The organism is uncultured Gimesia sp. (genome assembly GCF_963976445.1).
Taxonomy (GTDB): Bacteria; Planctomycetota; Planctomycetia; order Planctomycetales; family Planctomycetaceae; genus Gimesia.
The window spans coordinates 173,014-230,684 of record NZ_CAXBKP010000003.1 but is presented as its reverse complement, the minus strand read 5'-3'; the positions used below and the strand labels follow the sequence as shown (position 1 = coordinate 230,684).

The window sequence follows — 57,671 nt, the reverse complement described above, 5'->3', positions numbered from 1 at the left end:
TTTGTGATCGCCCTCATCATTTCTGCTGCTGCCTGCTTTGCCACCCCGATTGGCTACCAGACCAATATGATGGTCTTTGGGCCTGGTGGGTATAAATATGCCGACTACCTCCGCATCGGAGGCCCACTGACTTTGATCGTCTGGATCCTGACCGTGATCATCGTACCTCTTGCCTGGCCCTTCCATCCGTGATAATGTAACTCTAGAGCCTGCTCTGTTGTTTCCCGCTCAGGCGGCTCTGGTAAAATGCAATCATCGCCCAAATTCGGACCGGCGGTCATTTGCTGTTTCGTTTCGTAGAGAAACTCTCCTATTCATTATCAGGATTCCACCATGAAGCGTCTCTTCTGTTTCCCGATTATTGTTGTCCTGATCTTTGGCCTTTCACTCTGTTCGAATAATTCACAGTTACAGGCACAAGAACCTGCGCCCGGAGACCGTGCCAAACTGGAACAGCAGCTCCAGGAACTGCAGGAACAAATCAAAGTTCTTAAGCAGAATCCCAAAATCAAAAAGTCGCTTCTGGCAGATGTCGAAGTTTATGCGAAGGCCGCAGAATGGATCTTGCGACATAACGAATTTTACAAACCACAATATGTCAAAGATACATTTCAAATTCTGGAAACCGGTCAGACACGCGCACAGCAGCTCCAGATCGGCAAACCAGAATGGACACAGCAAACCGGAACCGTCATCTTCGGCTACTACTCAAAAGTCGATGGCTCGGTTCAACCCTACGCACTCACCATCCCGACTGACTTTAAAGAAAAGTCCAGTCATCGCTGGCCACTCCATGTAGAATTGCACGGCCGCGGGGGGAAACGCAACGAAGTATTTTTCATTGCTCACCCGAACCGCAGAGGACCTCGCGAAGGTCATGAATGGCTACACCTGGAACCCTTTGGCCGTACCGATAATGGCTGGCGGTGGAGCGGCGAAGTCGACGTGCATGAGGCGATGGACGATGTTAAAAAACGATACCTGATTGATAAGAAACGCATTACACTCCGCGGCTTCTCCATGGGGGGTGCGGGCGCCTGGCATCTGGGTCTGCATTACCCTTCGCTCTGGTGTGGAGTCGGACCAGGTGCCGGATTTGTCGACTTTTATCAATATCAAAACTACAAAGAAAAACTCCCGCACTACCAACACAAAACGCTACACATTTATGATTCGATCGACTACGCCTTGAACGCCGCCGACGTGCCTGTTGTGACGTATGGTGGTGGCAAAGACAAACAGCTCGTCTCAAGCACCCGAATGGTTGAGAAAGCGAAAGCACACGATATCGATATCTCGCTGTATATCAGCCCGGAAGCAACACATCAGTCGCGGATGCCCGCCTATCAGGATTACCTTACTGATTTGCTGAATCATTCCAAACAAGGTCGCCCTGCCTGGCCTGGAAAAAAACAGATTCGCTTTATCACGTTTACCCCAAAGTTCAATGAGTGCGAATGGCTGACGATTGAAGAACTTGACGAAATGTATGAGCCCACGATTGTCGAAGGGGGTATCGATGACGAATCAGGCAACCTGCAACTGACGACAGAAAATGTCGCTGCCCTCTCTCTCGCCCGCAATGTTGCTGCCAAAGTCGAACTGGATGGCACACTGCTTCCGCTTGAGTCGGCCGCCGATGGCCTCTTGCCCCAGGTCTATTTTGTAAAAAGTAACAGTGGCTGGGATGTCCTCAAATATGAAGACTCGAAAACATTCATCGAAAATCCGAACCAGCGGAAACGACAAAACCTGCAAGGCCCGATCGATGATGCGTTTACACTCCCCTTTGTCTGCGTCACAGGAACCGGCACTCCCTGGAATTCTGAACTTAATGCCTGGTCACAATCGGTCCTGTCGCTGTTTGAAAAAGAATTCGACAAATGGCTGCGTGCAAAGGTACCCGTGATCAAAGATACGCAAGTCAATGATCAAATCATCGCTGCTAAAAACCTGATTCTATTCGGTGATCCCGGTTCGAATTCCTTGATCGCTAAAGTGGTCGAAGACCTTCCTGTCGAATGGACCAAAGACCAGATCACGGTGAACGGAAAAAGCTACGACACAAAAAATCACGGCGTTGTTCTGATCTATCCGAACCCGTTGAATCCTGTTCGCTATGTAGTCATCAACTCTGGACACACGATGCATGAAAAAGATTTCCGGGCTTCCAATTCTTGGCTCTTTCCCAAACTGGGCGACATCGCCGTGATTCAGTTTAAGAAATCAAAAGCCGGAACCTATGAAAACGAGACTGTCTGGGCGGAGCTCTTTGACAGCAACTGGGAACTACCGTAATTCCGTATCGAGCGCGGATCAGCTTCTGTATCAAACCAGGAATGCTTGGATTAAGTAATGGAATATCAGGAACCCGGTTTCGGCTCAGAGGGTGAGCGGGAACTTCAGAAGCGTTACGGAACAGAAAAACGCGCCAACAGTTTCTACGATCGGCAGATGATCGACTACCTGAATCCCCGGATGCAAGAATATATCCGAGGACAGGAACTGCTGTTTATCGCCACCTCCGATACGAAAGGCGAATGCGATAGCTCATTTCGTGCCGGCAATCCCGGTTTTGTGCGGATTCTGAATGAGAAACACCTTGCCTACCCGGAATACCGTGGTAACGGCGTGCTCGCCTCGCTCGGCAACATTTCAGAAAACCCACACATCGGATTGATGTTCCTCGATTTCTTCAAAGCAACCATAGGCCTGCATATCAACGGGAAAGCATCCATTGTCGAAAACGCGGAATTCCTGGTATCAGATGACACGCCTCAAGAAATCAAAGATGACATTGCAACCGATGATGGCAAGAAACCAGAACGCTGGGTGATGGTTGAAGTCGAAGAGGCTTACATCCATTGTTCAAAACATATCCCCCTGCTCGCCAAACAGGATAAAAAGATTGCCTGGGGGACTGATGATATGAAATTAAAAGGGGGCAACTTTTTTGGAGTCGCATCAAAATTGAATTCCAGAAAAGAATCCGCGGACTGACTGACTCACAACCACAACCCGTAAGCCATTTAATTCAAACTACTTACAACACTTAAAACCAACAAGTTTTACAAAAACGTAACGGTCTTCAATCCAACCTGCGGTTCAAATAACAGATTTCTTGAATCGATCTTGATTCATTTCGCGATTTTTCATAAAAAACCCACTCTCCTATCACATCATTTACTAATGCATGACTCAGTCTTGTTCCGATTCATGCATCCCCTGAACCAAATCAATGTCCGCGGCACCTGTAGTGTGTCCTTATTTATTGAGCCCTTTACCCCAATGATCCGGGCAACGTAATGAAACAACTCCGGCTCAGCACGGTACTGCCTGCTGTTCTAATTTTAATCTTGATGAGTGGATGTGCTTCACCATCAGGCCAGAAAACGATGGCCTGGAGAGCCCCCACTGCGCCCTGGAACTGGGGAAAATCCAAGCCCTCAGCAAAGAAGGCTTCCAAAGAAGAGACCGCAGTCGCCGCTGTGGAGAAAACTTCAACCAGTAGCGACGCACCAACAAAGAAAAATAAAGAGACCGCACCCAAAACCAAAACAGGTAAGGTGACGACACACAATGTCGAACTCCTGGCTTATATTAACGAAGAACTCAAAGATGCTTCTCCCAAAGAACGCGCTCAATATTTAAGTAGTTTCAAAGGCGTGGATCCGGATATGATCCGGAATATTCTCCGTACGCGGAGAATCATGAACAGCATGGAGCAACAGCAGCAGGAAACCCAGTTGGCAGATCATAAGCCCGCCAGCGTTTCTTCAATGAGTCTTCCCGGCCTGGGACACACACAACCGGGAGATTCACCATCGCCCGTCGTTCAAACCAGCGTCCAGCAGATGGCCCCCCCCGGTCAGTTGTCGCCCGATAACACTCAAATGAATGCCATGTCAAATCCAGTGAGACTGGGAAACCTGGAAGCAATCGGCACGAATAATACGGAATCGGGATTACCAGTCATTAACCCGACTCAGCAACAAGGCTATTCCAGATCGCAGACCATCAGCCAGGGACTGAATCACATCCCCGTTGTGGGTACGTTAAAAACGAAACTCTCTTCGGCATTCCAGCAAGGAACTTCTGCCTTACAGAACGGAATTTCCCGCACGAGTACGGCGATTATTGGCCAACAGGATGGGGCTGCTCCTCAGCCTCTTGAGACCGCATCTGCACAAATGCAGCCAGCCGTTCAGGAACCAGCGGAATTCAATCCGGTACCGACGATCAATCCTGCCGAATTAACAGGTGTGCCTGCTACAGATCAACTGAATCAACTCATTTCAGTAGCAGAAGCGGAACTGGCACAACTACCAACCGGATCAACGCCCGAAGAAAAACAACACTTTATTGAACGGCACGTTTACCTCCGAATGTTGTACCTGATGGCAGGACAGCACGAACGCGCACTCGAAGCGATTCCCGGAATCGAACCGGCTGACCAGGAATTTTGGCAACAAACTTTCTGGGCGGTGGCCAACTATTTCGACAATGAAGCCATTCCGGATCCGGCAGACCGGGCAACACAAACCGTCGCGCAATTAAGAGAGGCAACCGCCCGTCTGCAGGAAAAAGCCAATCTAAAACTGAAAAACGTTGCCTTCTGTCATAAGATTAACAGCTTTGGAAGTTATGAACGCTTTGAACGTGATGAATACACGCCAGGCCGCCCTGTGCTGGTTTACTCGGAAATTGAAAACTTCACCAGCGAACTGACGGCCGATGGCATGTATCGAACGCTTTTGAAATCCAAAGTCCAAATTTTTAAAGCAGGCACCAACGGAGATCTGGTTGCAGAGATCCCCTTCGATACGACCGAAGACCTCTGCCGAAATGTACGCAAAGATTATTTTCATAGTTATAAATTTGAAATACCGCGAAATATCTCACTGGGCCCCCACATCATGAAATTGACTGTGGAAGACGAAATCAGCCAGAAAGTGGCAACCTATACTCAAAACTTTACGGTTCGGTAAACCACGAATGCTTTCTAGTCCTTCTCCTTTCAACGTCTACCAGACTCGCTCTGGAAACGCTCTCTGCTCTCCCCCCTGCCAGCAGGCCACCGCATTCCGCTGGAATTTTCTCACACGTCAACAGCAGGGAGCTCAGTTGCAATTTGCTTCCGAGCAGGAAGTCAACACCAGACGCAGCCTGAAAATGGCCAAAGTGGAAGCGGTGTTGTTTGTCGCCGAAACGGCACTCTCCACACGAAAAATCGCGCAATTGGCAACGCTGGCGAATGCCGCTGAAGCAAAAGAAATCATTGAACAGCTCAATAATGCCCTGACTGCAACCAATTCGGCGTTTCACATTAAACGCGTCGCCACCGGTTATCAGATGATGACACAACCACAGTTTTCGTTCTGGTTGAATAAGCTCCATCAGAGGCAGGCAGCGCTCAAGCTCTCTGCACCGGCTATGGAAACGCTGGCGATGGTGGTTTACCGTCAACCAATCACCCGGGCAGATATTGAATCGATCCGCGGGGTCCAGAGCGCTGAAATGCTAAAGCAGTTAATGGATCGAGGTCTGGTCAGAATTGGCGGTAAAGATGACTCACTGGGACGCCCATTTCTTTACGAGTCTACTCGAAAATTTCTGGAAATATTTGGTCTGAAAAATCTGGATGACTTGCCTATGGGGGAAACGCTGCGAATTCGCCCCGAAAAGAAACAACAAGTTGTGAAGGCTGCGCCAGAAATCGAAATGGATGAAGCAACTCCAGAAAATGAAGTCGAATTGGTATCAGATTCCATCGATGAAGCTGCCTTGGAAACCTTCGAAGACACAAACGATTCTGAAAACGAAGATCTAAACGCCGCCTGACTTCTGCAGAGACAACGCTGAATTCCATCAACGAATGATTGGCTTTTCGACTTTGATCTCTTGCTGAGGAGTCGGAGCCTGATTCTGCCAGCTTTCACCGACAATCCAGCGATAATTCAAAATCCGTCGCCCATTGACCTGCTCAGCCCGAATCCAGAGTTCTTTCCCTTTTAACGAATCCGCATTCGGAATGTAATACAATTTGCGATCCTGCCCCTGTTTGAGCTCTGTGATAAATCGCTGCATTCGTTTCATACTGGGAATAAACAGGCTGCAACGAAACTGCAGGGTCTCAAGCGGCGATGTATTATTGACAATGATCTGCTCTACTTCCAGCACATTCCCTTCAATTTTCTTATCGATCACGTTTACCACAATATCCCCCAAGCCCACATGATAAGGCCTGTGCACGCGAATCGAATACCTGCGTTCTGCAAAGATTTCGAAATCGATCGAGACATCTTTTTTACCCAGGCTTGCATTGGAAGGCAGTGTCATAAATGTTTCTAACCGGTAGTCCTCCCCCGTGCCCGTGTTGAATTCCCATTCCTTCGGTTCCACTTCCCAACCCTTGGGAACGTTTAACACTGCTTTCCCGCGAATACTTTGTGTGAATGTGTTCTTGCCGACGAGTGCATCAGCGTGACCACCGTATTCACTCTTTGATTTCCCCTTTTCAAATTGGGCCGCCAGTCGCCAGTAAGCAATCTGCTTACTGCACTTCCGAACAATTACGGGAGCAGGCCCTACCGGTAGTTTGTGACGCCGTGTCTCAGGATCACGTTCCAGATTGATTCTTTTTCCCCAGACATCTGTGGCATACACGTCTTCACCCAGATAGATGGTTTCTACTGTTTGTTCATCGTTCCAGAGAAACATAATTGCTTCGTCATCTCGAGAAAACACATAATTTGTGCTTCTGTAAGGCATATTGAAAGCCCCCAGATACTTCGCCCCCTGAAGTGCCAACGCCACTGTTCTCCAGGGAAGAAACAGAAGTGTCGGTGAACCATTCTGATTGAGCAGGCCATGCTGCTCATCAAAAACAGAGTCAGCAAAAATGCCATCTGCTCCCATGTACTTCGCGGTTACCATGCGTTTTGCCAGATCAATTCCCCGCTCTTCGGGCAAGTATCCATCTTGTGGTAGTGGAGTGATGGTGATCCAACGCGGGCTTGCCCCCGGTGAGACATCGGTCTTCCGTAAAACGCCGGCCAGTTCTTCAGCCGAAAGTCGTTCATCATTGTTGATCGACAGAAAACTGTTTGGCATGGTATTTTTAGGTAGAGGCGTCTTCCAGTCCCAATGAATTCCCACATGTGTATCCCGGCCAATGAGATCAAGCTGCGATTTCACATTTTTCAGAGTTTTATTGAGATTCCGCATTCCGATAAAACTCTTGTCATCATCGCCACCCAGTTGCCAGTAATTGACCAGCGATGTATAGCGGGCAAAGACTTCTTCCAGTGAAGGCGACCAGAAACTGGCAGGCATTGTAAAGATCCCGCTAACCCCCTGCCAGTCTTTCGCAAATTGCGATCGCAATTCTTTGGGAGGATGATTTAGCAGCCCAACAGGCGTAATACTTCTGTTTGAAAATGCATCCAGCATCTCTGCGATCCGGCTGGGACGCTGAAGATCTTCAGACGCCATTACATTCCACAAAGGAAATTTGATCCAGTTAATCCCTGCCTGGGCTGCAATATCGGGTAGTTCTTTAATGGGTAGTTGATCATTTTCTTGCGAGATCGTCCAGCCAAACTCGCCTTGAGATCTGGGGGTCGCTAGATCGATGACCGCAAACGACGTTTTCTTTGCCAGGATCGATTGCTTATCACGCACTAATTTTGATCTGACCTCATAAAACCCATATTCCATCGGTTGCAGACGCCAGACTTCCGTATGTTTATTCCCGTCCAGCAAACGACTGTTGGCAACCCCCTTAACGTCTTCCGGATCCTTCATTAACTCCAGCGAAGAGTCGGCCACTTTCCGATCCATGCTGTCAACAAGTTCCAGATCGAGGCGGTACTTGTTCTGGGGATTCAACCCACTGATGCGGCTGCTGACACGAATTTCTGCCGAATGATCGACAAAATGGCGATGATAATTATTCAATATGTCCAGTTGTGGTAAGCTGCCAACCCACAAATCGTCAAACCAGACATCTCCTGAAATATCTTTCTGATTGTTATGCGCGAGATGGCACCCAATCACAATGAAACGAACATTCGGCTTAGGTGTCATTGGTCCCAAAATGACCTCGACCCAACCTCGATGAGTTCCTGAAACCGGACGGCTCACAAACTGCTGGACGCGCTGACGTTTGTGATCTAGAAATGAAATGGAAACCAGAGCGGCATCATGTTTTAATTTCTGAGTTTTGATGTAACCTCGGAAAACATAAGCATGATCAGAATCAATTTTCTCGGGTGGAGAATAGATCGTGGCATGCCCTCCATTCACTCCGAAATGCAGGCTTTGCTGACCGCTCCGCCCCTGGTTTCGATCGATACTCACTTCAACATACTGGGGATATCCGGAACCTTTGCGACGAGACCAGTCATCCGGTAGATCGTCAAAGTCCAAATCCTGATTTGTTTCGAACGAGAAAGACAAGATCGGCAGCGTATCTTCCACCAGGTGACCCTCAAAGGGTAAACCAGCCAGTAAAGCCAGGTAGCAGGTGAGAAACGATGACAGTATCATGGAGCTTTCCTGAATATAAAGATTCCTGTACTTAAAGATCGTCCATTTTTTGATCGAATCTCAATCAGGAACTGGGTGAAAAACCCTGTTTTTCCAATCCTTTTCTATTCTCCCCGAGATATCATTCTCTTTTTGCAAACGGTTAGATAAACTTTGCCAGTTGGCCGAATTACTACGATTATCTCACGCAATTAGAATTTCAGGTAGAAATGCCCCATAAGGAAACGAATGTCACGAATTAAACTTGCTGTCGCTACCCGTTGCTTTGGCTTACCGATCAAACGGGCAATCAAAACAGCCGCTCAAATCGGAGCGCGCGGGGTGCAGTTGGATGTACAAAATGAGATCACACCTACATCTTTCGGCGCATCCGGCGATCGCCAGTTCCGCAAACTTTTGGAAGAGTTCAATCTCTCAGTTGCTTCCTTAAGACTACCCGCCCGCCATGCGCTGACCGAACCTGAATTTATTGACCAGAGAGTCTCACAAATTAAATCGGCTCTCGAGTTTGCCGGTCGATTGAGAGTGCCAATACTCATTATCCATCCGGGACAGATTCAGACCGAAGAAGGAGGAAATTTCCCTCTCGTCTGTGAAGTCCTGAATGATCTGGTCCGATTTGCTTCACACATTGGTATCGACCTGTGTATTGCCTGCGAAACCAATTCGGCATCTGTCATCCGCGAACTCGTTTCGAAGGTCGATGCGGGATTCGTGGGAATCGATTTTGATACTGCGGACATGATTTTCAATCAGCAGGATCAGGAAACAGCGATTCGCGAACTTCATACGTGGATCAAGTCCTATCGTCTGCGGGACGCGATTCGAGAAATGGACAGAGGAGGCTCGGAAGTTCCAATCGGGCAAGGCATGGTCATGTGGGACCAGTTCCTGCCTCTTGTGATGGAAACTGGTTATCAAGGCTGGCTGGCCGTCGATCGTATCCAAGGCGATCAACGGCTCGAAGATTGCCAGCGCGCCATCACGTATCTGAATTCTCTGCTACCCTGATTTCAACCATCCACCAGTAATTAAAGTAAGCTCATGTCTCTTCTGGAACCCGAAATCCTGTCTGTCACGGAAACCACGCGTCAGATTAAAAATTTGGTCGAAGCCAATTTTCCGTACGCCTGGGTCATCGGCGAAATTTCCAACTGCACTATCGCCAGTTCAGGACACGTCTACCTGACTTTAAAAGATGATTCTGCCCAACTCCGCGCCGTGATCTGGAAACGGACTGCCTCGCGACTGAAATTTCAGATCGAAGACGGCATGGAAGTCGTCGCTGCCGGACCAGTTGAAGTCTATCAGGCACGTGGCACGTATCAGCTAAACATCGAACAACTCCTGCCACAGGGAGTCGGTGCACTCGAACTGGCGTTTCGCCAGATGCAGGAAAAACTGGCTGCAGAAGGACTGTTCAGCCCCGAACACAAACGGCCGATTCCTCAGTTCCCCCGTAAAATTGCGCTGGTCACCAGCCCTACCAGTGCCGCCGTCCGCGATATGCTGCAAGTCATTACCCGCCGCTGGAAAGCCGTCGATCTGGTCATCGTTCCTGTCGCCGTTCAGGGAGAAGGCGCTGCAGAACAAATCGCCGCCGGAATTGAACTCGCAGCCCGAATTCCCCACGTTGATACGATAATCACCGGACGCGGTGGCGGTAGCCTGGAAGATCTCTGGGCGTTTAACGAAGAAGTTGTCGCCCGCGCGATCTTTGACTGCCCGATTCCGATCATCAGTGCCGTCGGACACGAAATTGATATCAGCATCTCCGATCTCGTCGCTGACCGACGGGCTCTCACTCCTAGTGAGGCAGCGGAACTGTCAGTTCCGCTCCAGACCGATGTGCTGGCAACATTGACACACTGGAAAGGCCAGTTAGTCAACAACCTGAAACAACGTGCCCGCCAGGTTCGACTGCAACTGGATGCGCTGGCGGGCCGCCCGGCATTGACTCGACCACTGGACCTGATTCACAACCGCGCGGCACAACTGGACGAACTGGACCGCCGACTGAAACGCAGCACGCGCGAACTGCTCTCCCGGTATCAATCGGAAACAAAGCATCTCTCCTCTGCACTGGATGCACTGAGTCCTTTGAAAGTGCTAAGCCGCGGCTATAGTATTACGCGCGTTGAAACCGGAAAACAAAACGCAGAAACAGCAATTGTCAAATCGATCAAACAGATCAGCCCCGGTGACATCCTGCAGACGCATGTGTCTGATGGTACCATCATCAGCCAGATACAAAAGATGATGCCGGAACCGGAATCAAAGGCAAACAAGTAAGCGACCACTATTTTTCAACCAAAAATAAACTCTCATTGAATAAGACCTGATTACATGGCAAAGAAAAAAGCAGCAAATTCGGAAACACCTCTGTTTGAAGATTCTCTGGCAGAATTACAGGAAATCGTCAATACCCTGGAAGAAGGGACGGCCGGTCTTGAAGTATCTATGGAGCAATTCGAACGAGGCGTCAAGCTTTTAAGATCCTGCTACCAGTCTCTCGAATCAGCCGAACAAAAAATCGAAATTCTGACCCGCGTAGACGCAGACGGAAACCCGGTCCTGGAAGATTTTGATGCGACCGCATCCATTGAAACCAAAGGTCCATCAAAAACCGGACGGCGCAAAATCAGTTCGAAAAAGAATGACGAAGCAGAAGACAACAATGATCGGACACTGTTTTAAAATACAGACGACGCCCCATGCTCTGTAACTTTCAAAGAAATACGCATGTCACAACCATTCCTACAACTGGCCATTGATGTCGGCAACAGCCGCCTCAAGTTTGTCTTACTCAAGACCGAAGTCTCTGCGGAAGAGCACAATCCGCTGCCGCAGGTTGTGCAGGCCATTTCCACTTTGATCGATGGGTCACTCCCCTGGGAACAGATCAACGCCTGGTTTGAAAATCAACAGGAGTTAACTTGCCAGACAGTCGTCGCCGGTTCCAATCCACGAGGCATCGAACAGATCGTGAAAGACTGGCCGCAAGGAAATCTGCCCGCTCCCATTGAAGTTCTTAACACAGACCGTTTCCCACTGGAAATTTGCGTTGATGAACCACGCAAAGTCGGCATTGACCGCTTGCTTAATGCCGTCGCCGCCAACGCACTCCGTCAAGCAGATCAGGCCGCAATTATCATCGATACGGGAACCGCAACCACCGTTGACGTCGTTACTCCCGATGGCAGTTTTGCCGGTGGCTCAATTCTGCCCGGCTTTGAACTCTCTGCGAAAGCACTGAACGACTACACCGCTCTACTTCCTTTGATTCCCGTGGATGACCTGCGTCAGGCCGAATCGGTCGTACTGGGAAAAAACACAACCGATGCCATTCGTAGTGGACTCTTCTGGGGACAATTGGGGGCAGTACGGGAACTTGTCAACCAGCTTCAAAAACAATCACTGCCGAATGCCAGTCAGGTTCGTCCCCTCGTTTTATTAACGGGCGGCGGTTCGGCTCTGTTGGCGTCCCACCTCGAAGAACTCGTCCATTTTGAGCCCCTACTCACATTACAGGGACTGGCATTAGTGGCTCAAGAAATCAGTGGAGATCGATAATCAGCATGTCGGGTCGTCTTCAAACAAACTCACAAGCCGCTTGCTCTGCCGCGCTGTTAACGCCCCGCGGCAGAGGCGCTGTCGCCACCATTCGCGTTCACGGCGAAGCAACAAAAATAACACACGCCATCGATGCCTGTTTTCATTCTGCGAATAAGAAATCATTGGCAGAGCAACCCCTCAATCGCATTGTGTATGGACTCTGGGGACAAACCAACAACGAAGATCTGGTACTCTGCCGAATTGAAAATGAGACGGTCGACATCCACTGTCACGGCGGCATGGCAGCTGTCGAACGGATTCTGACAGACCTGCAGACCCAAGGTTGCAAAGTTCTCTCCTGGCAGGAAATCGCCTGCCAGACACAACCGGCACTGGAAGTTGAATTGCAGACAGCACTGACTGCCGCCACGACATTCCGCGCCGCTGAAATCTTGTTGTGTCAATCGCAGGGAATCTTACGCAACGCCTTCGAAGAGCTCATTCCAGATGAAACAGCAGACTTCGATCCGGATATCTTCCAAACACAAATTCAAAACCTGCTCCGCTGGGAACACCTGGGACTGCATTTAACGGCTCCCTGGCGAGTAGTCCTTGCGGGCCGACCGAATGTGGGCAAATCGAGTCTGATCAATGCAATTCTGGGATATGACCGCTCCATCGTGTTCAATGAAGCAGGCACAACCCGCGATGTGCTGACGGCATCCACAGCCATTGAAGGCTGGCCTTTTCAGTTTTCTGATACCGCAGGCATCCGCGAACAAGCTGATGCATTGGAAGCGGCAGGTATTCAACGGGCAGAACAAACCCTCCAGCAGGCTGACTGTCGCGTGATCCTGATCGACACCAGCCAGCCAGCACATCCGGACGACCAGCGACTGCTCTCGCAATGGAACGATTCAATCATCGTCACCCATAAAATCGATCTCCCGCAACGCTGGGATACACCACTGCCCGAACAAGCGATTCCCGTCTCTTCTAAAACGAAAGCCGGCATCGAAACTCTGTTGGATCAACTGGTGAAACGACTGGTCCCGGAAGTCCCACCTTTAGAGACAGCGGTCCCCGTGACGCAACGACAGCTTGATCTTTTGCATCAGGCAGCCAACGCACTCACAAACCAAGATCAACAGACGTATCGCGGTTTGATTAATCAACTGCTACTTCTGGAATCAAACAGGGATTCACTCAACGACGCGCCTTAACGGTCTGCTTCCACTGATGCAACGCGATCATTAAATTGCCCTGAGTCCACAATAACGGCGTAATATCGTTGGGGACATACTTTCCTTTTTCCAGGAAATACGATTCCGGACAGCGGTAAGGACCAAAACGGCACTCCTCAGTCGTCAGCTGATTCAGCGAACGCTCCAGATGGAAACGCTGTTTTTCATAATCAGCCGATTGATCTGACTGCAAGAATCGTTGTCCGTAAATCACGGACATAATGGAATCGAAGATACACCACTGTGCTTCCTGCCCCGGCTTCAACAGCTTATCCCGACTGGCCTGATCTTCGCTGAAGTCGCTGGTCCGATCATCTTCGCTAAGCATGTCTTTATAGTCGGCACACCAATAGGAATCGCCCAGATAACGACGGATTCCGTAATCGCCCATCAGATGCGTTCTGACATCTTCCATGATCGTCTCAGCCATCTCGCCCTGCACCAACCCGAGAGGATAGATCAGGAATAACAGCGCCCCATCGTATTTTCGTGCCAGTAAGGGATCGGCTTGAATACATTCGGCAGGCAGAATCTCCGACAGAGTTGTTTGGCCCTGTTGAATCAAGTCATCGACCATCTCGGCGGAAACCTGCTTTTTACCAAACTTCAATTGGTCCCAGTTCTGGCTTTGATCCAGATACTGTTTCAGAGTCGACAATCCGCTGACAACGGTACCAATACTCGACGCTTCAACCTTGCGGGCCTCTTCCCAGTGACCACTGTCTGCGTCTTCCCAGTAACGAATCTTCTCGAAATAACGTACAAAAGCCGCCAGCAATTCCATCGAATCGTGAGTCGGCGTTAACTTTTCCTGTAACAGCAACAGACTGTAAAACCAGAGATAGCAACCCAACGCATCATTTTGAGCGTGCGCCCATTTTTCATCAATTTCCCCCAGTGTGTTCCCGTCAAACCGGATGTGCGGGCGTTTCATCACTTCCGTCGCGTTATATTTTCCGGAAATGATGTCATCAAAGCGATCTCTGTGCTTGATGAAATAATTGGTCAACGTGACTGCTGCTTTGCAGGCTGGCTCTGTTTTTCCAACGGCGTTGAGAGCATGCGCAACATGAATATTATCGCGGACCCAAATACTCTGATAACCCGTCGATTCATGAGCAATCGCTGCGGGAAACAATCCATTTTCCAGAGCGGGAAACGAAAAGGTATTCTGCGCTTCCAGAAAAGAAACCAGTTGTTCGGTTTCCTCAATTGTTTCTGGAGCCTGATTTAAAGTGGGGAATTTACTGTCATCCATGATAAAAACACCTGATGTATAATAGTTTGTTGAAATGATTCTTCCCTGGAACCATCGATTCGTCTCATTAACAAATGCGTCGAGCTGCGCGCAACGAATTGTGAAACAATTGGCTCCAAAATGCAACGGCAGACAGACGAGAACAGGCTTCTGGCTTTGTTTCCGAAAATCAACGACGTTGTTTTTAGGCATCATTGCCGAAATTCGGAAAGCCGCTGAGCGGAGTGCATTCCGCTGGAAATCACCTCAACAGACCATCAAAGATCTCTACAATCTGCAGCATCATTCTATTCACCGGCTTCCTGAACCGACTTCATACGTATCCGCAGTTATTACTTCAGAAGGAATAAGATTTGCATTTCTCTCCTCTTGCTGAGATCCTCATTCTTCACACAGCCCTTTGAGCGTCGGTTCGGTTTATGAAAGCTGCTTTGTCCTCTGTGATTCGATCACCCAAAACAGGCGTCCTCGCCTTGCTGGTCCTCTTTTCGTGTCTGGCTGTGGCACGCTGGAATCAGCTTTATTTTTTCACGCCCGACAGTGCCCGCTACGTCATAATGGCGAAATCACTTGTCAGCGGATCGGGATATCGGCTCATTGATACACCGGGTGAACCCCTCTACGCACATCGTCCCCCCGGCATGTCGCTGCTACTGTCACCGGCGGCTGTCATTGCTCCCTACAACGTGTTACTCGCTAAAGCGACGGTCCTGATCACGGCGCTGGCACTGATTACGTTGCTCTATCTGTACGTAAAACGTTTGCAGGAACCCGCGTCAGAACAGGATGAACTTCAGTTATCACGCTCGTTCTACTGGCCTGCGTTTTTCATTGCCTTCCTGTTTGCCATCAATCCCTACACGCTCTTTTTCTCTACGATTGTCATGAGCGAAATTCCGTTCATGGCCTGTTCGCTGGGGGTTCTTTTCCTGCTGGCTATTCGACAGGACAGACCCAGTAAAACAGACCTGATACTCTTTACCGGGCTTTTGGTCTTCCTCCCGTTTCTCAGAACGATTGGTATCGCTCTGGTTCTGGCAGTCGGCTGCTGGGCCGTGATTCGGCGCCAACGTTGGCCTTGGTTAGCGGGCGTCATCTGCTCTCTACTGGCGACAGGCATCTGGATGATTCGAAACTCCGCATTGGAACAGAGTGGGTATGCGTCCGTCGCGCTGAAAGAACTGAAATCGCAGGGGATCTTAGGCACGTTACTGAGCATCATTCAACGTTGCACCACACACTTCGAAAGTTTCTGCCAGAAACTCTTCCCGGACATGCCCGGCACAACACCCCGTTATGCCCGAATGATTCTGGACGAAAACGCCTTTCTTGCCGGCCCCGCCTGGATCTATCTCGCATTGGGAGCACTGGTATTAGCCTTATCCTGTTACGGGATGCTCAGACGGAAACAGCAAGGGGGAAGTGTCGCCTTGTTGTATCTCATTTTCAGTCTGGGAATTCTTTCACTCTGGCCGTGGATGCAACAGCGATTTACCCTGCCCCTCGTACCGGTAGTCTTGGCTTTTGTGCCCGCTGGCTGGAACGCCTTTGTGCGACATATCGAAGTAGCCCGACCACTGACTCGGAACCTGTCACTGGCCGTGTTCTCAATGCTCTTTCTGCTGTTCTGCGGCTGGCAAATTAAAACCGATGCGTCTCTGATCAGCGCCAACCTGAAACTGATCTCGCAGGCCGATGAGTTTTATACGGACCAGTTACCGCCGAATCAATTCAGTAACTGGAACGCCGCCGGCGACTGGATCAAGCAGCATACCCGCGCGGACAGCCGTTTGATCACGCGACGCGCTGATGTCGCCACCACCGGACAGCGTTATCAACGTCTGAATTTTTTTGAAACGACCAATGCAGAGAAGCTGCATCAAACCATTCAGGACTTCTCTGCCGATTATCTGGTTACCTTCAGCCGCGAAACCGTCTCAGCCTTTCCCTGGCATCTACTTGATCAGGATCTCGTTTATCGGATGACACCGGTGTATGACGAACAGGGCGTGATGATTCTGAAGCTGGAACCCAACAGAACAGGCACGATTCGCCAGCAATATTGGAACGCTGACGATTCGTTAAAGATCGCCCGCAATGCCATCGAACGATTTCCACATCGCCTTTCGTTTCAAGTGGCGTTTACAAAACAGCTGTTCGAAGCCGGCCATTACGCTGAACTGATTGACTATGTAGAACAGTTACAGCAACAGAAGATTGAAGACGTCAGACTGACCAATCTGCTGGCCTGGTCTTACATTAAAACCAAACGCTATCAGAAAGCCATTCGTGAGTTTGAACGGGCCTTCTCCATGCCCGACCAGAAAATGCTCCGCCGTGATCTGGTACAGGGAATCAACCTTGCCCAGGAAACATTACAAGCCAGTTACCAACCCGCCAGCGAGAAACAGCAATCAGAAGACGCAAGTGAGAATCAAGATCTCAAGCTTGCGAAGGCATATTTTCGTTTGTCGCACATTCTGAAGGCGGAACAGATTCTCAGTGAGGCATTGAAAAAACCGGCTTCCTATCAGAACAATCAGGCAGAATTGCAAACGCTACTGGCAAAAGTCTATCTCGCTGAAGGCCGTAAAATGGAGGCCATGGCACAACTGAACCTGGCCTTCCAATCCGGAAATCCCGAAGCCCATCAGCTGTTAGACATGCTGGAACTGGAGCAACGAGTAGAATTTTTTCTAAAAAACCAGGAAAAGAATCGTGATGAAAAAAACGCACAACAAACGACAGTTATGCTGCAGGAATTATTGACTCTTGCCCAATTTTATGAAGACGCGGGCGTTCCTGGAAAAGCACTGTCTCTCATTGAACGGGCGAATACATGCCTGCCCAACGAGCCACAGTTACTGAAGTTACTACTCAAGTACCAGTTGTTTTATGCCCTGATTCCTGAGGCAGAAGAGACATTATTACAGCTGCGAAAACTTATGCCCCATGATCCAGAACTGGCGGAGAGTGTCCAAAAAATTGAGTGGCGAAAAGAGACGCCCCGTTTCTAAAAAACAACCATCCACGTTGCTGGATGCGTTATTCGCGTGCCAATCCGACAGACCACGGAATAGAGTGTAGAATTTCCATACCGCATTTTGTTGCGAGTCAAAACGGAGGACTTCTCATGGAACTCTGGATTGATGGTTGGATGTACTATTTACTCGATGTTTGGCACAACGCAACAACTTCAGATTATCTCGCACTCCTTCTCTGTGTGATTGTGGTTGGTGGCTTCTTTAACATTCACCGCAGCAATCTCAAATAATCACTCGTCCTGAGTGACTTCAACGCACCACTGTTCGCCGGCGTAAGATATCACATCTCCCGGCGACAGTTGCTTGCGTCTTCTGGTCTCGACGAGTCCGTTAACAGTGACTTCGCCTGCCTGGATAACGACTTTAGCATGACCGCCTGTTCCGACCGCCGCCTGCTGTTTTAAAAACTGATCTAAACGGATCGGTGGACGTGATTCTGATACCATTCGGTTTAATCTCTCTTAGGATGACTTCTTCTTGGTTTTCTTCTTTTTGGACTTCCGAGGCTGTTTCAACTTCTTGAGCTCTTCAGGCGTTGGCGCTTTGAATGTCGCGTCTTGTGGCGAGTCAGATACAAGCGGGCTCGTATCCCCAACTTTTTTCTGCCAGTCTTTCATCGCCGACACTAACCGGTCTGAATGACTCCGACAAGCCGACAGCCCGAACAGATTCTTCGTTTCCGCCGGATCATTCTCCAGGTCAAATAGTTGTGACTTGTTGATCTGCGGGTAGGTAATCAGTTTCCATCTGTCGTCGCGAATCGAACGTTGCACGTCTTTGTAAGCGGTAAATAGTGTCTCGCGGATTTCTGATTTCTTGCCGCTAATCACAGGCCACATGCTTGCTGCATCCAGGCCTTGTGGGACTTCGGTTCCCACCATTTCACAGACAGTGGGGAAGATATCGTACAGATAGACCAGCGCATCGGTCTGGCCGTGTGGAATCCCCGGACCACTGAAAATGAGAGGCGCTTTCATACTGTGCTCATAAAGGCTTTGTTTCCCCATCAAACCATGACTGCCAACAGCCAGACCATGATCGGAAGAAAAAACAATCACTGTATTCTCATATTCGCCGCTCGCTTTAAGGGCTTTCAGCAATCGACCAATATGACCATCCAGCCCTGTAATATCAGCATAGTAATCATGCAGGTGCTTTTTCACTTCCGCTTTGCTGCGCGGGAAACCAGCCAGTAATTCATCACGCACCACCTGCTCTCCGTTGTTAAACGGATGCAAAGGTAGATAATTCTCAGGTAAGGGAATTTGGTCGCGCTGATAAAGGTCCATATACTCCTGATCCGCTACGCGCGGGTCATGAGGGCAGGCAAACGCCAGATACATAAAGAAGGGTTTGTCTGCTTTGGCTTTCAAAAACTGAATCGCATTATCGACGATTTCTTTTCCAGGCTGACCCAGTAAACGTGCCTGTTGATCATTCAAATATTGGGACTGATCGAACCGCTTATGGATCTCCACAGCAGTATTCCCTTTTTTGCCATGATGGTAAGTAAAGTACCCCGCTTGTTTCATGGAGTCTGGAAAGTTCGATTTCTTTGCCGAAGCGTAACGACCCGTCCAGCGGAAATAAGTGCGCCCGCTGAGCAGCATATTGCGACTGCAGACACAAACCGCACCGGAGTTACTTCCCAGGCAGTAGGCATTGTTAAATACAAACCCGCTCCGCACGAGCTGATCCAGGTTTGGCGTCTGGATCAGCGAGTTCCCCAACGCATGAATCGTGTCAGCACGTTGATCATCCGTAAATAAAAACAGAACATTCGGTTTTTGCTTCTGATTCTCGGCTGCCTCGACGATTCCCATACGGAACCCAAAACAACACAGGATAAAAAACAAAGCCAGAAAAACTCTGTGGCGAAAACTCATGAATGCCTCCAAGATTGAGCGCGAATCTGGTATTCTGATGGTCGATAGAACACAATTGAATACAGCTTTAAACTTCGAATATATAGCAAGGACCACCCAAATGCCAGAAGCAGTCTATGACCCAGTCAGTATGATCAAACCCCGCCGTAAATTGACGGGGATTTCTGCCGTTTTGCTCCCCTATCTGGAATCCGGGGAAATTGATCGGGATTCATTAAGTGCCCATATCGCCCGTACCGCTGACGTGGGAATCACCCCCGCCGTCAATATGGACACGGGATATGTGAATCTCATTGACGAGCCGACCTTTATCGAAGTTCTGAAGATCGCACAACAGACACTCAATGGCGGCCCGTTTGTCGCAGGTGCTTTCGTTAGCGATCAATCGGGAGCCGAATTTGATGCCTCTGGTTATCAGAGAAAAACGGACCTGATTCAGGAGCACGGCGGGACCCCGGTCATCTTTCAGTCATTCGGTCTGGTCGAACAGTCACCCGCAGAGATTATTAAATCCTATCAGACGATTGCCGCCAATACCGACCGTTTTATCGGTTTTGAATTAACCAAAGATCTGGCCCCGTTCGGATCGGTCTACGATCTGGACACCTATGCCGCCATGATGGAAATTCCGCAATGTATCGGAGCCAAGCACTCGTCTTTCCGTCGGGAACCGGAATGGGAGCGGCTGCAGCTACGGGATCAGAAGCGACCTGATTTCAAAGTGTTCACGGGCAATGACTTCGGTATCGACATGGTGCAATATGGTAGTGACTATTTACTCGGGCTGAGCACATTTGCCCCCGACTTGTTCGCCAAACGAGACGCCTACTGGGCCGCAGGCGATCCTGCGTTTTATGAATTGAACGATCAATTGCAGTACCTGGGATATTTCACGTTCCGCAGCCCTTCTCCAGCTTACAAACACTCGGCGGCCCAATTTTTACACCTGCGAGGCTGGACCAAAACGAATTTGACGCATCCCCAAAGTCCAACCAGGCCCGATACCGATATTGAAGTCTTACGCGAACTGGGACAGCGACTCAGTGTCATCGATTAATCAAAAATGCCCCAATCCCGGCCAGAGATTGGGGCATTTTCTATATTTCATCAGAGAAACAAGCCGAAAAAAGATTCAGAACGCGCTTAGCAGTCAGCTAAAGGTTCTTTCTTTTCCGTAATCACGGGCAGTTCCTGTGATTTATCGGCGTTGATCTGGGTGTATTCCTGCCATTTTTCCGGAACATTGTCCTCATGAAAAATTGCTTCTACCGGGCATTCAGGCACGCATGCTTCGCAATCGATGCACTCATCGGGATTGATATAAACCATTGATTCCCCTTCGTAGAAGCACTCTACGGGGCAAACCACGACACAATCCGTATATTTGCAATTGAAGCAAGCCTCTGTAACCACGTGTGCCATGAGTTTTCCTTTCTGGACATTGCTCTAAAAAAATCTGTTAAACAGCTCGAAGCCGTCTTTAAGAGTATAGGCTTCGACTATGAAAAAACTACCTGTCAAGCTTGACCAATTTGAGAGGACTCAAGCCCGTCAGGCTATCTTTTACGTATATAGTCCATTTGGGAATCCGCTTACAACCTCGAACTGAAGTTTCATCGTAGATCGCATAAAAACAGGTGTCAAGACTACGAAAGCCACCTGAAACCCCACCAATGCTACTTCTATCGGCAATCTTCGAGACAATCATTTGCTGTTTGCAAAATAAGACCTTACAGCCTCTGACCGTCGACTTCCTGAACCAACATTCAAGAGTCTCCACTTTTTAGTTCGACACATATTGACAGGAAATGGTTCTCGACATAATCTACGCACGAAATTTCGAATCACTTCTGAGAAACCCAGGATGGGGATTAATCAAAGTGACCGGAACAAACACACCTTACCTGAAAACAAGGTGCACAAAATCTCTCAAAACCACCAACCTTACCTGTTTTTGAGCACGGAACTCTCCGGATTCCCATAGCGAATGGAGTCGCTGAATGACAAATGAGACCCCCACCCCAGTCCCCTTCATCAATCTTGTAGCCCAATACCAGAGAATTAAAGAGGAAGTTCAGGAAGCAGTCCTGAAAGTCTTTGATAATCAGTCATTTGTCTTGGGTGACGAAGTAGCAGAATTTGAATGTGATATCGCCGAATACTGCGATTCCCGTAATGCCATTGGAGTCGCTTCCGGTACGGATGCACTTGTGCTGGCATTAATGGCATTGGAAATCGGCCCTGGTGACGAAGTGATTACCAGCCCGTTTACCTTTTTCGCGACGGGAAGTTCCATCGCACGCGTTGGAGCGACGCCGGTGTTTGCTGATATTGATCCTGTCAGCTTCAACCTGTGTCCCGAATCCATTGAAAACAAAATCACGGAACGTACCAAAGCGATCATGCCGGTCCACATCTTCGGGCAATGTGCTGACATGGAACCGATCTGGCGAAATGCAGTCCGTAATGGCATCCCGGTCATTGAAGATGCGGCACAAGCAATCGGTGCAGAATACCGTGGCCGACGCGCTGGCGTTTTAGGAACGATTGGCTGTTTCAGCTTCTTCCCCACGAAGAACCTGGGAGGTGCCGGCGATGGCGGGCTCGTCACAACCGACGACCCTGATCTGGCCACACGCATCAGACGCTTACGCGTTCATGGTGACCTGGGCGGATACCAGCATGCGGAAATCGGCATCAACAGCCGACTTGATGCACTGCAGGCAGCCGTGTTGCGGGTCAAACTTCGACACCTCGATCTGTGGACCGCAGAGCGTCAGGAAAATGCACGACGCTACAATGCCCTGCTCCGGCATTATCAACTTCTGGATTGTATCGAACCACCAACGGTTCTCCCCGATCGACGACACGTTTATAATCAATACAGTATTCGCGTCAAAGGCGGACAACGGGACAAGGTTCTCCAGGACCTGCGAGAAAAGCAAACTGGTTGTGCTATCTATTATCCTCGTCCTTTGCACATGCAACAATGCTTCCAATACCTGGGTTACCAGGAGGGAGATCTACCGGAGACGGAATTGATCACCAGTGAGTGCCTGGCGCTGCCGATCTTTTCGGAATTAACTGAAGTACAACAGGAAACAGTGGTACGAGGAATCGCCCAAAGCCTGGGACGTCTTTCCTCTTCGCAGTTCCCGACTCTCTACTCAGATACTCCCCCGGCTTCGAAAGCAGCTTAATCAGTCAAATTGCACTGATGGAAATAATCATCCCTCTGATTCCTTCGTGAATCAGAGGGATTTTTTATTGTCCTTGATCCTGTCTTTCTGTTCTCCCCAGACACAAAACACACGAAAGTCACCCCATCTTACTCAACCGAACCCCAATAGGCGCTCTCACCCGGAAAATCGTATAAATATTCAGGTAGCTCCCACACGAGTCTGATTCGTCGTGTAGATTTAGAGTAATGAAATTAATTTCCTGCAGCGATGTGCAAAGCATCCACGACCAAATCCAAACTCCTGCCAAAATAATGACACTGATCGGCAGTTAAGGAGATCACATGCCGACTCTTTTTCGAAACCCAACAGTTCGATTACTGGTCATCCTGATCATCAGCGGGCCAACTCTGCACCTGTTGCATGCTGCAGAGAACAAGAAAGAGCCTGACCCTACAGCGGGCAAAACAGCCATTGCGCTCAATTACTGCCGCGCCTCTTTCTACCGCATCAAAAAATCCGGCTCCAAGGAAGTCATGTACGAAGAGCGCGAGAAGATTTTGAATAATCTGAATCTGAACGGCGTGGGAGACGAAAAGGTCATTAAACTATACTCATCGGTTCTCGATGAAATCGGTCAGGTTGAGATTGCTGAACAGGAACGGGAATACTTTAAAAACAAACACAACTACCATTCGCGTCAAAAAGCAGCGACAAATGCCCTCGCATTGACCACCGATGTCTTAACACTGCAATTTGGGAACGCCGTCCGAACCGGTGCTAATAGCTGGTGGGATTATCGAAACGTAGAAGCACAAAAAGACCTGGACCTCTGGAAGGTCGACAAGAAACGCATGGAAACAGTGATTTCCAAATCAACGTTGTTCATGGACACATTCTGGAAACTGGCACAAGAGAAAAATATCCCCGATGACTGGTTGATTCGTGATGACGACCTGGAATCACTTGACACAGCGATGAAGGAACAAAACCCCCGTATTCGTCTGCGGATATTAAAGCGTCTGGAACGCTTTATGAGCCATTACCCGCCTTACTGGTATTACGTTGCCCGCACCCAGCAGGCACAGGGACAGCTCTTTGCCGCCTCGCATACTTATACACAACTGGCAAACGTTGGTGAGGGCTATTTCCGTCGCGATGACATGCTCGCTTCCGGCACTGCAAATCTGGCTGGGATTCGTGACTATCTCGGACAACCTGGGGCCGCAAAAATGGCTCAGAAATCCCAGTCCTATTCCAGTGATGTCTGGGAAGCCAATCTGCTCTGCTCGCGGATTCTACAAAAGTACCAGCAACCCGAAGAAGCCGAAGAAGCCATTCTCCGTAATCTCGACGTGGACCTCGAAACCAACCAGAGTTCGGTCGCATTACTCTCACTGTATTACGCCACCAATAATAAACAGAAAATGATGGCCCAGTTGAATCAACCAAAGATTGTGCAGTCAGTTCCTGTGCCGACTTTGATTCAGTGTGCCATGTTCCTGGGAGTGGGAAAAACGCCTCCGATCGCGACGGCACAGATAGAGTCTTCACTCTATGTCTACAAACAGCTCCATTTTGGCGCGGACGACATCGTCATCGCCTCTACCGGGAACTGGCATTTGCATATGTCGCAAGCGGAACTGGTGATGGCGAATAAAACGTATTCCCGCCCACGACTCGCTTCCGGGAAAAATGAAATTCACGCACGGTTTGAACGCGTCGCTGAATTCGGAAATCCATTTGGCTCTTCAAATCAACTGGCCTCTCAACCTAAACTACGACTGAAATATCCAGATGGTTCCAGCTTGGAACTGAAGCTGGCCACGGCACCACAAGATCGCACTTCACTGGAGGGGAGTAATTTAATCAGTGCCCTCAAAGCCCCTCCCGGGCAACATTACAAAATTGTCGGCGCTGAGATTCAAGGACAAACCATTGCCTTTCACCAAAATGCTATCGAAGACGATGGACGTCGGATAGTACGGCAAAAACCAACGCTCACACCGGATACCCCTCGGATGTCGCAGGGAAAACCGCTTCCGTTGGGCCCCATTATTGAACAACCTCTGCAAGCACAGACCTCCCCGAAACTACCCACTCTGGAAGCCCCCGAACTGACGATCCCGAATTCTCCCCCTCCCATCCCCGCACTTGCGTTTGAATTGGAGGAAGAGAATGGCAAAAAGAAAGGGAGTAACAAGAAAAAAGGGACCGTGGTGAGTTTCCCGGCACCGCCAGAAGATGACTAATGTATCGTAACATCGCTTTATAGCGGCTGTCGGTGCTGGAATTGAAAAACAGCGGCGAGAAATAGTGGTCTTCGGCCTCCCAGACCGGTATGATGCTGATACAAACTTTTCAGCCCCTATCTGAGTTTCCGGGCTGTTTCCCGCTATCGGAATAATTTCCGTAACCTGTTCGCAGCAACCTGATGCGACTGCGAACACTCTTGCTTGAGCCAGAAAACATGCTGTCCTCCGAAAATGATGTTACACAGTCTTCCTCGATAGAAGCCTGTTCACTTCCGTTGATCACTGACCTGACCCGCGATCAACTTGCGGAATGGTGTATTGGGCACGACTCTTCTTCTTATCGCGCTGATCAGATCCGTCGCTGGATTTTCACCAAACGCGTCAACGATTTTGATGCGATGCATGATATTTCCAAAAAGTTTCGTGACCTGCTCAAAGAAAACTTTCGACTGTTTTCTACCACCATCGTCAAACATCAAACTTCGAAGGATCGCACAGAAAAACTGCTGCTGGAACTTCACGACGGGCATCATGTCGAATGCGTGCTGATGCGCGAACCCAAACGAAACACCGTCTGCATCAGTACGCAGGTGGGCTGTGCAATGGGCTGCGTCTTCTGCGCCAGCGGCTTACTGGGACTGACCCGCAATCTGACCATGGGAGAAATCCTGGAACAGATCCTGCGGCTGGACCGAGTGATCGGCGAAGACGAACGCATCTCCAATATCGTCATCATGGGCATCGGAGAACCATTGGCCAACCTGCCCGCCTTGATCCCCGCGCTGGATACGCTGAACCATAAAGGGGGCATGGGAATTGGTGCGCGGAAAATCACCGTTTCCACCGTGGGCCTTCCGGCGAAAATTCGGGAACTGGCAGACGTTAATAAATCGTATATTCTTGCTGTGTCCCTGCATGCACCGAATGACACACTGCGAGATCAGATCGTCCCCATAAACAATAAAGTCGGCATCCAAAAAATCATGGATGCAACAGACTATTACTACGTTACCACCGGCAGACGCGTCACCTTTGAATACATTTTGCTGGCAGGCGTCAATGACAGCCCCGCGCATGCACACGAGTTGGCCGGACTGCTAAAACATCGCAATGCCCACGTGAATTTGATCCCCGCAAACGGAGTAGAAGAAACAGGCTACCAAAGCCCTACGACGCCCGACGTCGATCGTTTCTTTTTGACGCTCGCCAAAGGTGGCGTCAACGTGACCGTCCGCAAACGAAAAGGGGACGACATCGATGCGGCCTGCGGTCAACTGCGATTAAACCGTGAAAAGGAAAAAGACCTGATTCAGGTCCAGTAACTCAAACCGGGCTGCCGCTATTCCAGTTCGAAATCTCCTGGGTTAAAATTGACAAGCACGTCATCCCGGAAAATAAGATACACGCTACGACCACTTTCATCCGGGCCCCACCGATAAGCTTCATCAGTGGTACGAAACGTCCCGCCGGTTGCTTTCAGCCACTTGGAAGATTCCTGGAACTCGCCAGCTTCTCCGAGTTCTTTCTCGACGCTGCCGCGTGACATCCCGGAATACAGGCGATTTTTGAGTATCCAGTCCAAAGCTTTGGCATCTCGCTCTGTCTGAAAACGCGTCCGATATTTTTCGGCGGGATCCGCTTTTTTCTCGACACGCTGTGAACCAGACATCGCTTTTGAATCCCATTCGGGCATGGTCTCACACCCTGAACTCAAAAGAATGACTGCAATACTGCATACCATCCACGGCACCAAACATTGAAGGTTGGCCATGATCCTGTCCGCCTGATTGAAGGAAAAAAGTTGCGAGAGCACGTAACTGCCAGAATGCGTCTGCTGTGGCAAATTACTTGAGAGATGTGATTTGAGAGGCTGAATTGCTCAGTGAAGTGTGGTGCTTTTTAACAGATCATGCCAACTATGCCAAGTGCAATTCCTGCCCGCCAAATACCATCATAACTTGAGAATTTTAAATCCCTTACGTCATTCACCCTGCCCCAAAATTAAAATCGAATCTTTTACTGGGTTGTCAGATTCCCTGCGCACGTCTATCCTGAAATTGTTCGATTTTTCATTCTCAATCAGCAATATAATTCCCACGAGGTTTGAATCAATATGAAAATGTTTTGTGCTGGCCAATGGCAGGACACCAAACAGACCATCAATGTCACGAACTCATTTGATCAATCAATCATCGATACCGTTCCCAAGGGCAGGGGTGAAGACATCGCAAATGCGGTCTCTGTGCTAGAACAGGGAGCCCGCATCATGAAAGCCATGACGCCCTATGATCGCAGTCTCATTTTGCAGAAAGCGTCTGAATTACTACTGCAACATCAAGACGAATTTGCCCGCACGATCAGCCTGGAAGTCGGTAAGGTCCTGGCAGAAAGTCAAGTCGAAACCGTCCGCAGCGCCGAAGTGATTCGACTGTCGGGTGAAGAAGCCCGCCGTATGACTGGTGAAATGATTCCCCTGGAAGGAAATGCGGGGGGTAAAAATAAAGTCGGTTTCACGCTCCGCGTCCCCTGTGGGGTTGTCGCCGCAATCACCCCCTTCAACTTCCCTTTGAATCTCGTCTGCCACAAAGTTGGCCCCGCGATTGCCGCTGGAAATGCGATTTTGATCAAACCCGCCAGTGATACACCACTCTCGGCGTTGAAGCTCACAGAAATTCTGCTCGAAGCCGGTCTGCCTCCCGAAGCGATTGCCTGTGTGACAGGACCGGGGGGAGAAATTGGACGCGCGATCTGCACCGATTCCCGGATTCGAAAAATCAGTTTCACAGGCAGCTATGAAGTGGGAACTAAAATCTGTGAAATGGCCGGCATGAAACGGGTGACAATGGAACTAGGCAGTAACAGCCCCGTTGTGATTATGGATGATGCAGATCTCGAAAAGGCAGCGACTGCCATTACGATCGCCGGATATGCGAATGCTGGTCAGGTTTGTATTTCCGCACAACGCATTCTGACTTCCTCAGCCATCAAATCAGATTTTGTCGATCTGCTGAAGTCCAAAGTCGAGAATCTGACAACCGGCAACCAGCTGGAAGATTCCACCAAAATCGGCCCGATGGTACGCGAATCAGATGCGGCCCGCGTGGAAGAATGGGTCAATGAAGCCGTCAGCCAGGGCGCCCGGCTAGTTTGTGGCGGACAGCGACAGGGAGCCATCTATACTCCCACAATTCTGGATGAAACCAAGCCTGACATGCTGGTCGTGAAAGACGAAATTTTTGGACCTGCCGTCGCACTGTCTTACTTTAACGACGTCAACGAAGCCATCGCGATGGCCAACGACACGACCTACGGACTTTCTGCCGGCATCTTTACCCAGGACATTGACCGCGCCATGAAATTCGCCCGTCAAGTCGACAGCGGGAACATCCACATCAACTGGTCCAGCCAGTGGCGGGCCGATGCGATGCCTTACGGCGGTTTGAAACATAGCGGAACCGGGAAAGAAGGTCCCAAATACGCGATTCAGGAAATGAGTGAAGAAAAAATGGTGGTCATGCATCTGGCCGATTAAGGCCAGAAGACAAACAGACTTATTGCAGCGTGACCTTACTTCATCTGATAACGTTCCAGTGTTTTGCCTGCGCGATATTTCCCGTTCTGCTTGGCCTGAAAGATCTCGTTGGTATGCACGTCTATCGCCGTTAAATAGTTCCCACGATAGGCGGCGGTGTCGAGACAGACCCAACCATCGAATACCAGCGGCTTCCCTGATTTCTGTGCTGTATGCCCACAAATGATCCGTCGTCCGGAAGGGTCTGGTGCTTCATCGCCTTTGAGACGGTCCCAGCGCAATTCCTGAGATGTCAGATCTTCTAAAGGTACTCCAGGCACAGCCGTGGCATGCACAAAAATATCCGTCTCGGTCTGATAATAATCCAGAGCTGTCGCCATAAAAATGCGATGCTCCTCAGGAACCAGATCGTAACGACCGCCGTACGAATCGAGGGCTTCCTTACCGCCATGCTGCAACCACGTCGACTCCCAATGGCCGCCGTTCAGACCATCGAGCATCATCTCTTCGTGATTGCCTTTGAGTATCACTAATTTACAGGTGGCCTTGAGATCTAGCAGAATCTCAATCACATGTTTTGTGCCCGGTCCACGGTCGACGGCATCGCCCAGGCAGATAAAAGTATCATCTCGAGTTAGTTCGAGATGATAGAGAATTGTTCCCAACGCCACATCGCAACCGTGAATATCACCGATTACAAACGTCCGCCCTTTGAGTGTCGATTGATCCATCACGCGACCGTATTAATTAAAAGGTAAAATTTCCTGCATCAGGATTTGTCTGATTGACTGGGAGGCATAATCCGAGTTGGCTTTGAACTGGGCTCCCCTTTCAATAGCTGCTGACGCGCCTGAGTCTGCTGTGCCAGTCCATGGATCCGGATGAATCCCAGTGCCGTCTCGTGAGGAAACTGATCGCCTTCCTCATACGTCGCCAATTCAGGACTGTAGAGACTGTGCTCACTCTTCAAACCGGTGACTGTGTGGTTTCCTTTATACAGGGAGACACGCACCGTACCAGAGACAAATCGCTGGTTCTTTTCGACAAACCCCATCAAGTCCTGATGGAAAGAGCTATACCAAAGACCGTCATAAATAATATCACTACAGGTCTGGCTGACAAAGGTTTTGAATCGCAGTGCCTGCCTGCTGAGTGTCAGGTATTCCAATTCACGATGTGCGTTATGCAGAATCACAGCAGCCGGCGCTTCATAAATTTCGCGACTCTTAATTCCTACCAGACGGTTTTCAACATGATCAATCCGACCGACGCCATTTTCTCCGCCAATTTTGTTCAAAAGCAGAATCAGATCAGCACCATCCATTTCTTTGCCATCAATGGCGGTCGGACGGCCTTGCTCGAATTCAATCGTCAATTCCACAGGTTGGTCAGGAGCATCCTCTGGTGCAACCGTCCACTTATATGCTTCTTTAGGAGGTGCCACCCAGGGGTCTTCTAGAATCCCGGCTTCCACAGAACGTCCCCACAGATTCTGGTCGATACTGAAAATACTCTCTTTGGTGGCTTCGACTTCAATGCCGTGCTCTTTCGCGTATTCCAATTCTTCCGTTCGTGTCCATTTCCATTCACGTACCGGAGCGATAATTTTCAGGTGAGGCGCCAATGTCTGGAAAGAGACATCAAACCGGACCTGGTCGTTGCCTTTTCCCGTACAACCATGGGCTACGGCAGTTGCACCATATTCCTTGGCGACTTCGACCATGCGGTGTGCAATCAGCGGACGGCCCAGAGCGGTCGCCAGGGGGTATTTGCCTTCGTACATCGTCCCCGTCATCAATGAAGGCCAGACGAAGAAATCGACAAACATGTTTTTCGTATCTTCGATGACTGCTTCCACAGCACCGGTCTTGATCGCTTTTTCCTTGATTCCATCCACATCGCGACCCTGGCCGAGATCACAAGTATAAGTGATCACGTCCATGTCATATTTTTCGTTGATCCACTTGACGGCTACGGAAGTATCCAGGCCGCCACTGTAAGCCAAAACTACTTTTTCTCTTGCCACGAAATTCTACCAATCTTCTGGAATTGATGGAGTAAAGATTCTATTCGACGGAATCTGCGAATGATGCAAATATTACTATTATCAGTGCCTGTCCGCAATGCGCACCTTCTAACATTCTAGCCTGTCTCCCGGTTTATTAAAGCGGATCCAAGGCCATTCCACTCGAGAATGACAGTGTGAACGGCACATCTGTCTCTGAGACGCAAGCCAGAATCAGGGTAAAACGAAACGCACCCGACAGTAAACCTGCCGGGTGCGTTTCAATCTATTAGCAATGACGATACCTGATTTTAGTGCAGGTCGTCGCTCTGATCATCCTTACCCTTTTCAGCAATCAGAGCATCGCTGGTCAACAGCAATGTTGAAACACTGGCAGAGTTCTGCAGGGCAGATCGTGTTACGCGAGTCGGATCAATGATACCGGTCTTGACCAGATCTTCGTACTTCGAAGTCGCAGCATTGTAACCCATGCTGCCTTCAAGTTCAGAGACCTTTTCACAAACCACGCTGCCATCATCGCCAGCATTGTTGGCGATGGAAGTCAGCGGAGCACGGCAGGCACGCAGAATAATCTCGTAACCCACTTTTTCTTCCAGAGAAAGACCCGTTGGTTTGCAAGCTGCAGAACAGCGAAGCAATGCCACACCACCGCCGGGAAGAATTCCTTCCGCAACCGCAGCACGAACGGCGTGCAAAGCATCTTCGACGCGTGCTTTCTTTTCTTTCATTTCACTTTCAGTCGCGGCACCAACGTTAATTTGTGCAACACCACCAGAAAGTTTCGCGATTCGTTCTTCCAGTTTTTCTTTGTCATAATCGCTGGTAGAATTTTCCAGCTCGCGACGAATCTGTTCGATACGGGATTTAATTTCGCCCGTTTTTCCACCACCTTCAATAATGGTGGAGTTGTCTTTGTCGACAGAAACTTTCTTGGCTGTACCAAGATCAGAAAGCTGAAGGTTTTCCAGCTGAATTCCCAGATCTTCAAAAATTGCCTGACCACCAACCATAATGGCAATGTCCTGCAGCATGGCTTTACGACGATCGCCATAACCGGGGGCTTTCACCGCACAGATGCGGAAGGTACCACGCAGTTTGTTGATCACGAGAGTCGACAGGGCTTCCCCTTCGATGTCTTCAGCAATGATCAACAGAGGTTTTCCGGCATTAACGACTTTTTCAAGTATAGGAACCAGATCCTTGATGTTGGAAATCTTCTTTTCGTGAACCAGAACGTAGGCATCTTCCAGATCGCAGGACATACCTTGAGGATCGGTCACGAAGTAAGGCGAAAGGTAGCCGCGGTCAAACTGCATCCCTTCAACGACTTCAAAGCTGGTCTGCAGGCTTTGGCCTTCTTCGACGGTAATCACACCATCTTTACCAACCTGTTCCATGGCGTTTGCCAGGATCTTTCCGATTTCTTCGTCACCATTGGAAGCAACTTTACCAACCTGGGAAATCGCTTTCTTGTTTTTACACTCGATCGACATTTTCTGGAGTTTTTCCACAATGTCTACGACGGCTTTGTCCATACCACGCTTCATTGCGATGGGGCTGACACCGGCAACGACTGACTTCAAACCTTCGTTGTAGATCGCTTCTGCCATAATCGTGGCAGTTGTGGTTCCATCGCCGGCAATATCAGATGTTTTGCTGGCTACTTCGCGAACCATCCGGGCTCCCATGTCTTCGAACTTATCCGGCAGTTCGATTTCACGGGCAACAGAAACACCGTCCTTAGTAACAGTAGGGGAGCCAAAGCTCTTTTCAAGAATAACATTACGACCTTTAGGGCCCAGCGTGACGCGAACTGCTTTCGCCAACTTGCTGATACCGCGTCGCATTGCTTCCTGAGCTTCCTGATCGAAGGCAATCATCTTTGCCATTTCACTATATCTCCATGTACTCAGTATGAAATTTGAAGGGAAGAGTAATCAGCCCAACTGAAACAGAGGCGATTACTGCTAAATACAAAATGTGACAGCTTAATAAGTTGCCAAAATGTCACTTTCGCGGAGCAACAGGTATTCTTCTCCGCCGATTTTAATTTCGTCCCCGCCGTAGGGGCTGAAAATCACGCGATCCCCTTCTTTGACAGTTAATGGAAGCTTTGTTCCATCTGATTTGACATGTCCATCTCCGACGGCAACAACTTCGCCACGCTGTGGCTTGTCCTGGGCACTATCAGGCAGAACAATACCACCGGCGGTAGTTGATTCTGCAACTTCTCTTTTCAGAACGACTTTGTCACCAAGAGGGACAATCCGGGCGCCTTTACTTGCCTTGGCAGCCTTCTTCGCCATTGGGATCTCCTAGATTTTTTTTGATTTCTGACTCAAATGTGTCTACACATCGATTGTATTTATAATCTGTGGTGGCAAAAAAGCCGCTCCACAACAACGCTACAGCAACTAAGATCACACTCACAGATCTTAGCGTGTTCTCCCTTGATGCGAACGCCGTGCCTAATTTGATATTAATCCATAACATCAATCACAATTTACATTTACCATCATTACCCACATTTAGAAGTTACGTAATTTCCTGCCGGACAGTCTGACCAGCCTTCAATCCTGCTGCCAATATGGCAGCAAATGGGATCCAAGTTTTAAGATCACGCCATCTTCACTCCGACAAACACCCCTTTTCAAAACTTATTCAGATTCGGAAGAATCACAATTGACACAACTGTTAAAATAGGTAAGATCGACACCTGAAATAGCATACTGTCTCCCTGAAGATCTCATTCAGGGCAGAGGGCTTCTCTCCCTCGCTTCTCTTTACTGTCAGCTCCACACTCTCTCTCAATTTTTCGTCTACACATTATTGAGATAAGACTACCAGAGGAGTTTGACATGTCTGAGCCAAATTATTCCCCATCCCCATCAAATGAGCTTCCGACCTTAGCGCATCGAGTGCAATGGGCTCATGAATTATCTTTGCAGGGAAAAACTCACGAGGCCCGCGCCTTGTTCTACTCCCCGGAAATAGAAGCAGCGGAATGGGAACGATGCCTGCATCTGGGGCAGTTTTTACTGGAATCAGGACATGCTTTGGAAGCAATTGAACAACTTTCGATCGTGCTGGATTACGCCCATCAACAACAGGAAAATCACTTGCGGTCTGTAGTCTGCCATAATCTTGCGATTGCCTATCGTAATTTGGGGTACTTCGAATTAGCAGCTCAATTCCAGCAGTATTCCATCGCCTGGGGTGATCTGCGATCGGCAAACCACCTCGCATTGGAACAGGAAGTTGATCAACTCACTGATGACGCCGCCTGTGATCTGACAGGGCGTGCCAATGATGCGATTATCCAACAGGATTACCAACTGGCAGAGCAACTACTGAACATTTCCCTGACTCGGGAAATTCTTTATGGCAACTCTGATGCCCAGGCAGCCGACTGGGGAAACCTGGGAATCATCCACGGTTTGCAGGGAAACCACGCACGGGCCATCACTTATCTCTGGAAAGCCTACTTACTACACAAACAGACACAAAACCTATCTGCAATGGGGCAGGATCTGGTTCATCTTGCTGAAATTTTCTGGGCATTGGGACGTTTCCAACGCGCAACACGCTGCCTTTCGCGCTCGGTTCACTTTTTTTCCCTCTGTGATCACACGGCCGAAGCGCAAACAGCGTGTGCCCGATTACACGAACTACAGCGCCTGCTACAGGTCAAGCAACACGACCCGCTCCTGAATTAACCAGATTGGCGATATGAAGCTAAAGAGGGGGACCATATGAATTTCCGTCATTGTCCACTTGCTAATTGCCCCCCTGTCTGTTGATAATTAGGAAACTAGCGAGGTCGACTCATTCATTTCACACCCTGATCCGGAACCAGACGATTCGTTCCGGGATTGATCGACTCTCAAAGAATTGGCGCGATTTCTCAAAGACATCTCGAAGGTCATTCATGCCCATTAAGGTTCGTTGTAAAGAATGTGATGCTTCATTTTCTGTCAAAGATGAAGCGGCTGGCAAACGGGTTCGCTGCAAAGGATGTGGTGCCCCCATCAAAGTTTCCGCAGGCCAACCCAAAAAGAAACGCCGTTCTTCCAGTGACTCTGCTGATACAGATGATTTTTTAGCTAGTTTTGACATCGACAAGATCGAAGATAAAGAATCGAAAATCTGTCCCCGTTGTGGCTATGACGTTGATGATGAGGATATTGAGTGCACCAATTGCGGTGTCGACCTCAGCACTGGACGCATGAGCGAAGCGACGCGTCGAAGACGAAAACGCAAAGGCCCTGCCGTTGAAGAGTTCTACTCAAAGTCCTGGGGAGATGCTTACCGTTTTCTAGGGAATCATAAAGGGCTGGCGATCAAAACGGCCGTCTACTCTGTGATCGCCAGCTGCCTGTTTTTAGGATCCATCTTTATGATGCTCTGGTGCCACCGCACGCCACCGCGCGCGTTCTGGGGCTTCATTGCCTTCGTCTCAATTATGGCAATTCCAGGTTGGATCTGGTTCATCCAGACCGAAGTCGTCCGTTTTGCTTTACAGAAAAAAGATAAACTGAAACGGATCAACTTCGACTTCTTCTTATGCTCCGCCTTGGGAATTAAATTCATTCTCTGGACAATCCTGTTCAGTCTGCCCGCACAGGCCATCTTTGGCTCACTGGGTTTTTATTATATCTCAAACGACTCGAGTCTCATCGGTACGATTCTGATTGCCATTGGCTTTATTCCCACCTTCCTCATGTTCCCTCTGGCAATGCCGCACATGACGATGCTGGACACCACCCCCGGCTGGATGCCGCATAAAATGGGAAAGATATTTCTAGTACTATTTAAACCAGCGATCTTCTGGTGTCTGGTGTTTCTGATCACAAACCTGCCTGCGATTGGCTGCCTGGCGGGCATTGGTGCCGTATATGGTAACGACCTGAATAAATTTTTCTCGAACGTCCGCTATAACTCGACCGTTGCGGCGGATAATTCGGCAAAAGAGTGGGCTGATGAAAACAAAATCAAAGACTTTCAGGATGGGCCGATGGTTGGCAAAACCCCCGCTGAGCTGGAACCGAAGGTTCTGATTGCCCCTTCTGTTCTCTGGTTACTTGCCTGCATCTTCTATGCCCCTGCCATGATCTATAATGCACGGGTGAACGGATTACTGGCCCTACACAGTAAACCTGACTTAGGCTTGATCACAAAAATTTCAGAAACGAAATATGTTTCCAAGACAGAGCGAGAAGAGAATGCCCCCACTACGGCCCGCTGGCAACTGGCAACAATTGGAGTTCTCGCCGGCTCTGGGGTAGGAACGGGGCTCTATTTCCTCATTCCTATGCTACCGGAAATGCTCCTATATGTTTTGATTGGCATTTTCGGCTTAACGAACTTGGGTTGCTTCGGAACAACACTTGTAAAGATTAAGCAGGTAGATGGGGTTGGACAATGCGTCCTTGGTTTTTTTATCTCACTATATGCTTATGGAAAAGGATGGGCTTACGCTGCGAAAGATAAGGAAATGGGCACTACAATGCTCATCTGGACCCTATCTTTGATTGCTGGCAACATTTTAGTTGTGGGAATGGATCAACATGGACTGTTAAATGGTGAAGAGAAGCCTCCAGCCGCAAATGCTCCTGCCGAAGTTCCTGCAGACGAAGCGGCTCCATAATCCCGGAATTCGTCTCCAGTCGCTGGTTGACAGCCCTGTCTAGTTGTTTACAATAGGGAAAGTTTTCACCGCTCTTCCCTCCTGCTCATCCAGCGGGCAAATGGAGTGGGTACTCCTGATTCACTCTTCCTACAACGACGTGATATCATCGGGAGCCAATTGACAGTGTTCCATTTGTTCTGAACAGTACCCCACTCATCCACCCGATGCCGTTGTCGCTCATCCTGTATAGCGCAAATTGTGGTGATGCTGTTTGATATTGGTCTCTCCAGAATGATAAAGTTCCATGAAACCACATTCCCACGATCTATTTGATGAATCCTCCATGAGTTTTGGGGATCACCTCGAAGCCCTTCGCGTTCACTTATGGAAAGCGTTGATCGGCCTTGCCATCTGCGTTGTGGGCGCTTTATTTATCGGCCACAAAATCGTCGCCGTTGTCCGCGCTCCCATTGATTCTGCTCTCAGGGAATACAATCTGGACAAGCTGCCTCATGAAAAATCCGAAGAAGAAGAGAAACAGCAGAAAACCATCGATGAATTGATCGCCAGTCTCAACAGTCAGCAAAAACAGACAGCCGAGACAAAAGTACTGCAAGAAATTCTGAAGGACTATCAATTTCGTCTCAACAGTATGGAAAAGACGATGGCTGAACCGGTGACACTAGCGGTTCAGGAAGCATTTACGACGATCTATCTGAAAGTGTCCTTCGTCGCGGGTCTGGTATTTGCCAGTCCCTGGGTCATCTTTCAAATCTGGCAGTTTGTTGCAGCCGGCCTTTACCCGCACGAACGAAAATACGTCTATATCTATCTTCCGATCAGTATCTTCCTGTTTCTGGGAGGGGCTCTGTTCTGTTTTTATGCTGTATTCCCCTTTGTGCTCAACTTCCTGCTGAGCTTTAATAAACTACTCGGCGTGAACCCTCAAATCAGGCTTTCTGAATGGATCAGCTTCGCCATCACGCTGCCTTTGATGTTCGGCCTCAGCTTTCAATTGCCCCTGATCATGTTGTTCCTGGAACGAATTTCGATATTTTCGGTGAAAGACTATCACGAAAAACGCCGGATGGCGATTTTAATCATTGCGGTGATCTCCATGCTGATGACCCCTGCCGACCCGATGAGTATGATCTTGATGATGCTGCCTTTGATCCTGCTGTATGAACTCGGAATTCTAATGTGCAAATATTTCCCCAGTGCCACCGCCAGCCCCTTTGAGGCAGCCTAAAACCAGTCTGATTTCAGGCTCATTTTCCTCTGTTCATGGTTTGATAAGTTTCATTACAATGCCGTCCCTCCAGAACATCGGTTTCCGGAGAAAAGAACGCATCTATTATCAGACCATCAAGGTTGAACATGAATACTCCTGACCAGGAATCCGTCGTCGAATCGGCTACCGCGCCTGCCAAGAAAAAGAAACTCCTCAAAACCTCTATTGCCGTCTGCGTAATGCTTGCGGCTGGCATCCTGTTCTGGGAGGAATTTCTTGAGGATCGACTGGTTGCCAAACGCTGGGGAGTAGTCGAACCGGGCATAATCTACCGTAGCGGCCAGGTTTCCAGCTACCTGATTGAGCCGATGCTTCGTGAGAATAAAATCGAAAAGGTCATCGCCTTAAACGGAAGCGACCTAAATAAGCCTTATCTCAAATCAGAAGTAGAAACCGCCCGGAAGCTGAAGATTGATCACCAGGTATTATATCTGATTGGTGATGGAACCGGCGATATAGAAGATTATGCCGAGGCAGTTGCTGAAATCATGCGTTGCGAGAAAGCAGGCAAACCCGTGCTCGTGCACTGTGCCGCGGGCGCGCAGCGGACTGGAGGCGTCGTGGCCGCTTATCGAATGCTGGTTCAGAAAAAGACACCCGAAGAAGCATACCGTGAATTGTTACAGTACGACTGGAAGCCCAAAAAAGATCAGGCCCTGATTGATTATCTCAATCAAAACCTGGCCACGCTTTCCAAACTGCTGGAACAGAAAATTGAATGGTATGAACCACCGGCAACAATTCCCGTCATCGGCCAATAAACAAATACCCGCCTTGATTAGCCCGAGCATTTGTTTTGCCAAACATTATTTTCGCAAATTGGCAAACTGATTCCGCAGATATTCCTGGACCGTGATCGTATTCACGTCTTTATTCTTTCGCAGTGTTTCCCAGTGATGAATCAGTCCACGATCTCTGTTATCCAGTTTCCAGTGAATCTTGTGTTCTGCTCTTAAATGCAGCTTCTCTTCAAGCCGGGTCTGTAATTCCACTTCAGTCGGAATCAGATCGCGCGAACGGAGTTCCTCGTTCAAGACAATCCGCGAGCCTGGGGCTAATGTGTAGGGATGCAACACATAATTCAATCGCGCCATCCAGTCTGCGAACCGCAGATAGGTTTCGACCGATGCCTTCTGGTCGGGGGCGACACACTGCACACGATAATTGATCAGCTTACTGTCCAGCGTCAGTTGGTTTCTGGATTCATCAAACGCGACATCAAATGCCGGATCAAGTTGAAATTTCAATTGTGCGGCGATTTCCTTACCCGACGATTCCTGCCTTTTAATTTTATCGTGAATATATTCCTGGGTCTGATGCCGCGCAACGTTCAGCAGATTTTTAAGTTCGTCAAAATTGATCACCGCTTTTACCATTCGTGATTCATTAAGAATGATTAAGCGTTTCTGTGTTGGATCGAAAATGGTGACTTCACCCAAACCATCTACATGATCGTAAACTTTCTCTGCATGAAAAATCGAAACACTGCGGGAAATAATCGTCGGATCCACATTCGTTTGATGATGATAAACGGTTGTGCGAATTCGAAATTCCTGTGCCAGGCATGTATTGATTCCTACAACATGCGCGACTGCAAACATGCCAATGACGAGAAATGATCTCCACATATCGGCTTTACTTCCCTGTGATTAAATTTTCGAACGACCAGCGCTTTCATAGAATGTGAATGCAACCAGCGGTGATTCGATCAGTGATATTTTGAAAATGGGTGAGATATGAAAGAAGAGAGTGGAAGCCTAAAAAAAAGCCGGTTTTGCCGCAAGAGGAACTTTAAGCCAGCGAGGGAACCACGGTCATAAAACACCTTGGGGCAGCACATCGCAACGCACACCCTTAAACTGTTGCACTCATTGAACTTACAAAACAAAACCTAATATTTCCCCTCGATATTTTCTGTCTCTGAACAGGCTCCGGTTTCTATTTTCTCATATGAACTTCATAATGAGCATCCATTCGAACCATTCTACGATGTCATTTTCAACTCGAATTCGAATTTAAACAGGACTAACCATGGGTTCCCAGTCTGGAAAAAAAGCACAAGATCCCGCACTTCTTCCCGTCACCTATCACCTGAAACTTCCTAAGGATATTGTACCCGACGAAATTCAGCAGAAAGTGAAATCGGCTGAAAAAGGACACGTGCTGTGTGACACATATCCTTACCGGACGAAAATGGATCGGAAGAAGTATGAACGGGAAATCAAACCGTTACAGATCGAACTCTTGAAACTGCAAAAGTGGGTGCTGTTAAAAGGAGAACGCATCGTGATCCTGTTTGAGGGGCGCGACGCGGCCGGCAAGGGAGGAACCATTAAACGATTTATGGAACACTTGAATCCACGTGGTGCCCGGGTTGTCGCGTTGCCCAAGCCAACAGAAACCGAACGTGGGCAATGGTACTTTCAGCGCTATATTGAGCATCTGCCAACCGAAGGAGAAATCGTATTGTTCGACCGCTCCTGGTATAATCGCGGCGTGGTGGAACCGGTCATGGGATTTTGCCGGCCTACCGAACACCACATGTTTCTCCGCGAAGCACCGCAATTAGAAAACATGCTGGTCAACTCCGGCATTCACCTGTTTAAGCTCTGGTTCTCTGTCAGTCGCGAAGAACAGTTCCTCCGCTTCAAATCGCGTGAGACCGATCAATTGAAGCAATGGAAGCTCAGTCCGATTGATATCCAAGGTCTTGGCCTCTGGGACGAATACACCAAAGCTCAAAATGCGATGTTCATGGCCACAGACACCAAAGCTTGCCCCTGGACGGTGATTCGTTCGGATGATAAAAAACGCGCTCGCCTGAACTGCCTGCGATATGTGCTGAATCAGCTCAATTACCCCAACAAAGACGAATCGCTTGTCGAAAATTTTGACTCACAGATCATCGGTCCGAAAGAAGTGATTTACGATACGAGTGAATGGTGAGCCGTCATCCGGTCTGCGAGCGTTCAATACAGTAAGAACTTTGCGCGCCTGACGGCAAACTCAGCCAGATCTTGCTGATACAAAGACTGGATCTCAAACACGGGTTTGCCTGCTATGACGGCATCAAACACACGCTGATTCGCCAGCAAACGGTTAAAGTGGTTGATCTCCCATTGGTGGGGAAACAGCAATCGTAATTGATGGGCCACTTCCAAACCGGTTCGCACCGATTGAAACTGCCCTCGATCGGTGATGATAAAATTCACGCCGCCGCACAAGTCTCCTGCAAACTTACTGGACTTGGGTGTAAATTGTACGGGCACGAATCGCACACCAGGCAATCCGGACCGATTCAACTGCCGCGCCAGTTTCATCCCCTCCAGCCAGGGAGCACCAATCCATTCAAAGGGCGTATCCGTTCCCCGACCTACCGACAAATTGGTCGTTTCCAGGAGACCGATGCCGGGATACAAAACCGCTTCATTCAGGTTTCGCATATTGGGAGAGGGATTCACCCAGGTCAGGCCGGTCTCATCATAATACATATCGCGTTTCCAGTTCTTGAGGCGGATCACCTGTAACTCCACATTGATCTGCATCTCCTCATTAAACATCCGCGCCAATTCCCCAGCTGTCATACCGTGGCGAACGGGAATGCGATGATGGCCCACAAACGACTGTGATCCCTCATCGAGAACAGGGCCGGCAAAATCGACACCGTTTATCGGGTTCGGCCGATCAAGCACAATGAATTTGATGCCCTGTTTTTTCGCTGCCTGCATCGCATTCCCCATTGTGGAAATGTAGGTGTAAAACCGTGTTCCGATATCCTGAATATCAAACACCAGCGCATCTAGTTCCCGCAGGCTCTCGGGTGTAGGAGAACGTGTTTTCCCATAAAGGCTGAATATTTTCAGACCGGTTTTTTGATCAGTGGCATCGCCAATTTTTGCAACGTCCAACTTGCCGGCGAATCCATGCTCGGGGCTGAATAACGTTTTCAAATGAACGTCAGGCGCCTCTTTCAGAATTTGCACCGTGCTCTTACCATCGCGGCTGATTCCGGTGTGATTGGTAATCAGTCCAATCCGTAAACCTTTCAACGCTTTGAACTGCTGTTGGCGCAAAACATCAATGCCGGACAACACCTCTAACCTGTCGCTTGAGACAGCAGTGACCCCCGTTCGCGATGGCGTATGTTGGTTGATCGCCGCGGCCGCGATCGTTCCAATGCGTCCTGCCAAAGAATTGATCGAACCTTTTCCATCCGGGTGAACCCGGTTGCTCAGAAAAATCACAAACAGATCCTGAGCAGGATCAATCCACATCGACGTCCCCGTGAAACCGCCATGCCCAAACGCCTGACGCGACAAGAAATCACCTCGATTGGAAGAATAACGTGACAATTTATCCCAACCCAGACCACGCACCACATCAACGACAGGGTAATCGCGGGTCATGATGTCCACGGTCTCCGGTTTTAAAATTTGAGTTCCACCATAAGAACCCTGTTCGAGCATCGCCTGTGCATAGACGGCCAGATCTTCTGCAGTCGAAAACAACCCTGCGTGTCCCGCAACCCCACCCAATGCGTATGCCCGAGGATCATGCACTTCTCCTTGCATCCAGCGTTTTTCACGTTGCTGTGTTGTGGCGGCCCGTTTTCTTAACTCCGGTCCAGGCAGATAACCGGTCTCTTTCATTCCCAGAGGCTGAAAGATATTTTTGCTCGAGTATTCATGAACAGTCTGCCCCGTCACGCGTTTCACAATCTCTGCCAGCAAAATAAAACCGACATCGGTATAGGCAAAGCGGGTCCCTGGCTCATAGTACAGCTTCAACGCATAAATCCGCTCCATCGCTTTCTCAGGACCATCCCGATAATCCTTAATCGAATTATCGGGAATCAGTCCTCCCTGATGGGTCAATAACTGATAAACGGTCACATCCTGTTTGCCGTTCGCTGCAAATTCTGGGATGTACTTCGAGACCAGATCGCTGAGTTTGATCTTGCCCTGCTCCACCAGCTGCATCACACTCGTCGCAGTCGCGACAGGCTTCGTCAACGAGGCCATATCAAACACCGTGTCGGTGGTCATCGCGATTTTCTCAGGCTTCAGCTGACGATCGCCGTACGCTTTGAGAAAAACGATCTTCCCCTGATATCCCACCAGAACAACGGCCCCTGGCATCGAATTGCGTTCCAGGCCGCGTTGAACCACAAAATTGATCAAAGCCAGTCGCCCCGCATCCATGCCGACAGTGTCCGGCTTAGCATGCGACAATCGCGTTGGGACTTCTGCATTCCCATACTGTAAACTGAAAATGACAGACAGAAAACAGACGGCAAACAAAGTGTGGCTTCTCATTGATTCATCCCACTGCGATACTCAATTTGAGTTATGATGGCATTTTGACAGTTACTCTGTTTCCCATTGAAATCGAGCCGCCATTGGCATCCGGCGTCCCGATCCAAAAGCGCGGGTGGAAAGTTTGATCCCTGGCGGCATCTGTCGCCGTTTAAATTCATTTCGATCCAGTTTATTGGCAACCCACCGAACCGTTTCAATGGGATATTCTTTGGCCAGGCTCTGGACGGAAAGCTCGTCTTCAATCAAGCCTTTCAGAATGGCATCCAATAAATCATAAGGGGGCAATGAGTCCTGGTCGAGTTGATTCGGTGCTAATTCCGCACTAGGTGCCTTTTTCAGAATGTGTTCGGGGATGATTGTTCGCCCTGCTCGTTGATTCACATGCTGGGAAACTCGATAGACATCACGCTTGAAGACATCACTGAGCACGGCAAAGCCCCCCGCCATATCTCCATAAAGTGTGCAGTAGCCCACTGCCAATTCGCTTTTATTCCCAGTCGCCAGAGCCATCCAACCATGCTGATTGCTGCGAACCATGACATTCGCCCCGCGAATTCGGGCCTGCAGATTCTGGTCGGCCAGTCCCGCTGGCTGGATCTTTAAATCGTCACCAATTACAGGTAGGTTCTCAAAAGCACGGTGCACTTCGTCGATCGGAATGATCTCGTAGTCCAGCTCCAGATTTTTCACCAGCTCCAGCGAATCGGCCACACTGTGATCGCTACTGTAACGACTGGGCAGCAATAGCGCATGCACGCGTTCCGGAGCGATCGCCTCGGCAGCAATCGCACATGCCAGCGCACTGTCAATTCCCCCCGATAATCCCAGCACACAATCGGAAAATCCGCACTTCTGCATATAATCCCGCAAGCCGAGTACCAGTGCCTGAAATAATTGTTCCTCGCGGGAACTCTTTTCGATTTCCAGGGAAACCTCTTCCTGAGACTGCTCTGTATCATACACTTGCAGGCCTTCTTGAAACCCGGGCATCTGTAGAACAATTTGATTATTCGGATCGGTCACAAAGCTGTGGCCGTCAAATACCAAATCATCATTGCCTCCCACCTGATTCACAAAAAGGTAGGGAATGGCATATCGATCGACGTGTGTATCCACAATTTGATGACGGCGTTCTCGTTTATCAATCTCAAACGGACTCGCAGAGATATTGATCAATAAATCAGAACCGGCGTCTGCCAGGATTTTCACCGGATCAGGTAACTCCAGCGGCTGATTATGATAAAATGTATCTGGTTGCCCCCACCAGGCATCTTCGCAAATATGCAATCCGAGTTTGAGTCCCTGAAATTCGATCGGCTTGATCTGACTCAAATCTGCGTGCCGAAAATAACGCTGCTCATCAAATACGTCGTAATTCGGAAGCAGAAATTTATGAACGCGGGAGACCACCTTCCCCTGATGCAGCAAACTGCCAGCATTGGCAATCCGGCCAGCAGGAAGATCCCGACCAGTAGGATGTCCCAGGATGACGCCAATTTCAGATTTGATGTCTCGTGCCAGACGTTCGACGGCCCGATCACAGGCTTCGACAAAACCTTCTCGTAGAAGAATGTCTTTGGGAGGATAGCCACAGACGACCAGTTCTGAAAAAAGGACCAGATCAGCGCCCGCTTGTTCTGCTTGCTGCACCGCTTTTCGTATTCGCTGACAATTTCCAGATAGATCTCCTACCGTTGGATTCAGTTGTGCCAAGGCAATTTTCACAGACGTTCTTTACTCCTGAAACAGATGTTATCGAAATAGCGATTTTAACACTCGCTCTGGCTGTAGCACCAAAACTCGCTGAAAAGAAGCGCGCTTTCAATGGTACTTCGAAAAAAACGGGACGAATTACTGTCTTTTTTTTGACCAGATCAGAGACTCGAACTAAGTTTAGGTGAGCAGATCCATATCTCTCAAGGGAACAGGGCTATCGTCTATGCCCACTTTGTATCGATTCCCCACTTCGAATCATCCCGGGACTGAGATCTCTTATGGCACATTCTAGAAAAAGAACGTCAACAGAAACAGGCACACGACCATTACTGAGTCATACTTCGATCCTGATTATCAGTATCTTCATACTCGGAATGGCAACGGGAGAGCTTTCTACCCTACCCGCAGACAGTACCTTTCTGATGATGGGCGTGTTTGGCCTGGTTTCGTATTTTGGCCTGGGAACCCTGGCAGCCACGAGAGAGCGAAAACGACGAAAGCAACAATTGGAGCAAAAAGGAGAGGCACTGGCAGGACGGCTTGAACGCCATTTGACCAATGACACGCAAACCAATTCTCCCCAACGAGTCGCCTCGGCATCCCCCGATCTGAGCAGCAGTCAATACCAGGCCGTCAACACACAACCTTTTCCGTATCAAAACCACTTATAAACTTCTGCCTGCTGATATTTTGAAATCAATTGAAAAACGGCTCTCAGTGGCGTGATAGCCAGTTGAGAGCCGTTTCTGATTTCACTGATCAATCTTAGTTCGCAGAAGGAGGACTGACTCGACGAACGCGACTTAAAGCATTCTTCGCAGCAGTTCTGACTTCGGAGTTCGTATCAAACCGTGCCTTCTGGAGTTCAGGAATCGCCTTGTGAGCATAAGGGCCGATTTCTCCCAAAGCATACGCGGCTCCTGCACGAACCTGGCTGGCTTTATCCTGCAGAGCAATCGACAATGCAGCAATCACCCGATCGTCTTCCGGCTTGAGATCAGCCAGACTATAGCTGGCCAACCAGCGGATATTCACATCCTTGGACAGCAGACAATCCGCCAGTGTTTTATTGGCCTGATATCTCCACTCAGCGTTCCGAGCCAGTAATTCCGCAGTATGCAGGCGAACATAGCCATTACTATCAGAGAGAGATCGAACCAGAATCGGCGTCAATTCTTGAGAATGGAAACCAATCTGAGCCAGGACCGCTGCTGCGAAAGAACGATCACTTTCCACTGAGGAATTCATGGCATCAATCAATGTTGGGACGGAATCATCAGTATTCCCTTCAATTTTCCATAAGGAAAACGCACACTGGATCCGAACTCCCATATTCTCATGCAGTGAAAGAGATCGCAGTGCGGGTACTGCAGCGACCGCTTCCCCTTCCATTGCTCCCAGACGTTGAATGGCCTGCTTCAGCATCGGGGTTTCAATCGAATCGAGTTGTTCGACCAGTCTCCGTACTTCCCCTTTCGCATCGGGGCACATGGAAGCTGCTGTCAGGGGCTGAGTGACTTCCGGTTTTGGTCGGCTTACAACCGCATTCTGCACAAGCGATTGTTTACTCTGTACGACATTCTGTATTTCAACCTGACGTGAGACAGGACTGATCGTCGTCGTTTTCATCTCGGGATCAAGCGGATTCCATTGACCAATCCGAGTCACGGCACGACCTTCAAACGGCGATTCGATGGCCGCTATCTGGTTTGTACTCTGATACTGTTTTTCGAACGGATTTTCCTGTTTCACTTCTGGTACCGTCTGCTCAACCAGTTGGAATGTGGGCTGTTCACTGGACAGATCAGCTTCCGGAGGTGTGAAGTCGGCGATCAGTTCATGCTGTAATTCACGCATCAGTTCATAGGCAGAACGGTTCTTTTTCTCTTGCTGCTGAACCGGCTGCTGAACCGGCTGCTGAACCGGCTGCTGAACCGGCTGCTGAACCGGCTGCCGAACCGGCTGCCGAACCGGTTTTGACTCAACCCGGGCAACTCGCTGTTCAGGGACGACTTCCACTCTCTTTTTCTCTCTCGCGACAGTTTGCTCCAGCCGCTCCAGATCATCGTCGCCCAGTTTCCGGAACGCCACTTCTTCTTTCGCTTCAGGGCGAGTTTCCGTCTGGGCTAGAAGTTCCTCAAAGTCCACTTTTTCTCGTTTCGTTTGTGGTTTGACTTCCTGTTTCTGTGCTACTTCCGCCTGCGGTTTTTCAAACGCCGATTCTGCCAAAGCCGGATCCGTTAAAAATGGATTCTCGATTTCATTCCCAGCATTCTTTTTGACAAGCCTATCCCGAATCACGTGGAACGGAGAATCTTGAGAGTCTGCCACTTCGGCTTTTGGCTGTTGGGCCTGCTTTTCCTGATCAGACTGAGCCACGGATTTTTCAGTGACTTTGCGAAAGAAGTCTTTTTCCATTCCCGCCGTACTCAGTTTCTGCTTTCCCTGCTGAGGCTGAGAATGATTGACCATCTTCATGTCTGTTTGAGCTGTTTTCAAAGTCGGATCACTCGAAAGCTGAGCGATATTTTGTTCAACTCGCTTCAACAATTGCTCATTCAACTCGTAGGCTTTAGAACCCTTCTTTAAATCTCCACGACCACCGACAGCCATTTTGCTGCTCGCCAGAGATTTCTGATAATGCTTTAACGCCTGTTGTTTTTCTCCACGCTGTGAATGCAGATGTGCGACAATTTCATGCGCTTCTGCGGGCGTGCTGATCTTGCAAAGCTGCGTATAGCTTTCCGACATTTTCCCCTGAATGCCAAGCACGGTTGCCAGACGCGTTACCGCACGCTCACTCTTGGGATCAAGGTCTACCGACTTTTGTAGAATCTCTTCTGCCTGCTGATACTTTTTCATCTTATAGAGTGCATAACCATAGTCACTCAACAATTCCGAATTTTCAGGAGTCAGTTCCTGGGATTTTTTGAAATACCCCAACGCTTCTTCGCGTTCCCCCAGACGGTAACTGACAATCGCCAGCCTGTGACAGGCAAACGCGCGTTTCGGATCTGCTTTATGAATTGCTTCGTAGGCTTGTTTTGCCTTCTCTAATTCTTTTTTGTTTTCCAGATCCTGAGCAACGACCATTTTGCTATCCAGGACCTTTTGCCGGGTGGATGCGGGGAGCATGGCTGTGGGCATGTGTGAACAACCAGCGAATGGAACAGCGACAGACGCTGAAAGAACTGCGGCCCAAATACTGCAGCGCTTCATTATGAAATCCTCGAAAAAGACACGTCGAGAGCGATTAGTTTACTTTAGCCGTTTCGTGAATACGATTCCCTGGAAACATCTGAGAGCCAGTTCAAGCCTCATCCGACAAACTTACTCCTATCGGATGTCATTCCATTTACATGGATCATGTCAAATGAAATGTTTTGAACGACCACTCACGGCCTAATGAATAGTTCGGTTATTCACGTTGCGACGATGCAAAGGGAACTACAGAATATCGCACTCATGACGAAGATCGTGCCGGAAGAACTGGTTGTGCCACGTAAAAAAACAGGGCAACCTTTCCCGGAAAGCTGGAGTTTGACGATTACCCAGGATTTGCCGCCGCGGCATTGAATCGCTTCTATTGAACTATAAGGTTTTCGGTTCTAACGCGGTCAAAATTAGCTTCAGCATCTGACGGGCGGCGGCAAGCTGCCTGTGGTGTCGAAGTGTAAAATCAGCAGCGGGCTGAAAATCGAGTGGAATTTCTTCTATCAGCGTATCACATTGGAAACTTTCAACGGTAAATAATTCCGGTGGACTGTCGAGACCGGACGCAGTTCGAAATGCAACAGCAATACAAATCATTCCATCCTGCTGCCGGGGTGCATCGGGCCCCAGATGCCCCGTGATCGAAGCAGCCACCGATGCTTCCGGGGTCTGTCTCAAAACTCCCAGTGCCATCTCGCGGGCGGTCTCGACACTTACATCTGTATACTTTTCCAATGTTTCCGGCTGCACTCCCAACCATTTCATTTTAGTATCCCAGCGGTAAACCACTGCAGAACCACAAAAGTACTCGGAAATTCCAGGCAAGCTCGTTAATAAGGTCGCAACCAGCCCCCCGGTACAGCTCTCGGCAATCACCAGCCTCTGGCCTCGTAGTATAAGCGCCTCTTTGACTTGTATCGCAGCCTGGACTAAAAACTCGGGTAACATCCGGATCTCCCAAAAAACAACCTTCAGCCCTCGATTGATAATTTACACATCACGCCATCTATTCTACAGTGTGGTCATTGTAATTATTACCTTCTCGCAGAAACTGAAAGTCTTACTTCCTGAATCATGTTGTGCTCCAAACCCTCGAAAGATCTCAAACCCTATTTTCGAACTCTAGAAGATCTGGACAGCCCCTTCGACTGGACTGCTTTTTTTGGCAATGATCATCCAGTGGTCCTGGATGTGGGAGCCGGCCGTGGCTTATTCCTGTTCAATGCCAGTGGCGCCAACCTGGACAAAAACTTTCTGGGCATGGAAATTGATTACCGCGAAGGGCGGCGGGCCGCGACAAGACTAATGAAAGCGGAACGACCGAATGCCCGCGTACTGGGCGGTGATGCACGCATTGCCTTTGATAAATTCATATCGGATTCATCGATTTCAGAAGTGCACGTTTACTTCCCTGATCCCTGGTGGAAAAAACGACACCACAAACGCCGCATCTTTACAGACGTGTTTGTCACTCGGATCACCAAGGCACTGAAGAATGGTGGGGAACTTCACTTCTGGACCGATGTAGAAGAATATTTCGAACGGGTCAAAAATCTGATGGACCATGCCAGTCAGTTCATCCAACAGGAAACGCCGCAAGAGTGCCTTCCCGAACATGACATGGATTACCAGACCAGCTTCGAGAGAAAAAAACGAAATGAAGGCTGGAAAATCCACCGCGGTCTCTGGAAACTTCAAAAATAAACCACGCCGAAACGGTCTATAGTTCCATCAGTTGTCCAAAACCGCCTGTTGCAAATCGATGGGGCGATTAAACCTGGACCGACGCCTAATATGATACCACCAGATCCCTCGAATCGGATAAAACAGCACCGACCGGACATGCTCATGCTGTTGTTGCAAACTGCTGAAATATGCTTCCTCAAAATTCGGCACATTCTCCCGTAATTGGAGATGCTTGACTTTCATCAGATCGGCGATGGCGGACTGGTGTTTTTCGTTTAAGAGATCAGTCTGCTCAATCCCAAACGACTGCACAAAACGCCGCGGAGGCGCCGGAAAAATCAACGATTCTCGATCATTCGCCGTCACCAGAGAATAGTCTTCTTCAAAGACGGTCGTAAAACTGTGAAACCTTCCGTAAGGTGACAACGTGACCTGGAAATAGGTGGCGTCATTCAGGTTCTCCCAGGCTAGAATATAATTCTGTTGCCAGCGATAAAGCCCCACCATTTCAAATTGCATTGACTGAGTCCAATCGGACTCGATCCTGCATTTTCCCGTCAGATAATCATCCCAGTCCGCTTCAGGTAACAAGACCCATTGAGGAGATCTCATATGCTGAATGGCATAATAAATTAGAATGGGAATCAGGATGAACAAATAACAGACAATGATTCCCAGTAAGATCAATAAACCATTAATAAGATTGGCGTTAGCCAGCATAATCTAATTCCGAAGAAAGTAAGTATGACCGTCGATGAGACATTCGCTGCCAATGCGCGAACTCAGAGTTTACTTATCTTCTCACCCATGCGATCAATTTTCCAGCCTAAAAGTTTGGCATTAATTTTATCACTCAACGCGTGACACATCTCCAGAAAGGCATCGGTGGCTCGATCTTCATTCAATTCATGCGCTGAAAACTGTTCCAGTGTACCCTGCCGCAAATTGGTTACATCATCAAGTAACCTCTGCAACGCGGGGCCATCGTCCTGATTATTTCCATCCACCTCCATCTGCTTCTTTTCAATATCAACCAACTGCCTGATGTAGCGGTCCAGCCTGTGCTCCTTTGCTTTGGAACGCCGCTTCTGAACCCATCGAAATAACAGATAGGCGGCAATCAACATCGAAACAAAAAACGACCGTATCCCCTCTGTTCCTTCGACAAAATCGGAATTGAGAAATGGCTTCAGCTCGGGGTTGTAAATATGGTCAGCACCAGAATGCAGGGGAAAGCCCTGATTGTCCTGTGCAAATTCATTACCTGCTGCAAACAGTTCATTTAAACGCATCTGCCGCGAAAAATTTTGATGCAGAATAATTGCAGTTACTTCTGCAATCAGAGGATCAGGCAACGATTCCCGCGTCAACAGATGCGCGCCACAGGCCACTGTCTGCAGATTGTTTGCAGGTACAATCGGTTCCTGTGTTCGAAACATACCTGCGGGAATTTCATATTCAGAAAAGTGGGATGCCTTACGTGTCAGCGCGCCGGTAAAGGGAATTTCCAGGATGCGATAATTGCCCGTCTCCAACAACTCATGCAGCACTGGCGCTTCAATCCCCACAGTCACGATCGCGGCATCCAGTGTTTTCTCTCCAAACTGTTCTTCGACTTCCTGATAGGAAAGATAAGCGGGTTCAATCTGATCCAGATTGAGCTGTAGATGTCGCAAGAGCGGTAGACTGGCTGCCAAATCTCCCGATCCCTGATCACCTATTGCTACTCTTCGCCCCTTCAGATCTCCGACACTTTTGATGTCAGAATCAGCGGGCACAATGATATGTAAAACCTGTGAATACAAATTGGCTATGAAACAGACCTGATCGGCCGGACGCACCGCTAATTTTGGCTGCGCCTGCTTCACAGCTTTCTGTGCCGCAAGCGCATACTCGGTTCCCGGCTGATAAAACCCCAGATCTACTTTTCCGCGACGTAATAATTCCAGGTTTTCCAGGGAGCCTTTTGTCTCCAGAATCTTCACATCGACAGGCAAGCGTTGCTCCAGCATCGCTTTAAGTTGCACCGCCATTCCATGATAGCGGCCTTCCGGGTGACCGGCGGCAATTGTGATCTGTTTCGGTAATGCCGTCATCCAGCGATAGGTCTGATGCAGGATCACCGGCAGGAAAATGAGCAGGACCACAATCAGAACTTTAAATAAAGAACGCTTCATATCTATCTTCTTCGATGAATTCTCAAAAATAGTAATCCCAAATGATCTCTGCAGAATGTGCACAGAATATCATACTCATTTGCGCTGAGGTTATCCCCTTTACAGGCAGAAATTGATGGTTTCCTTCTTAAAAACGAAACTCACCCCCAAGAGTATCAAACTGTTTTTGGATTTCCCGACTTTGCAGTGCCGTTTGCCTTGGCGCGATTTTTCAGCGAACTATGCTAAGGGACGATACCTCTGTATCATTAGGAAGTCATTGTGATTTCCCTGACCCTATTCCCATTGTATTTATTAAGCGAGTGAGTTCCATGTACCGAGTCCTGATCACGGACAACCTTTCACCAGCCGGTCTTAAAGTTCTTGAAGACAACCCGGAAATTGAATTGGATATCCGCTCCGGTCTTTCGCCGGAAGAAGTACGGGAAGCACTCAAGTCGGCAGACGGAATCATCATTCGCAGCGCCACAAAACTGACTGAAGAAGTCCTGAAAGATCAGCCAAGATTGAAGGCGATCGTGCGAGCTGGTGTAGGCGTCGATAACATCGACCGTAATGCCGCCACTCGCGAAGGGATTGTTGTCATGAATACGCCTGCTGGAAACACCACCAGTACGGCAGAACAGACGATTGCCTTAATGATGGCGCTGGCCCGCAATATCGGCCCGGCTTACTCCACCATGAAAGAGGGAAAATGGGAGCGTAAAAAATTAACCGGAACCCAGGTGGCTGGCAAAACTCTGGCGATCGTCGGTTTAGGCCGCATCGGTCTTTCCGTTGCGCATCGGGCGCAGGGCTTGGAAATGAAAGTCATCGGTTATGACCCCTTTATGTCAGCAGAACGCGCAGCCGAATATGGTATTGAACTCTACAAAGAAGTCGATGAGCTGGTAAAGCATTGTGACTTCCTGACCGTGCATACTCCCCTGACAGACGAAACACGCGACCTGATCAACGCCAAACGGATCGCCACCATGCGTCCTGGCGCCAGAATCATCAACTGTGCCCGGGGCGGCATTGTTAACGAAGATGATTTGGCCGATGCACTGGAATCAGGTAAAATCGCGGGTGCAGCTTGTGACGTCTTCACACAGGAACCCCCGGAAAACCGACGCCTGATCAATGCTCCCAATATGTTGGCGACACCGCACCTGGGCGCTTCAACTGATGAAGCTCAGGAAATGGTAGCACTGGAAGCCGCCGAAATCATTTCTGACTTTCTGACGAAGAATGAAATTCGCCACGCCATCAACATGATTCCTGTTTCAGGAGCAGAGATGGCAGATCTCAAACCGCATATCGAACTGGGTCATCGACTGGGCCTGTTTTTGTCTCAACAGACAAAGGGCAGCCTCAAGAGTGTTCAACTTCAGTATCGCGGAGAAGTCGCAGAAAAACAGACAAAACTGATCACATCCAGCTTTGCCGCTGGTTTACTTTCAAATGCCTTTGAAGCCGACGTGAATATCGTGAACGCCACCGTTTTTGCAAAAGAGCGTGGCATCGAAATTTCGGAATCTCGCTCCACCGAAGCGGGAACGCTCTCCACACTGATCTCAGCAACGGTTGAAACAGAAGAAGGTAAGTATTCGGCTGCCGGCACCATCTTCGGCCAGGACTTCCTGCGTCTGACCCGACTGGATGAGTTCTATCTCGACGGTTACCTCGATGGCAACCTGTTGATTTACCGACACAATGATGTGCCTGGCCTGATCGGCTACATCGGTACGGTTCTGGGTAATCACAATGTCAATATCGCCCACATGGCTTTAGGCCGCCTGCAAAACCAACCCGGTGGTGAAGCCATCGCGGTTCTGAATGTGGATGGCGATGTTCCCGAAGCGGCGATCGCAGAAGTTTCCGGACACAAAGATGTTTCCTGTGTGAAACTCATTAAAATGCCGCCCGCTACGGCGCCACTGTCCTGGTTACAGTAATCTGATATTGGCTTAACAGTCGCTTCATCAAACCGAACTGATCTTGATGAAGCGACTGAGCCATTTCAGTATACATTTTGATCCTCACCCCCAGGAACAGTTGATCGAGAGGGCCCTGAAAGTATAAAATATCTGCGGTAAAGGTACGCGCCTGATTCGAGTAAGGAATTTCTAATTTTTAATTGACTGCGGCATTAGTTAAGTTATTATGCCCGTCAATTAAAATGTTTCTTTACTTATGAGTCGCTTCGATTTTTATCGTACCTTGAATATTGCCATAACCTTGCTAAGAGACTTGGAGGGTGGGCGGCATATGATATCTGCAACTACCAGTAAGGCACAGTCTAGCGGCATGCAGGCGAGCGTGTTGGCGCTGAACAAGACTTATTCGCCGGTTCACGTAATCTCCGCCAAGCGTGCCTTTTGTCTGCTCAGTAAAGACATTGCGGAAGTCATCAGCGTGGAAGATGGCACCTTCATGAATTACGACTTCAGCTCCTGGATTGAAATCAGTGGGCTCAGATCGGAATTCAATGAACGAACAGAACTCGAAGACTGGATTCTCACCGTCAATTTTGAAATCCAGGTGCCCCGCGTTGTTCGTCTGCTTCGCTATGACCGCATCCCCAACAATACGATCAAGTTCAATCGCCGTAACATCTTTATCAGAGACAGCTATCGCTGCCAGTACTGCCAAAAGAAATTCGGCGTGAAACAACTCAGCTTGGATCATGTGGTCCCCCGCTCTCACGGCGGGGGCATGAACTGGGAAAATATTGTCAGTGCCTGTCGCCGCTGTAATACCAAAAAAGGAGGCCGCACCCCCTCGCAGGCTGGCATGAAGCTGCTACAGAAACCCGCCAAACCCAGCCGCAATCCGGTTCTGCTCCAACAGGTGAAGCATGAAAAATATGCCTGCTGGAAAAACTTTGTCGGTAGCAAAGAATTACTCTCCTGCGACTGAAATCGCTTTGCCACAGCGATAGAATATTTGAACATTTCGACTGTACGGGAATGACGACACATTTGTCGTGAATCGCTCCGTTAAAATCGACAAATTCCACGCTATTGTAACCATGAAATCAACTGATTTCTCAAGCCATGGTTCCACTCACCTCGAGGACCGTCTATAGTACGGTGCTGATACAAAAGTCCCTCGCTACAATTCAACGTGTTAACAAATTCAGGAATCTGGAATGTCGTCTTCTCCCTTAAATGTGGCTATTATCGGTATGGGAACCGTAGGCACTGGTGTCGCAAAAATCCTGCTCAATCGCGCCGAACAAATGACCACGCGTGCAGGCCGCCCGATTGTCCTCAAACGGGCTGTCGTCAGAGACCTTACCAGACCACGCGAGATTGACCTGCCACCCGAAGTACTCACCAACGATATCGAAGCGGTTATCAATGATTCCTCAATTGACGTCGTGATTCAGCTGGTCGGGGGAATTGACCCGGCTTACGACATCATGCTGCGTGCCTTGGAAAGCGGTAAAGATATCGTCACCGCTAACAAAGCACTCCTTTGTGAAAAAGGAGAAAGTCTGTTTCAACGCGCCAAAGAACTGGGGCGCTGCATTAGCTTTGAAGCAGCGGTCGCGGGGGGAGTGCCGTTAATCGAAACCGTCACCCAGGCCATGTCAGCCAATCAAATCACATCGATTGAAGCCATCCTGAATGGAACCAGCAATTACATTCTGACGCAGATGTTTTCGCATAATACGAGCTATGAAGACGCTGTCCGCTGTGCTCAGGAAATCGGATACGCGGAAGCTGACCCCGCCATGGACGTGGATGGTACCGATGCTGCTCAGAAGCTGGGAATTCTAGTGCAACTGACGCTCGGCGTCAAAGTCGGCCTGGATCAGTTCCTCAGGCAGGGCATCGACTCGCTCTCTCTGGCCGATTTACAATACGCCCATGAACTGGGATATACTGTCAAATTACTGGCGGTCGCTAAACTGCTGGATGGCCAACTGGAAATGCATGCTCAGCCTACATTGATTCGCAATGATAATCCGCTGGCGCATGTGGAAGACGCCTACAATAAGATCGCCCTGCACGGAGACGCCGTGGGAAAAGTCTGGCTGTCAGGCATGGGAGCCGGTCAGATGGCAACCGCTTCTGCTGTGGTGGCAAACCTGATTGATGTCGCCGTCGGCCGCGCCGCGATCACCTTCCCTCGGCTGGATCTCTGGAATCCACGCCCGGATATTAACATCATGCCGCGAGAAGAAATCTCTCGGCGTTACTTCCTGCGGTTGAATGTGGAAGACCGTCCGCACGTTCTGGCTGATATCACGAACGTACTCGGAGACCACGAAATCAGTATCGCCAGCCTGGTCCAACACGAAGCGCCCGAAGCCGATCAGACCGAGGACTACTCGATTGTGCCGCTGGTAATTATGACGCATCGCACCACAGAAGGCCGCTTCCAGGCCGCCAGTAGGGAGCTGGACCAACTGACTTGTATCCGAGCTCCCTTTGTGCGTATGCCAGTTAACGACTAACCAGGGTTTATTATTCTTTCGTGGCTGCGGCTTTTTCAGGCTTGGCTGCCGCTTCCTCAGACTTTTCAGCCGCTGGTTCGGCAGGTTTCTTGTCATCTTTCGCTGCCGGCTCAGCAGTCTCAGACTTCGCGTCTGTCTTGGCAGATTTGTCCCCGACAATGGTTGCTTTGACGATGTAGTCCAGCATCGGAAACTCTTTTTTTAGAAAGGGGTTGCCTTCACCCACGACTCGCTGTTGATCAGGACCAGCTCCTCTTGGCGCCCCTTCTCCATACCCCTTGTAGAGAGAATCAACCACATCCATACCTGAGATAACCTGTGCAAACGGAGAGAAGCCCATTCCGTCCAGATTGGAATTGTCACCAAAGTTGATGAAGAATTGTGTGGAACGCGAATTCGGTGCTCCTGTTTTGGCGAACGAAACATAACCCCGTTTATTCGACTCGATAACAGGATCATCCATGATATTGTTGTCGCGCCATTTCGCATGCAATGCCGGGTCACCATTGATGCCCACCTGCGCCATGAACCCGTCAATCACGCGGAAGAAAGCGCAGTTATCATAAAAGCCGAGCTCGACCAGTTCTTTGAATCGTTCCGCTCCTTTAGGTGACCATTCTGGATGGACCTGTAGCATAATGTCGCCCTTGGTGGTCGCCAGTAGTACCTGATAACCTTCTGCATTGGTAGTCGTTTTTTTGTCTCCGGAAGCAGCTTCGGGAACTTCCGCATCGATGCCTTCTGGGGTTTCACTGGTACATCCCACAAAACAAACCGCGAGCAGACACAGCGCCAACAAAGTCAAACGTGACATTTAATTATTCCTTACACTAGCTGAAGTAATGAAATTGTATATAAACTCAAAGTCTTTTAAGTATTCTGAATTTCCTGACTGAGCCGTTCGAACTCAGTTCGCAGAACAGGCATCGCCCCCGCCTTACTGGCCACCAGACCTCCCACGCGATTGGCAAACAACGCCGCCTGTTCCCAAGGCCATCCCAACAGACGACGGGAAATCAGAGCCGCGGTAAATGCATCGCCGGCTCCGACCGCATCCGCGACCTCTACGGGAGACCCGGGAATTTCGTATTTCTGATCGTCCGTATAAATCACACATCCCTCAGCACCGCGCGTGATGCAGACAGCGGTCACACCATACTCCTGTTGCAGATGGTCCGCAAATGCCTGCAGATTTTCTGCTGAAATCGCTAACAGTTCCGATAAAACCTGCACTTCATCCTGATTCAATTTGACGATCTTCGCTGCTGTCAAAGACCGCTCAATCCAACTGCGATCATAGTACTTCTGACGGAGATTAATGTCATACACAATCAGGCAGTCTGAATTTGTCGCTGCCAGGCACTGGTGAATCGACTCGCGCGAATCTGCTTCACGCTGCGCCAGTGTGCCGAAGCAGACGGCCTGCGCCTGCTTCATCAACTCAGCTAACTCGTCGTTGAACTGCAGATGATCCCAGGCAACCTGCTCATGAATCGTATACTGTGGATCGTTGGCATCGCTAAATTCAACGGTCACCGTTCCCGTGGGATAGGCCTCATCAATTTGGACAAACTCTGTCGAAAGCTGCTGCTGCTTTAAAAAGCCGAGCAACTCCGTACCCAGTTCGTCTTGCCCGACGCGGGTCACAACGGCTCCCTGGCAGCC

General features: G+C 49.2%; 46 protein-coding genes (2 of these 46 only partly in view). 27 read left to right on the top strand and 19 right to left on the bottom strand.

Going from position 1 to position 57,671, the window contains the following annotated elements:
• The 5 genes from AAC022_RS05450 to scpB all read left to right on the top strand — a co-directional run.
• Nucleotides 1-192 carry the final stretch of an SLC13 family permease gene (locus AAC022_RS05450; protein WP_339728739.1) on the top strand. 1,584 nt of this gene lie to the left of the window's left edge, so 192 of the gene's 1,776 nt are visible here — the last part of the coding sequence; the start codon falls outside the window, past its left edge; its stop codon occupies nucleotides 190-192.
• Between the two features lie 141 nt (nucleotides 193-333).
• Nucleotides 334-2,298: a prolyl oligopeptidase family serine peptidase gene (locus tag AAC022_RS05445; RefSeq protein ID WP_339728737.1), complete on the top strand. Its 1,965-nt coding sequence runs from the start codon at nucleotides 334-336 to the stop codon at nucleotides 2,296-2,298.
• A gap of 57 nt (nucleotides 2,299-2,355) precedes the next feature.
• The gene (locus AAC022_RS05440; protein ID WP_339728735.1) at nucleotides 2,356-3,000 is read left to right on the top strand and encodes a pyridoxamine 5'-phosphate oxidase family protein; all 645 of its coding nucleotides are present in this window, start codon (nucleotides 2,356-2,358) and stop codon (nucleotides 2,998-3,000) included.
• A gap of 305 nt (nucleotides 3,001-3,305) precedes the next feature.
• Nucleotides 3,306-4,988 carry a hypothetical protein gene (locus AAC022_RS05435; protein ID WP_339728733.1) on the top strand — a complete coding sequence of 561 codons (1,683 nt, stop codon included), beginning with the start codon at nucleotides 3,306-3,308 and terminating at the stop codon, nucleotides 4,986-4,988.
• Nucleotides 4,989-4,995: 7 nt separating this feature from the next.
• On the top strand, nucleotides 4,996-5,841 hold the full coding sequence (scpB, locus tag AAC022_RS05430) for an SMC-Scp complex subunit ScpB (RefSeq protein ID WP_339728731.1): 846 nt from the start codon (nucleotides 4,996-4,998) through the stop codon (nucleotides 5,839-5,841).
• A 27-nt stretch (nucleotides 5,842-5,868) separates the two neighbouring features.
• On the opposite strand, the gene AAC022_RS05425 is transcribed toward scpB, so the two are convergent.
• The gene (locus AAC022_RS05425; protein WP_339728729.1) at nucleotides 5,869-8,550 is read right to left on the bottom strand and encodes a hypothetical protein; all 2,682 of its coding nucleotides are present in this window, start codon (nucleotides 8,548-8,550) and stop codon (nucleotides 5,869-5,871) included.
• 228 nt (nucleotides 8,551-8,778) lie between these two features.
• Between AAC022_RS05425 and AAC022_RS05420 the strand changes: the two genes are divergently transcribed.
• Genes AAC022_RS05420 through AAC022_RS05400 form a run of 5 tightly spaced genes read left to right on the top strand, consistent with a single transcriptional unit; the run spans nucleotide 8,779 to nucleotide 13,328 of the window.
• Nucleotides 8,779-9,561 (top strand): sugar phosphate isomerase/epimerase family protein, encoded by a 783-nt coding sequence (locus tag AAC022_RS05420; protein WP_339728727.1) that lies wholly within the window; start codon nucleotides 8,779-8,781, stop codon nucleotides 9,559-9,561.
• 33 nt (nucleotides 9,562-9,594) lie between these two features.
• Entirely contained in the window at nucleotides 9,595-10,842 is a 1,248-nt protein-coding gene (xseA, locus tag AAC022_RS05415; protein WP_339728725.1) for an exodeoxyribonuclease VII large subunit, read from the top strand.
• 54 nt (nucleotides 10,843-10,896) lie between these two features.
• Nucleotides 10,897-11,247, top strand: a complete 351-nt coding sequence (locus AAC022_RS05410; RefSeq protein WP_339728723.1) for an exodeoxyribonuclease VII small subunit — start codon at nucleotides 10,897-10,899, stop codon at nucleotides 11,245-11,247.
• Nucleotides 11,248-11,292: 45 nt separating this feature from the next.
• Entirely contained in the window at nucleotides 11,293-12,123 is an 831-nt protein-coding gene (locus AAC022_RS05405) for a type III pantothenate kinase (protein WP_339728721.1), read from the top strand.
• 5 nt (nucleotides 12,124-12,128) lie between these two features.
• On the top strand, nucleotides 12,129-13,328 hold the full coding sequence (locus tag AAC022_RS05400) for a GTPase (protein WP_339728718.1): 1,200 nt from the start codon (nucleotides 12,129-12,131) through the stop codon (nucleotides 13,326-13,328).
• Here the strand turns inward: AAC022_RS05400 and AAC022_RS05395 are convergent.
• A complete protein-coding gene (locus tag AAC022_RS05395) occupies nucleotides 13,312-14,607 on the bottom strand; it encodes a glycoside hydrolase family 15 protein (protein ID WP_339728717.1) in 1,296 nt (431 codons plus the stop codon). The two genes, AAC022_RS05400 and AAC022_RS05395, sit on opposite strands and share 17 nt — an antisense overlap.
• 419 nt (nucleotides 14,608-15,026) lie before the next feature.
• On the opposite strand from AAC022_RS05395, the gene AAC022_RS05390 reads away from it, so the two are divergent.
• Nucleotides 15,027-17,624, top strand: coding sequence for a hypothetical protein (locus AAC022_RS05390; protein WP_339728716.1), 2,598 nt, complete (start codon nucleotides 15,027-15,029; stop codon nucleotides 17,622-17,624).
• A 116-nt stretch (nucleotides 17,625-17,740) separates the two neighbouring features.
• Nucleotides 17,741-17,881: a hypothetical protein gene (locus AAC022_RS05385; RefSeq protein WP_339728714.1), complete on the top strand. Its 141-nt coding sequence runs from the start codon at nucleotides 17,741-17,743 to the stop codon at nucleotides 17,879-17,881.
• Here the strand turns inward: AAC022_RS05385 and AAC022_RS05380 are convergent, their stop codons facing one another.
• Both AAC022_RS05380 and AAC022_RS05375 read right to left on the bottom strand, forming a co-directional pair.
• Nucleotides 17,882-18,097: an RNA-binding S4 domain-containing protein gene (locus AAC022_RS05380; protein ID WP_339728712.1), complete on the bottom strand. Its 216-nt coding sequence runs from the start codon at nucleotides 18,095-18,097 to the stop codon at nucleotides 17,882-17,884. It abuts the gene before it with no gap.
• Nucleotides 18,098-18,112: 15 nt separating this feature from the next.
• Complete coding sequence (locus tag AAC022_RS05375; protein ID WP_339728711.1) at nucleotides 18,113-19,537, bottom strand: sulfatase-like hydrolase/transferase; 1,425 nt, start codon at nucleotides 19,535-19,537, stop codon at nucleotides 18,113-18,115.
• Nucleotides 19,538-19,637: 100 nt separating this feature from the next.
• On the opposite strand from AAC022_RS05375, the gene AAC022_RS05370 reads away from it, so the two are divergent.
• Complete coding sequence (locus AAC022_RS05370) at nucleotides 19,638-20,594, top strand: dihydrodipicolinate synthase family protein (RefSeq protein WP_339728710.1); 957 nt, start codon at nucleotides 19,638-19,640, stop codon at nucleotides 20,592-20,594.
• Between the two features lie 86 nt (nucleotides 20,595-20,680).
• Here the strand turns inward: AAC022_RS05370 and AAC022_RS05365 are convergent, their stop codons facing one another.
• Nucleotides 20,681-20,959, bottom strand: coding sequence for a ferredoxin family protein (locus AAC022_RS05365; protein ID WP_339728708.1), 279 nt, complete (start codon nucleotides 20,957-20,959; stop codon nucleotides 20,681-20,683).
• A 578-nt stretch (nucleotides 20,960-21,537) separates the two neighbouring features.
• Here AAC022_RS05365 and AAC022_RS05360 point away from each other — a divergent pair.
• From AAC022_RS05360 to rlmN, 3 genes are all read left to right on the top strand, one after another.
• A complete protein-coding gene (locus tag AAC022_RS05360) occupies nucleotides 21,538-22,737 on the top strand; it encodes a DegT/DnrJ/EryC1/StrS family aminotransferase (protein ID WP_339728706.1) in 1,200 nt (399 codons plus the stop codon).
• A 323-nt stretch (nucleotides 22,738-23,060) separates the two neighbouring features.
• A complete protein-coding gene (locus AAC022_RS05355; RefSeq protein WP_339728704.1) occupies nucleotides 23,061-24,968 on the top strand; it encodes a hypothetical protein in 1,908 nt (635 codons plus the stop codon).
• A gap of 182 nt (nucleotides 24,969-25,150) precedes the next feature.
• Nucleotides 25,151-26,293 carry a 23S rRNA (adenine(2503)-C(2))-methyltransferase RlmN gene (rlmN, locus tag AAC022_RS05350; protein WP_339728702.1) on the top strand — a complete coding sequence of 381 codons (1,143 nt, stop codon included), beginning with the start codon at nucleotides 25,151-25,153 and terminating at the stop codon, nucleotides 26,291-26,293.
• 17 nt (nucleotides 26,294-26,310) lie between these two features.
• Here the strand turns inward: rlmN and AAC022_RS05345 are convergent, their stop codons facing one another.
• Nucleotides 26,311-26,664: a hypothetical protein gene (locus AAC022_RS05345; protein ID WP_339728700.1), complete on the bottom strand. Its 354-nt coding sequence runs from the start codon at nucleotides 26,662-26,664 to the stop codon at nucleotides 26,311-26,313.
• A gap of 420 nt (nucleotides 26,665-27,084) precedes the next feature.
• Here AAC022_RS05345 and AAC022_RS05340 point away from each other — a divergent pair, with 420 nt between their 5' ends.
• On the top strand, nucleotides 27,085-28,503 hold the full coding sequence (locus tag AAC022_RS05340) for an aldehyde dehydrogenase family protein (RefSeq protein WP_339728699.1): 1,419 nt from the start codon (nucleotides 27,085-27,087) through the stop codon (nucleotides 28,501-28,503).
• 35 nt (nucleotides 28,504-28,538) lie between these two features.
• Here AAC022_RS05340 and AAC022_RS05335 read toward each other — a convergent pair whose 3' ends face one another.
• The 4 genes from AAC022_RS05335 to groES all read right to left on the bottom strand — a co-directional run bounded on the left by AAC022_RS05335 (nucleotide 28,539) and on the right by groES (nucleotide 32,835).
• Nucleotides 28,539-29,234 carry a metallophosphoesterase family protein gene (locus tag AAC022_RS05335; protein ID WP_339728697.1) on the bottom strand — a complete coding sequence of 232 codons (696 nt, stop codon included), beginning with the start codon at nucleotides 29,232-29,234 and terminating at the stop codon, nucleotides 28,539-28,541.
• A gap of 38 nt (nucleotides 29,235-29,272) precedes the next feature.
• Nucleotides 29,273-30,529, bottom strand: coding sequence for an argininosuccinate synthase (locus AAC022_RS05330; protein ID WP_339728695.1), 1,257 nt, complete (start codon nucleotides 30,527-30,529; stop codon nucleotides 29,273-29,275).
• A gap of 290 nt (nucleotides 30,530-30,819) precedes the next feature.
• Nucleotides 30,820-32,418 carry a chaperonin GroEL gene (gene groL / locus AAC022_RS05325; RefSeq protein ID WP_339728694.1) on the bottom strand — a complete coding sequence of 533 codons (1,599 nt, stop codon included), beginning with the start codon at nucleotides 32,416-32,418 and terminating at the stop codon, nucleotides 30,820-30,822.
• A gap of 99 nt (nucleotides 32,419-32,517) precedes the next feature.
• Nucleotides 32,518-32,835: a co-chaperone GroES gene (gene groES, locus AAC022_RS05320; RefSeq protein ID WP_002647314.1), complete on the bottom strand. Its 318-nt coding sequence runs from the start codon at nucleotides 32,833-32,835 to the stop codon at nucleotides 32,518-32,520.
• Between the two features lie 552 nt (nucleotides 32,836-33,387).
• On the opposite strand from groES, the gene AAC022_RS05315 reads away from it, so the two are divergent.
• The 4 genes from AAC022_RS05315 to AAC022_RS05300 all read left to right on the top strand — a co-directional run bounded on the left by AAC022_RS05315 (nucleotide 33,388) and on the right by AAC022_RS05300 (nucleotide 38,210).
• The gene (locus AAC022_RS05315; protein WP_339728692.1) at nucleotides 33,388-34,245 is read left to right on the top strand and encodes a hypothetical protein; all 858 of its coding nucleotides are present in this window, start codon (nucleotides 33,388-33,390) and stop codon (nucleotides 34,243-34,245) included.
• 212 nt (nucleotides 34,246-34,457) lie between these two features.
• Complete coding sequence (locus tag AAC022_RS05310) at nucleotides 34,458-36,176, top strand: MJ0042-type zinc finger domain-containing protein (RefSeq protein ID WP_339728690.1); 1,719 nt, start codon at nucleotides 34,458-34,460, stop codon at nucleotides 36,174-36,176.
• Nucleotides 36,177-36,462: 286 nt separating this feature from the next.
• On the top strand, nucleotides 36,463-37,407 hold the full coding sequence (gene tatC / locus AAC022_RS05305; protein WP_339728688.1) for a twin-arginine translocase subunit TatC: 945 nt from the start codon (nucleotides 36,463-36,465) through the stop codon (nucleotides 37,405-37,407).
• Between the two features lie 128 nt (nucleotides 37,408-37,535).
• On the top strand, nucleotides 37,536-38,210 hold the full coding sequence (locus tag AAC022_RS05300; RefSeq protein WP_339728686.1) for a dual specificity protein phosphatase family protein: 675 nt from the start codon (nucleotides 37,536-37,538) through the stop codon (nucleotides 38,208-38,210).
• Nucleotides 38,211-38,255: 45 nt separating this feature from the next.
• Here AAC022_RS05300 and AAC022_RS05295 read toward each other — a convergent pair whose 3' ends face one another.
• Nucleotides 38,256-39,077, bottom strand: coding sequence for a hypothetical protein (locus AAC022_RS05295; RefSeq protein WP_339728684.1), 822 nt, complete (start codon nucleotides 39,075-39,077; stop codon nucleotides 38,256-38,258).
• A gap of 403 nt (nucleotides 39,078-39,480) precedes the next feature.
• Here AAC022_RS05295 and ppk2 point away from each other — a divergent pair, with 403 nt between their 5' ends.
• A complete protein-coding gene (gene ppk2 / locus AAC022_RS05290; protein ID WP_339728682.1) occupies nucleotides 39,481-40,395 on the top strand; it encodes a polyphosphate kinase 2 in 915 nt (304 codons plus the stop codon).
• Between the two features lie 23 nt (nucleotides 40,396-40,418).
• Here the strand turns inward: ppk2 and AAC022_RS05285 are convergent, their stop codons facing one another.
• Together AAC022_RS05285 and AAC022_RS05280 are read right to left on the bottom strand one after the other, a co-directional pair.
• Nucleotides 40,419-42,764, bottom strand: coding sequence for an exo-beta-N-acetylmuramidase NamZ domain-containing protein (locus AAC022_RS05285; RefSeq protein WP_339728680.1), 2,346 nt, complete (start codon nucleotides 42,762-42,764; stop codon nucleotides 40,419-40,421).
• A gap of 51 nt (nucleotides 42,765-42,815) precedes the next feature.
• Nucleotides 42,816-44,492 carry an NAD+ synthase gene (locus AAC022_RS05280; RefSeq protein ID WP_339728678.1) on the bottom strand — a complete coding sequence of 559 codons (1,677 nt, stop codon included), beginning with the start codon at nucleotides 44,490-44,492 and terminating at the stop codon, nucleotides 42,816-42,818.
• 269 nt (nucleotides 44,493-44,761) lie between these two features.
• Between AAC022_RS05280 and AAC022_RS05275 the strand changes: the two genes are divergently transcribed.
• The gene (locus tag AAC022_RS05275) at nucleotides 44,762-45,154 is read left to right on the top strand and encodes a hypothetical protein (protein ID WP_339728676.1); all 393 of its coding nucleotides are present in this window, start codon (nucleotides 44,762-44,764) and stop codon (nucleotides 45,152-45,154) included.
• Nucleotides 45,155-45,248: 94 nt separating this feature from the next.
• On the opposite strand, the gene AAC022_RS05270 is transcribed toward AAC022_RS05275, so the two are convergent.
• Entirely contained in the window at nucleotides 45,249-47,630 is a 2,382-nt protein-coding gene (locus AAC022_RS05270; RefSeq protein ID WP_339728674.1) for a HEAT repeat domain-containing protein, read from the bottom strand.
• Between the two features lie 444 nt (nucleotides 47,631-48,074).
• Entirely contained in the window at nucleotides 48,075-48,644 is a 570-nt protein-coding gene (locus tag AAC022_RS05265; RefSeq protein WP_339728672.1) for a nicotinamide-nucleotide amidohydrolase family protein, read from the bottom strand.
• 126 nt (nucleotides 48,645-48,770) lie between these two features.
• On the opposite strand from AAC022_RS05265, the gene trmB reads away from it, so the two are divergent.
• The gene (gene trmB / locus AAC022_RS05260) at nucleotides 48,771-49,400 is read left to right on the top strand and encodes a tRNA (guanosine(46)-N7)-methyltransferase TrmB (protein WP_339728670.1); all 630 of its coding nucleotides are present in this window, start codon (nucleotides 48,771-48,773) and stop codon (nucleotides 49,398-49,400) included.
• 27 nt (nucleotides 49,401-49,427) lie between these two features.
• Here the strand turns inward: trmB and AAC022_RS05255 are convergent, their stop codons facing one another.
• Nucleotides 49,428-50,102 (bottom strand): hypothetical protein, encoded by a 675-nt coding sequence (locus AAC022_RS05255; RefSeq protein ID WP_339728668.1) that lies wholly within the window; start codon nucleotides 50,100-50,102, stop codon nucleotides 49,428-49,430.
• Nucleotides 50,103-50,164: 62 nt separating this feature from the next.
• Nucleotides 50,165-51,559 (bottom strand): TAXI family TRAP transporter solute-binding subunit, encoded by a 1,395-nt coding sequence (locus tag AAC022_RS05250; RefSeq protein WP_339728666.1) that lies wholly within the window; start codon nucleotides 51,557-51,559, stop codon nucleotides 50,165-50,167.
• Between the two features lie 311 nt (nucleotides 51,560-51,870).
• On the opposite strand from AAC022_RS05250, the gene serA reads away from it, so the two are divergent.
• The 3 genes from serA (at nucleotide 51,871) to AAC022_RS05235 (ending at nucleotide 56,006) form a co-directional block, all read left to right on the top strand.
• Nucleotides 51,871-53,496, top strand: coding sequence for a phosphoglycerate dehydrogenase (gene serA, locus AAC022_RS05245; protein WP_339728664.1), 1,626 nt, complete (start codon nucleotides 51,871-51,873; stop codon nucleotides 53,494-53,496).
• A 313-nt stretch (nucleotides 53,497-53,809) separates the two neighbouring features.
• A complete protein-coding gene (locus AAC022_RS05240; protein ID WP_339728662.1) occupies nucleotides 53,810-54,460 on the top strand; it encodes an HNH endonuclease in 651 nt (216 codons plus the stop codon).
• 232 nt (nucleotides 54,461-54,692) lie between these two features.
• Nucleotides 54,693-56,006 (top strand): homoserine dehydrogenase, encoded by a 1,314-nt coding sequence (locus AAC022_RS05235; RefSeq protein ID WP_339728660.1) that lies wholly within the window; start codon nucleotides 54,693-54,695, stop codon nucleotides 56,004-56,006.
• 10 nt (nucleotides 56,007-56,016) lie between these two features.
• On the opposite strand, the gene AAC022_RS05230 is transcribed toward AAC022_RS05235, so the two are convergent.
• Nucleotides 56,017-56,820, bottom strand: a complete 804-nt coding sequence (locus AAC022_RS05230) for a peptidylprolyl isomerase (protein WP_339728658.1) — start codon at nucleotides 56,818-56,820, stop codon at nucleotides 56,017-56,019.
• 56 nt (nucleotides 56,821-56,876) lie between these two features.
• Nucleotides 56,877-57,671, bottom strand: partial view of a carbohydrate kinase gene (locus AAC022_RS05225; RefSeq protein ID WP_339728656.1) — the 3' portion only. Its footprint extends 123 nt past the window's final position; only the last 795 of its 918 coding nucleotides appear in the window; the start codon falls outside the window, past its right edge; its stop codon occupies nucleotides 56,877-56,879.

Coding starts and splice junctions, on each gene's coding strand:
- AAC022_RS05250 (WP_339728666.1), bottom strand. CDS start 51,559: ATGAAGCGTTCTTTATTTAAAGTTCTGATTGTGGTCCTGCTCATTTTC.
- AAC022_RS05340 (WP_339728699.1), top strand. CDS start 27,085: ATGAAAATGTTTTGTGCTGGCCAATGGCAGGACACCAAACAGACCATC.
- AAC022_RS05435 (WP_339728733.1), top strand. CDS start 3,306: ATGAAACAACTCCGGCTCAGCACGGTACTGCCTGCTGTTCTAATTTTA.
- AAC022_RS05295 (WP_339728684.1), bottom strand. CDS start 39,077: ATGTGGAGATCATTTCTCGTCATTGGCATGTTTGCAGTCGCGCATGTT.
- AAC022_RS05395 (WP_339728717.1), bottom strand. CDS start 14,607: ATGGATGACAGTAAATTCCCCACTTTAAATCAGGCTCCAGAAACAATT.
- serA (WP_339728664.1), top strand. CDS start 51,871: ATGTACCGAGTCCTGATCACGGACAACCTTTCACCAGCCGGTCTTAAA.
- AAC022_RS05345 (WP_339728700.1), bottom strand. CDS start 26,664: ATGCCCGAATGGGATTCAAAAGCGATGTCTGGTTCACAGCGTGTCGAG.
- AAC022_RS05255 (WP_339728668.1), bottom strand. CDS start 50,102: ATGCTGGCTAACGCCAATCTTATTAATGGTTTATTGATCTTACTGGGA.
- AAC022_RS05270 (WP_339728674.1), bottom strand. CDS start 47,630: ATGCCCACAGCCATGCTCCCCGCATCCACCCGGCAAAAGGTCCTGGAT.
- AAC022_RS05380 (WP_339728712.1), bottom strand. CDS start 18,097: ATGGTATCAGAATCACGTCCACCGATCCGTTTAGATCAGTTTTTAAAA.
- AAC022_RS05275 (WP_339728676.1), top strand. CDS start 44,762: ATGGCACATTCTAGAAAAAGAACGTCAACAGAAACAGGCACACGACCA.
- AAC022_RS05440 (WP_339728735.1), top strand. CDS start 2,356: ATGGAATATCAGGAACCCGGTTTCGGCTCAGAGGGTGAGCGGGAACTT.
- AAC022_RS05385 (WP_339728714.1), top strand. CDS start 17,741: ATGGAACTCTGGATTGATGGTTGGATGTACTATTTACTCGATGTTTGG.
- xseA (WP_339728725.1), top strand. CDS start 9,595: ATGTCTCTTCTGGAACCCGAAATCCTGTCTGTCACGGAAACCACGCGT.
- AAC022_RS05420 (WP_339728727.1), top strand. CDS start 8,779: ATGTCACGAATTAAACTTGCTGTCGCTACCCGTTGCTTTGGCTTACCG.
- scpB (WP_339728731.1), top strand. CDS start 4,996: ATGCTTTCTAGTCCTTCTCCTTTCAACGTCTACCAGACTCGCTCTGGA.
- AAC022_RS05360 (WP_339728706.1), top strand. CDS start 21,538: ATGACAAATGAGACCCCCACCCCAGTCCCCTTCATCAATCTTGTAGCC.
- AAC022_RS05310 (WP_339728690.1), top strand. CDS start 34,458: ATGCCCATTAAGGTTCGTTGTAAAGAATGTGATGCTTCATTTTCTGTC.
- AAC022_RS05315 (WP_339728692.1), top strand. CDS start 33,388: ATGTCTGAGCCAAATTATTCCCCATCCCCATCAAATGAGCTTCCGACC.
- groL (WP_339728694.1), bottom strand. CDS start 32,418: ATGGCAAAGATGATTGCCTTCGATCAGGAAGCTCAGGAAGCAATGCGA.
- AAC022_RS05355 (WP_339728704.1), top strand. CDS start 23,061: ATGCCGACTCTTTTTCGAAACCCAACAGTTCGATTACTGGTCATCCTG.
- AAC022_RS05230 (WP_339728658.1), bottom strand. CDS start 56,820: ATGTCACGTTTGACTTTGTTGGCGCTGTGTCTGCTCGCGGTTTGTTTT.
- AAC022_RS05405 (WP_339728721.1), top strand. CDS start 11,293: ATGTCACAACCATTCCTACAACTGGCCATTGATGTCGGCAACAGCCGC.
- AAC022_RS05445 (WP_339728737.1), top strand. CDS start 334: ATGAAGCGTCTCTTCTGTTTCCCGATTATTGTTGTCCTGATCTTTGGC.
- groES (WP_002647314.1), bottom strand. CDS start 32,835: ATGGCGAAGAAGGCTGCCAAGGCAAGTAAAGGCGCCCGGATTGTCCCT.
- AAC022_RS05425 (WP_339728729.1), bottom strand. CDS start 8,550: ATGATACTGTCATCGTTTCTCACCTGCTACCTGGCTTTACTGGCTGGT.
- rlmN (WP_339728702.1), top strand. CDS start 25,151: ATGCGACTGCGAACACTCTTGCTTGAGCCAGAAAACATGCTGTCCTCC.
- AAC022_RS05240 (WP_339728662.1), top strand. CDS start 53,810: ATGATATCTGCAACTACCAGTAAGGCACAGTCTAGCGGCATGCAGGCG.
- AAC022_RS05375 (WP_339728711.1), bottom strand. CDS start 19,537: ATGAGTTTTCGCCACAGAGTTTTTCTGGCTTTGTTTTTTATCCTGTGT.
- ppk2 (WP_339728682.1), top strand. CDS start 39,481: ATGGGTTCCCAGTCTGGAAAAAAAGCACAAGATCCCGCACTTCTTCCC.
- trmB (WP_339728670.1), top strand. CDS start 48,771: ATGTTGTGCTCCAAACCCTCGAAAGATCTCAAACCCTATTTTCGAACT.
- AAC022_RS05370 (WP_339728710.1), top strand. CDS start 19,638: ATGCCAGAAGCAGTCTATGACCCAGTCAGTATGATCAAACCCCGCCGT.
- AAC022_RS05400 (WP_339728718.1), top strand. CDS start 12,129: ATGTCGGGTCGTCTTCAAACAAACTCACAAGCCGCTTGCTCTGCCGCG.
- AAC022_RS05285 (WP_339728680.1), bottom strand. CDS start 42,764: ATGAGAAGCCACACTTTGTTTGCCGTCTGTTTTCTGTCTGTCATTTTC.
- AAC022_RS05235 (WP_339728660.1), top strand. CDS start 54,693: ATGTCGTCTTCTCCCTTAAATGTGGCTATTATCGGTATGGGAACCGTA.
- AAC022_RS05410 (WP_339728723.1), top strand. CDS start 10,897: ATGGCAAAGAAAAAAGCAGCAAATTCGGAAACACCTCTGTTTGAAGAT.
- AAC022_RS05300 (WP_339728686.1), top strand. CDS start 37,536: ATGAATACTCCTGACCAGGAATCCGTCGTCGAATCGGCTACCGCGCCT.
- AAC022_RS05390 (WP_339728716.1), top strand. CDS start 15,027: ATGAAAGCTGCTTTGTCCTCTGTGATTCGATCACCCAAAACAGGCGTC.
- AAC022_RS05365 (WP_339728708.1), bottom strand. CDS start 20,959: ATGGCACACGTGGTTACAGAGGCTTGCTTCAATTGCAAATATACGGAT.
- AAC022_RS05335 (WP_339728697.1), bottom strand. CDS start 29,234: ATGGATCAATCGACACTCAAAGGGCGGACGTTTGTAATCGGTGATATT.
- AAC022_RS05265 (WP_339728672.1), bottom strand. CDS start 48,644: ATGTTACCCGAGTTTTTAGTCCAGGCTGCGATACAAGTCAAAGAGGCG.
- tatC (WP_339728688.1), top strand. CDS start 36,463: ATGAAACCACATTCCCACGATCTATTTGATGAATCCTCCATGAGTTTT.